Annotated in this window: 49 protein-coding genes and 1 other RNA gene; 28 read left to right on the top strand and 22 right to left on the bottom strand. The window is 61.4% G+C overall.

Annotated features, from left to right (window positions below):
• Window positions 1–84: 84 nt before the first annotated feature.
• Together AB5I78_RS21295 and AB5I78_RS21300 are read left to right on the top strand one after the other, a co-directional pair.
• Window positions 85–876, top strand: a complete 792-nt coding sequence (locus AB5I78_RS21295; RefSeq protein WP_369301322.1) for a lysostaphin resistance A-like protein — start codon at window positions 85–87, stop codon at window positions 874–876.
• A 74-nt stretch (window positions 877–950) separates the two neighbouring features.
• Window positions 951–2,516 (top strand): methyl-accepting chemotaxis protein, encoded by a 1,566-nt coding sequence (locus AB5I78_RS21300; protein WP_369301323.1) that lies wholly within the window; start codon window positions 951–953, stop codon window positions 2,514–2,516.
• 102 nt (window positions 2,517–2,618) lie between these two features.
• On the opposite strand, the gene AB5I78_RS21305 is transcribed toward AB5I78_RS21300, so the two are convergent.
• On the bottom strand, window positions 2,619–3,311 hold the full coding sequence (locus AB5I78_RS21305) for an alpha/beta family hydrolase (RefSeq protein ID WP_369301324.1): 693 nt from the start codon (window positions 3,309–3,311) through the stop codon (window positions 2,619–2,621).
• 79 nt (window positions 3,312–3,390) lie between these two features.
• On the opposite strand from AB5I78_RS21305, the gene ccoN (AB5I78_RS21310) reads away from it, so the two are divergent.
• The 14 genes from ccoN (AB5I78_RS21310) to hemN all read left to right on the top strand — a co-directional run bounded on the left by ccoN (AB5I78_RS21310) (window position 3,391) and on the right by hemN (window position 17,403).
• Window positions 3,391–4,815 carry a cytochrome-c oxidase, cbb3-type subunit I gene (ccoN, locus tag AB5I78_RS21310; RefSeq protein WP_242195813.1) on the top strand — a complete coding sequence of 475 codons (1,425 nt, stop codon included), beginning with the start codon at window positions 3,391–3,393 and terminating at the stop codon, window positions 4,813–4,815.
• Window positions 4,816–4,825: 10 nt separating this feature from the next.
• Complete coding sequence (gene ccoO, locus AB5I78_RS21315; protein ID WP_369301325.1) at window positions 4,826–5,434, top strand: cytochrome-c oxidase, cbb3-type subunit II; 609 nt, start codon at window positions 4,826–4,828, stop codon at window positions 5,432–5,434.
• Between the two features lie 3 nt (window positions 5,435–5,437).
• On the top strand, window positions 5,438–5,638 hold the full coding sequence (locus AB5I78_RS21320) for a cbb3-type cytochrome c oxidase subunit 3 (RefSeq protein ID WP_106576350.1): 201 nt from the start codon (window positions 5,438–5,440) through the stop codon (window positions 5,636–5,638).
• The gene (gene ccoP, locus AB5I78_RS21325) at window positions 5,635–6,582 is read left to right on the top strand and encodes a cytochrome-c oxidase, cbb3-type subunit III (RefSeq protein ID WP_369301327.1); all 948 of its coding nucleotides are present in this window, start codon (window positions 5,635–5,637) and stop codon (window positions 6,580–6,582) included. Before AB5I78_RS21320 ends, ccoP (AB5I78_RS21325) begins: the two co-directional genes overlap by 4 nt.
• 348 nt (window positions 6,583–6,930) lie before the next feature.
• Window positions 6,931–8,373: a cytochrome-c oxidase, cbb3-type subunit I gene (gene ccoN, locus AB5I78_RS21330; protein WP_369301329.1), complete on the top strand. Its 1,443-nt coding sequence runs from the start codon at window positions 6,931–6,933 to the stop codon at window positions 8,371–8,373.
• Window positions 8,373–8,981: a cytochrome-c oxidase, cbb3-type subunit II gene (gene ccoO, locus AB5I78_RS21335; protein WP_078738505.1), complete on the top strand. Its 609-nt coding sequence runs from the start codon at window positions 8,373–8,375 to the stop codon at window positions 8,979–8,981. The genes ccoN (AB5I78_RS21330) and ccoO (AB5I78_RS21335) overlap by 1 nt, the downstream gene beginning before the upstream one ends.
• Window positions 8,982–8,986: 5 nt before the next feature.
• Complete coding sequence (locus AB5I78_RS21340) at window positions 8,987–9,172, top strand: CcoQ/FixQ family Cbb3-type cytochrome c oxidase assembly chaperone (RefSeq protein ID WP_003193169.1); 186 nt, start codon at window positions 8,987–8,989, stop codon at window positions 9,170–9,172.
• Window positions 9,169–10,146, top strand: a complete 978-nt coding sequence (gene ccoP / locus AB5I78_RS21345; RefSeq protein WP_242195823.1) for a cytochrome-c oxidase, cbb3-type subunit III — start codon at window positions 9,169–9,171, stop codon at window positions 10,144–10,146. Before AB5I78_RS21340 ends, ccoP (AB5I78_RS21345) begins: the two co-directional genes overlap by 4 nt.
• A 336-nt stretch (window positions 10,147–10,482) precedes the next feature.
• Entirely contained in the window at window positions 10,483–11,898 is a 1,416-nt protein-coding gene (ccoG, locus tag AB5I78_RS21350) for a cytochrome c oxidase accessory protein CcoG (protein WP_369301331.1), read from the top strand.
• Between the two features lie 15 nt (window positions 11,899–11,913).
• Window positions 11,914–12,453, top strand: coding sequence for a FixH family protein (locus AB5I78_RS21355; RefSeq protein WP_106576345.1), 540 nt, complete (start codon window positions 11,914–11,916; stop codon window positions 12,451–12,453).
• A 102-nt stretch (window positions 12,454–12,555) separates the two neighbouring features.
• A complete protein-coding gene (locus AB5I78_RS21360) occupies window positions 12,556–15,006 on the top strand; it encodes a heavy metal translocating P-type ATPase (protein ID WP_369301332.1) in 2,451 nt (816 codons plus the stop codon).
• 22 nt (window positions 15,007–15,028) lie between these two features.
• Window positions 15,029–15,241, top strand: a complete 213-nt coding sequence (ccoS, locus tag AB5I78_RS21365; protein WP_017735332.1) for a cbb3-type cytochrome oxidase assembly protein CcoS — start codon at window positions 15,029–15,031, stop codon at window positions 15,239–15,241.
• Complete coding sequence (locus AB5I78_RS21370) at window positions 15,234–15,917, top strand: sulfite exporter TauE/SafE family protein (RefSeq protein ID WP_369301333.1); 684 nt, start codon at window positions 15,234–15,236, stop codon at window positions 15,915–15,917. The genes ccoS and AB5I78_RS21370 overlap by 8 nt, the downstream gene beginning before the upstream one ends.
• 103 nt (window positions 15,918–16,020) lie before the next feature.
• Window positions 16,021–17,403, top strand: coding sequence for an oxygen-independent coproporphyrinogen III oxidase (hemN, locus tag AB5I78_RS21375; protein ID WP_369301334.1), 1,383 nt, complete (start codon window positions 16,021–16,023; stop codon window positions 17,401–17,403).
• 7 nt (window positions 17,404–17,410) lie between these two features.
• On the opposite strand, the gene AB5I78_RS21380 is transcribed toward hemN, so the two are convergent.
• Window positions 17,411–17,881: a hypothetical protein gene (locus AB5I78_RS21380; RefSeq protein ID WP_369301335.1), complete on the bottom strand. Its 471-nt coding sequence runs from the start codon at window positions 17,879–17,881 to the stop codon at window positions 17,411–17,413.
• A 153-nt stretch (window positions 17,882–18,034) separates the two neighbouring features.
• On the opposite strand from AB5I78_RS21380, the gene fnr reads away from it, so the two are divergent.
• Window positions 18,035–18,769 carry a fumarate/nitrate reduction transcriptional regulator Fnr gene (gene fnr, locus AB5I78_RS21385; RefSeq protein ID WP_106576340.1) on the top strand — a complete coding sequence of 245 codons (735 nt, stop codon included), beginning with the start codon at window positions 18,035–18,037 and terminating at the stop codon, window positions 18,767–18,769.
• Window positions 18,770–18,850: 81 nt separating this feature from the next.
• Window positions 18,851–19,399, top strand: coding sequence for an adenine phosphoribosyltransferase (locus tag AB5I78_RS21390; protein WP_145159059.1), 549 nt, complete (start codon window positions 18,851–18,853; stop codon window positions 19,397–19,399).
• A gap of 108 nt (window positions 19,400–19,507) precedes the next feature.
• Here the strand turns inward: AB5I78_RS21390 and AB5I78_RS21395 are convergent, their stop codons facing one another.
• The 5 genes from AB5I78_RS21395 to dnaX form a co-directional block, all read right to left on the bottom strand.
• Window positions 19,508–20,656, bottom strand: coding sequence for an acyl-CoA dehydrogenase family protein (locus AB5I78_RS21395; protein WP_369301336.1), 1,149 nt, complete (start codon window positions 20,654–20,656; stop codon window positions 19,508–19,510).
• A 127-nt stretch (window positions 20,657–20,783) separates the two neighbouring features.
• Window positions 20,784–21,386, bottom strand: a complete 603-nt coding sequence (gene recR, locus AB5I78_RS21400) for a recombination mediator RecR (protein WP_106576337.1) — start codon at window positions 21,384–21,386, stop codon at window positions 20,784–20,786.
• A gap of 66 nt (window positions 21,387–21,452) precedes the next feature.
• Complete coding sequence (locus AB5I78_RS21405; RefSeq protein WP_369301338.1) at window positions 21,453–22,487, bottom strand: NADP-dependent oxidoreductase; 1,035 nt, start codon at window positions 22,485–22,487, stop codon at window positions 21,453–21,455.
• A 133-nt stretch (window positions 22,488–22,620) separates the two neighbouring features.
• Entirely contained in the window at window positions 22,621–22,959 is a 339-nt protein-coding gene (locus tag AB5I78_RS21410; RefSeq protein WP_083357362.1) for a YbaB/EbfC family nucleoid-associated protein, read from the bottom strand.
• Between the two features lie 43 nt (window positions 22,960–23,002).
• Entirely contained in the window at window positions 23,003–25,063 is a 2,061-nt protein-coding gene (dnaX, locus tag AB5I78_RS21415; RefSeq protein WP_369301340.1) for a DNA polymerase III subunit gamma/tau, read from the bottom strand.
• A gap of 133 nt (window positions 25,064–25,196) precedes the next feature.
• Between dnaX and AB5I78_RS21420 the strand changes: the two genes are divergently transcribed.
• The gene (locus tag AB5I78_RS21420) at window positions 25,197–25,964 is read left to right on the top strand and encodes a substrate-binding periplasmic protein (RefSeq protein WP_369301342.1); all 768 of its coding nucleotides are present in this window, start codon (window positions 25,197–25,199) and stop codon (window positions 25,962–25,964) included.
• 55 nt (window positions 25,965–26,019) lie between these two features.
• Window positions 26,020–26,391, top strand: coding sequence for a VOC family protein (locus AB5I78_RS21425; RefSeq protein WP_369301343.1), 372 nt, complete (start codon window positions 26,020–26,022; stop codon window positions 26,389–26,391).
• Here AB5I78_RS21425 and AB5I78_RS21430 read toward each other — a convergent pair.
• The gene (locus tag AB5I78_RS21430; RefSeq protein WP_369301345.1) at window positions 26,305–27,264 is read right to left on the bottom strand and encodes a DMT family transporter; all 960 of its coding nucleotides are present in this window, start codon (window positions 27,262–27,264) and stop codon (window positions 26,305–26,307) included. The two genes, AB5I78_RS21425 and AB5I78_RS21430, sit on opposite strands and share 87 nt — an antisense overlap.
• A 101-nt stretch (window positions 27,265–27,365) precedes the next feature.
• On the opposite strand from AB5I78_RS21430, the gene AB5I78_RS21435 reads away from it, so the two are divergent.
• Together AB5I78_RS21435 and AB5I78_RS21440 are read left to right on the top strand one after the other, a co-directional pair.
• Complete coding sequence (locus tag AB5I78_RS21435) at window positions 27,366–28,229, top strand: LysR family transcriptional regulator (protein WP_145159074.1); 864 nt, start codon at window positions 27,366–27,368, stop codon at window positions 28,227–28,229.
• Window positions 28,230–28,288: 59 nt separating this feature from the next.
• On the top strand, window positions 28,289–29,185 hold the full coding sequence (locus tag AB5I78_RS21440; RefSeq protein WP_369301347.1) for a DUF2167 domain-containing protein: 897 nt from the start codon (window positions 28,289–28,291) through the stop codon (window positions 29,183–29,185).
• 56 nt (window positions 29,186–29,241) lie between these two features.
• Here AB5I78_RS21440 and AB5I78_RS21445 read toward each other — a convergent pair whose 3' ends face one another.
• The 10 genes from AB5I78_RS21445 to AB5I78_RS21490 all read right to left on the bottom strand — a co-directional run bounded on the left by AB5I78_RS21445 (window position 29,242) and on the right by AB5I78_RS21490 (window position 41,911).
• Window positions 29,242–29,565 carry a hypothetical protein gene (locus tag AB5I78_RS21445; protein ID WP_369301349.1) on the bottom strand — a complete coding sequence of 108 codons (324 nt, stop codon included), beginning with the start codon at window positions 29,563–29,565 and terminating at the stop codon, window positions 29,242–29,244.
• Between the two features lie 63 nt (window positions 29,566–29,628).
• Complete coding sequence (locus AB5I78_RS21450) at window positions 29,629–30,219, bottom strand: hypothetical protein (RefSeq protein WP_145159080.1); 591 nt, start codon at window positions 30,217–30,219, stop codon at window positions 29,629–29,631.
• A 1-nt stretch (window position 30,220) separates the two neighbouring features.
• Window positions 30,221–31,267, bottom strand: a complete 1,047-nt coding sequence (locus tag AB5I78_RS21455) for an N-acetylmuramidase family protein (RefSeq protein ID WP_262208377.1) — start codon at window positions 31,265–31,267, stop codon at window positions 30,221–30,223.
• A gap of 156 nt (window positions 31,268–31,423) precedes the next feature.
• Window positions 31,424–32,425: an N-acetylmuramidase family protein gene (locus tag AB5I78_RS21460; RefSeq protein ID WP_369301350.1), complete on the bottom strand. Its 1,002-nt coding sequence runs from the start codon at window positions 32,423–32,425 to the stop codon at window positions 31,424–31,426.
• Between the two features lie 217 nt (window positions 32,426–32,642).
• Window positions 32,643–32,739: signal recognition particle sRNA small type (ffs, locus tag AB5I78_RS21465), an RNA gene on the bottom strand.
• Window positions 32,740–32,854: 115 nt separating this feature from the next.
• Window positions 32,855–34,018, bottom strand: coding sequence for a putative zinc-binding metallopeptidase (locus AB5I78_RS21470; RefSeq protein WP_369301447.1), 1,164 nt, complete (start codon window positions 34,016–34,018; stop codon window positions 32,855–32,857).
• Window positions 34,019–34,157: 139 nt separating this feature from the next.
• Complete coding sequence (ligA, locus tag AB5I78_RS21475; protein WP_369301351.1) at window positions 34,158–36,524, bottom strand: NAD-dependent DNA ligase LigA; 2,367 nt, start codon at window positions 36,522–36,524, stop codon at window positions 34,158–34,160.
• A gap of 87 nt (window positions 36,525–36,611) precedes the next feature.
• Complete coding sequence (gene zipA, locus AB5I78_RS21480; protein WP_034119293.1) at window positions 36,612–37,475, bottom strand: cell division protein ZipA; 864 nt, start codon at window positions 37,473–37,475, stop codon at window positions 36,612–36,614.
• Between the two features lie 285 nt (window positions 37,476–37,760).
• Window positions 37,761–41,249, bottom strand: a complete 3,489-nt coding sequence (smc, locus tag AB5I78_RS21485) for a chromosome segregation protein SMC (protein WP_145159090.1) — start codon at window positions 41,247–41,249, stop codon at window positions 37,761–37,763.
• 2 nt (window positions 41,250–41,251) lie between these two features.
• Window positions 41,252–41,911 (bottom strand): GntR family transcriptional regulator, encoded by a 660-nt coding sequence (locus AB5I78_RS21490; RefSeq protein ID WP_145159092.1) that lies wholly within the window; start codon window positions 41,909–41,911, stop codon window positions 41,252–41,254.
• Window positions 41,912–42,191: 280 nt separating this feature from the next.
• On the opposite strand from AB5I78_RS21490, the gene xdhA reads away from it, so the two are divergent.
• The 4 genes from xdhA to guaD all read left to right on the top strand — a co-directional run bounded on the left by xdhA (window position 42,192) and on the right by guaD (window position 48,307).
• On the top strand, window positions 42,192–43,640 hold the full coding sequence (gene xdhA / locus AB5I78_RS21495) for a xanthine dehydrogenase small subunit (RefSeq protein WP_369301352.1): 1,449 nt from the start codon (window positions 42,192–42,194) through the stop codon (window positions 43,638–43,640).
• Window positions 43,633–46,032 carry a xanthine dehydrogenase molybdopterin binding subunit gene (gene xdhB, locus AB5I78_RS21500; protein WP_369301354.1) on the top strand — a complete coding sequence of 800 codons (2,400 nt, stop codon included), beginning with the start codon at window positions 43,633–43,635 and terminating at the stop codon, window positions 46,030–46,032. The genes xdhA and xdhB overlap by 8 nt, the downstream gene beginning before the upstream one ends.
• Window positions 46,033–46,150: 118 nt before the next feature.
• Window positions 46,151–46,990: a xanthine dehydrogenase accessory protein XdhC gene (gene xdhC / locus AB5I78_RS21505; RefSeq protein ID WP_369301355.1), complete on the top strand. Its 840-nt coding sequence runs from the start codon at window positions 46,151–46,153 to the stop codon at window positions 46,988–46,990.
• A gap of 12 nt (window positions 46,991–47,002) precedes the next feature.
• A complete protein-coding gene (guaD, locus tag AB5I78_RS21510; RefSeq protein ID WP_242195871.1) occupies window positions 47,003–48,307 on the top strand; it encodes a guanine deaminase in 1,305 nt (434 codons plus the stop codon).
• A 139-nt stretch (window positions 48,308–48,446) separates the two neighbouring features.
• Here guaD and AB5I78_RS21515 read toward each other — a convergent pair whose 3' ends face one another.
• A complete protein-coding gene (locus AB5I78_RS21515) occupies window positions 48,447–49,211 on the bottom strand; it encodes a GntR family transcriptional regulator (RefSeq protein ID WP_017134778.1) in 765 nt (254 codons plus the stop codon).
• Window positions 49,212–49,437: 226 nt separating this feature from the next.
• Here AB5I78_RS21515 and AB5I78_RS21520 point away from each other — a divergent pair, with 226 nt between their 5' ends.
• On the top strand, window positions 49,438–50,628 hold the full coding sequence (locus AB5I78_RS21520; RefSeq protein ID WP_242195874.1) for a benzoate/H(+) symporter BenE family transporter: 1,191 nt from the start codon (window positions 49,438–49,440) through the stop codon (window positions 50,626–50,628).
• Window positions 50,629–50,665: 37 nt separating this feature from the next.
• On the opposite strand, the gene AB5I78_RS21525 is transcribed toward AB5I78_RS21520, so the two are convergent.
• Window positions 50,666–51,010 carry a YggL family protein gene (locus AB5I78_RS21525; protein ID WP_016979277.1) on the bottom strand — a complete coding sequence of 115 codons (345 nt, stop codon included), beginning with the start codon at window positions 51,008–51,010 and terminating at the stop codon, window positions 50,666–50,668.
• Between the two features lie 236 nt (window positions 51,011–51,246).
• Between AB5I78_RS21525 and dacB the strand changes: the two genes are divergently transcribed.
• Entirely contained in the window at window positions 51,247–52,707 is a 1,461-nt protein-coding gene (dacB, locus tag AB5I78_RS21530) for a D-alanyl-D-alanine carboxypeptidase/D-alanyl-D-alanine-endopeptidase (RefSeq protein ID WP_145159104.1), read from the top strand.
• A 138-nt stretch (window positions 52,708–52,845) separates the two neighbouring features.
• On the opposite strand, the gene AB5I78_RS21535 is transcribed toward dacB, so the two are convergent.
• Entirely contained in the window at window positions 52,846–55,230 is a 2,385-nt protein-coding gene (locus tag AB5I78_RS21535) for a diguanylate cyclase (protein ID WP_369301356.1), read from the bottom strand.
• Window positions 55,231–55,379: 149 nt separating this feature from the next.
• A complete protein-coding gene (rlmKL, locus tag AB5I78_RS21540; protein WP_145159108.1) occupies window positions 55,380–57,644 on the bottom strand; it encodes a bifunctional 23S rRNA (guanine(2069)-N(7))-methyltransferase RlmK/23S rRNA (guanine(2445)-N(2))-methyltransferase RlmL in 2,265 nt (754 codons plus the stop codon).
• Window positions 57,645–57,671: the final 27 nt, after the last annotated feature.

Raw genomic sequence — 57,671 nt, forward strand, 5'->3', positions numbered from 1 at the left:
CACGCGCCGTGCGTGGAAGAGTTTTCATGCCTGCGCAGAAAGCCGGTCGCTATAATGCCGGCCAGTTTTTTCCAAGGATTTCACATGTTCGCTTTGCCCTGGCTGTACTTGGTGCTTCTTTCGATTGGCTACGGACTGGCCCTGACCTACGGGCAACTGGGCGCGCTAGCGGCCGTGTCGGTGGCCATGCTACTGATCGCCGGGTACGCCGTGCGCCAGCAACGCAGCCCTTGGGCGCGCTACCTCGGCCACGGCCTGTTCATTGTCCTGGCCCTGGGTCTGGCGATGCACTGGCTGCCGGGCTTCTACAACGGCCGCGGTATCGCGCCGCAGCGTTTTACCGCTGACTCGGTACCGTTTTCAATGTACCTGAACCAGGACAAACCGCTGATTGGCTTCTGGCTGTTGCTGGCCTGCCCATGGATCGTGGCGCGTCGCACGCTGCGCCTGTCGATCTGCGTCGCGGCCCTGGCACTGACCCTGACGGCGGTCGCTGCGCTGGGCGGCGCCACATTGCTGGGAATGATCGACTGGGCACCCAAATGGCCGGAACAGGCATGGCTGTGGGTCCTGAATAACCTGCTGCTGGTGACGCTGGTGGAAGAAGCGTTGTTTCGTGGCTATATCCAGGGTGGCCTGAGTCAACGCTTCAAACACCTGCCCTACGGCGAGCACCTTGCACTGTTGCTGGCCTCGCTGCTGTTCGGCCTGGTGCACCTCGGCGCGGGCTGGCATTGGGTGCTGCTGGCGAGTATTGCAGGCATCGGTTATGGCCTGGCGTATCGCTTCGGCGGGTTGGGCGCCGCGATTGCCACGCACTTTGGCTTGAATCTGCTTCACTTCGGGTTGTTTACCTACCCGATGCTGGCCGGCTGATTGTTGCAAAAAATAAGTTAAATAAATGCCTGCAACGGCCGACAACCCATCAAAGCCTTGCGGATTGAACAATCATGCGTAATAACCAACCCGTTACACAGCGCGAACGTACCTTCCCCGCTCAGCAACGGTTGATCTCCACCACAGACGCCAAAGGTGTGATCACCTACTGCAACGACGCCTTCGTCGAAATCAGTGGGTTCACCCGTGACGAGTTGATCCGTGCCCCGCACAACCTGGTGCGTCACCCGGATGTGCCGTCGGCCGTGTTCGCGCACATGTGGTCCACGCTCAAACAAGGCTTGCCATGGATGGGCATCGTCAAGAACCGCTGCAAGACCGGCGATCACTACTGGGTTAACGCCTATGTAACGCCGGTTTTCGATGGCAACCAGGTGGTCGGCTACGAATCGGTGCGCATCAAGCCCACCGCCGAGCAGATTCGCCGCGCCGAAGCGCTCTATCAACGCATCAACCAGGGCAAGTCGGCCGTGCCTCAGCGCGACAAATGGTTGCCGGTGCTGCAAGACTGGCTGCCATTTATCCTGATCAGCCAGCTCAGCTTCATGATCGGTGCGTCGCTCAACTCCCACTGGGGCTTTGCCCTGGCGGCGGGGCTGTCGGTGCCGCTGGGCCTGCTGGGCCTGAGCTGGCAGCAGCGCGGCCTCAAGCGTTTGCTGCGCCTGGCGGAGCAGACCACGTCCGACCCGCTGATCGCGCAGATGTACACCGACAGCCGTGGCGCACAAGCGCGGCTGGAGATGTCGATTCTCAGCCAGGAAGCGCGTCTGAAAACGTGCCTTACTCGCTTGCAAGATACGGCCGAGCACCTCAACGACCAGGCGGCGCAGTCCAACACCCTGGCGCACAACAGCTCCAGCGGCCTGGAACGCCAGCGCGTGGAAACCGAGCAGGTCGCCACCGCCGTCAACCAGATGGCAGCAACGACCCAGGAAGTGGCCAGCCACGTGCAGCGCACGGCGGACGCTACCCAGGAAGCTAACCGCCTGACCGGTCGCGGTCGCGACATCGCCGGGGAAACCCGCGAAGCGATCCAGCGCCTGTCGGTCGCCGTGGGTGAAACCGGTGTAACCGTCACCCAGCTGGCCAAAGACAGTGATGAAATCGGCGGCGTGGTGGACGTGATCAAAGGCATCGCCGACCAGACCAACCTGCTGGCATTGAACGCCGCCATCGAAGCGGCCCGTGCCGGCGAAATGGGCCGTGGCTTTGCAGTGGTGGCTGACGAAGTGCGTCAACTGGCGCAGCGTACCGCCGAGTCCACCGGGCAGATCCACGCCCTGATCGCCAAACTGCAGCAGACCGCCGCTGCCGCCGTGCAAACCATGGACGCCGGGCATCGCCAGGCCGAAGAAGGTGTGGCGCGCGTGATGGAGGCGGATCAGGCGCTGGTGGGCATCAGTGAAGCGGTGGCCAACATCACCGACATGACCACGCAGATTGCCGCCGCCACCGAAGAGCAAAGCGCCGTGGCCGAAGAGATCAGCCGCAATATCAGCACGATTGCGCTGTTGGCGGATCAGACCTCGGAGCAGGCGATGAACTCGGCGCAGTTGAGTGAAGAGCTGACGCATACGGCGAATACCCAGTATTCGCTGGTGGAGCGTTTTAACCGGTAAACCGCTATCGCGGGCAAGCCCGCTCCCACATTGGATTGGGTTCACACATTTCTATTTGTGAATACATTCAAATGTGGGAGCTGGCTTGCCTGCGATGAGGCCCTAAAGGCCGCCGAGAAACTCGGAGACCTTCACCGCCGCAGCCTCCAAATGCTGCTCATGGCTAAACCCCGAAGCCTTCAACGGCTTCAAATCATGATCCCCCGCCACCAGCCACATCACTTCGATGCTCGGCGACAACGCATACGCCTGCACCGCCGCCCGATTGCCCAGCGCATCGCGCTCACCCTGCACAATCAACGTCGGCGTCTTCAGACCGGCCAGATGCTCAGTGCGTGGTTTCTCCGGTTTGCCCACCGCATAAAACGGATAACCCAGGCACACCAACCCGTCTGCAGCCAATTCATCCGCCAGCAAACTGGCCATCCGGCCGCCCATGGACTTGCCGCCAACGGCCAGTTTGCCAGCGACATGGCGTCGCACCTCGGCATACACCTCGCGCCAGGCTTGCAATAGTTTCGGCGCCGGATTCGGCGGACGTTTGCCGCCGTCCAGGCGGCGTTGGGCCATGTAGGGGAATTCAAAGCGCAACACGTTCACGCCATGCCCGGCAAGGCGTGCAGCCATGTCGTTCATAAACCCCGAGTCCATGGGCGCACCGGCACCGTGGGCCAGGATCAGCGTCACCGGCGCACGCGCGCTGGTGCCTGTCGCCGCATCCCACAACCAGCCGTGCTCGCGCACACACTGCGCCCATTGATCCCCGTCAATACTGGCCTTGTGCTCTTTGCCCATGCTTGCCTCGCTTTTTAGTCTGCCTATAACTCCAGCCCAAGTGCCGCATTGGCTTGGGTTGAACCGTGGATGGGGAACCATGAACACTACTTTAAGTACCGCCTATAACTACAAGGTGGTCCGCCAATTCACCATTATGACGGTGGTGTGGGGCATCGTCGGCATGGGGCTCGGGGTTTTTCTCGCCGCCCAATTGGTTTGGCCTGCACTCAACTTCGATTTGCCCTGGACCAGCTTCGGCCGCTTGCGCCCGCTGCACACCAACGCGGTGATCTTTGCCTTCGGCGGCTGCGCGCTGTTCGCCAGCTCCTTCTACTCGGTGCAGCGCACCTGCCAGACACAGCTGTTCGCGCCGAAAATCGCCGCGTTCTGCTTCTGGGGCTGGCAGCTCGTAATTCTATTGGCCGCGATCAGCTTGCCGCTGGGCTACACCAGCTCCAAGGAATACGCCGAGCTGGAATGGCCGATCGACATTCTGATCACCATCGTCTGGGTGGCCTACGCGATCGTGTTCTTCGGCACGATCATGAAGCGCAACACCAAGCACATCTACGTCGGCAACTGGTTCTTCGGCGCGTTCATCATCACCGTGGCCATCCTGCACATCGTCAACAACCTGGAAATCCCGGTCAGCCTGACCAAGTCCTACTCCCTCTACGGCGGTGCGACGGATGCCATGGTGCAGTGGTGGTATGGGCACAACGCGGTAGGCTTTTTCCTCACCGCCGGTTTCCTCGGGATGATGTATTACTTCGTGCCCAAGCAAGCCGAGCGCCCGGTGTATTCGTATCGCTTGTCCATCGTGCACTTCTGGGCACTGATCACCCTGTACATCTGGGCCGGCCCGCACCACTTGCACTACACCGCGCTGCCGGACTGGGCGCAGTCACTGGGCATGGTGATGTCGCTGGTACTGCTGGCCCCGAGCTGGGGCGGCATGATCAACGGCATGATGACGCTGTCGGGCGCCTGGCATAAGTTGCGCAGCGACCCGATCCTGCGCTTTTTGGTGGTGTCGCTGGCGTTCTACGGCATGTCGACCTTCGAAGGGCCGATGATGGCCATCAAGACGGTCAACGCCCTCTCCCACTACACCGACTGGACCATCGGCCACGTACACGCCGGCGCGCTGGGCTGGGTGGCGATGATTTCCATCGGCGCGCTGTACCACATGATCCCCAAAGTGTTCGGCCGCGAGCAGATGTACAGCCTCGGCCTGATCAACGCGCACTTCTGGCTGGCCACCATCGGCACCGTGCTCTACATCGCCTCGATGTGGGTCAACGGCATCGCCCAGGGCCTGATGTGGCGTGCGGTCAACGAAGACGGCACCTTGACCTACTCCTTCGTCGAAACCCTGGTGGCCAGTCACCCTGGCTACATCGTGCGACTGGTGGGCGGTGCAGTGTTCCTCAGCGGCATGTTCCTGATGGCTTACAACACGTGGCGCACCGTGCGCTCGGCGCAACCTGCCGAAGCCGCCCCTGTCGCGCAAATGGCCTGAGGAGTCAGTGATGAAACACGAAACGATTGAAAAGAACGTCGGCCTGCTGATGCTGCTGATGGTGCTGGCCGTGAGCATCGGCGGCCTGACCCAGATCGTCCCGCTGTTCTTCCAGGACGTGACCAACAAGCCGGTCGAAGGCATGAAGCCCTACACCGCGCTGCAACTGGAAGGCCGCGACATTTACATCCGCGAAGGCTGCGTGCAGTGCCACTCGCAGATGATCCGCCCGTTCCGTGCCGAAACCGAACGTTACGGCCACTACTCGGTGGCGGGCGAAAGCGTGTGGGACCACCCGTTCCTGTGGGGCTCCAAGCGCACCGGGCCAGACCTGGCCCGCGTCGGCGCGCGCTACTCGGACGACTGGCACCGCGCGCACCTGTACAACCCGCGCAACGTGGTGCCGGAGTCGAAAATGCCGGCCTACCCATGGCTGGTCACCGCGCCGGTCGACAGCAGCCACACCGAAACCAAGTTGAAAGTGATGCGCACCCTCGGCGTGCCGTACACCAACGACGACATCAGTGGCGCCGTCGCCAGCCTCAAGGGCAAGACCGAAATGGACGCGCTGGTTGCGTACCTGCAAGTGCTCGGCACTGCCATCAAGAGCAAGAGGTGAGCCATGGGATTTGAATTCGACGCGGGCACCATCCGCGGCCTTGGCACGCTGGTGGTCGCCATCGCTTTTATCGGCCTGTCGCTGTGGGTGTTCAACAACCGGCGCAACGCGGAATTCGAGCAGGCCCGCCTGCTGCCGTTTGCCGATGAACCTACTCCATCCGACGCTCAAGAAGAGCCTGCAACAAGGAGCACTCGCCCATGACGACCTTCTGGAGTACATGGATCTGCGTATTGACCCTCGGCAGCCTGATCGGCCTGACCTGGCTATTGATCGGCACCCGCAAGGGCGAAACCAAGGGCAGCGTCGACCAGACCATGGGCCACGCCTTCGATGGCATCGAGGAATACGACAACCCGCTGCCGCAGTGGTGGTTCATGCTGTTCGCCGGCACCCTGGTGTTTGCGGTCGGTTACCTGATCCTCTACCCAGGCCTGGGTAACTGGAAAGGCGTGTTACCGGGCTATGAAGACGGCTGGACCCAGACCAAGGAATGGGACAAGGAAATGGCCAAGGCCGACGCCAGGTTCGGGCCGATCTTCGCCAAATTCGCGGCCATGCCGGTGGAAGAAGTCGCCAAGGACCCACAAGCGCTGAAAATGGGCGGCCGCCTCTTTGCCTCCAACTGCGCGGTGTGCCACGGCTCGGATGCCAAGGGCGCGTATGGCTTCCCGAACCTGGCGGACAACCTCTGGCGCTGGGGCGGTTCGGCGGAAGCGATCAAGACGACCATCCTGAATGGTCGCCACGCGGCAATGCCGGCCTGGGGTGAAATATTGGGCGAAGAGGGTGTGAAGAACGTCGCCGCCTTTGTGCGTCACGACCTGGCCAAGCTGCCATTACCCGCCGACAGCACCGCCGATCTGGCGGCCGGTCAAGCCGCCTTCAATACCACCTGCGTCGCCTGCCACGGCCCACAAGGCCACGGCATGGAAGCCATGGGCGCGCCGAACCTGACCGAGCCTGCCGGTTTCATCTACGGCACCAGCCTGGCGCAACTGCAGCAGACCATTCGCCACGGCCGCCAGGGCCAGATGCCAGCGCAGGACGTGCTGCAAGGCAATGACAAAGTGCACCTGCTCGCGGCCTATGTGTACAGCTTGTCCCATAACGCTGATGGCGCAACGCCAGAAAGCCCAACCGAGTAACCGCAGACTGCCGCCCCAACCTGGGGCGGCAGCCCTGCCCCCCTCAGCGACCAAGTGTCGCACCCCTGCCCACCCCAACTTTCCCCTGCTGCCATTCGGGTCTACGCTTGCCCAACAGTGACCGGTTTTGGCGTATCAGGCGACTGCCGTTGCGACCTGAAAAAATTCCTGTCCACCCGATCAGCTTTCGATTTCTGATTTTGTCCTTACGCCAAACATGGAAAGGGCGCAGAATCTGGCCCGGAACGCATTGATACAGGTCAGCCATTGCGTTGCAATGGCCCCTCGGTTTGTCCATACTTGCGGCCGATTTCAACTATAAAAAAACCTAAACCGTGGAACCTTAGAATGAGCACAGCAATCAGTCCGACTGCTTATAACTATAAGGTAGTCCGCCAGTTCGCCATCATGACGGTGGTCTGGGGGATCCTTGGCATGGGGCTCGGGGTGTTCATCGCCTCGCAACTGGTTTGGCCGGAATTGAATTTCGGTTTGCCATGGACGACCTTCGGCCGCCTGCGCCCGCTGCACACCAACCTGGTGATTTTCGCCTTCGGCGGATGTGCATTGTTTGCCACCTCCTACTATGTCGTGCAGCGAACCTGCCAGACGCGACTGATCTCCGACGGCCTCGCCGCCTTCACCTTCTGGGGCTGGCAAGCCGTGATCCTCGGCGCCATCATCACCCTGCCGCTGGGCTACACCACCACCAAGGAATACGCCGAGCTGGAATGGCCGATCGCCATTTTGCTGGCCATCGTCTGGGTGACCTACGCCGTGGTGTTCTTCGGCACCATCGTCAAGCGCAAGACCAAGCACATTTATGTGGGTAACTGGTTCTACGGTGCCTTCATCCTGGTCACGGCGATGCTGCACATCGTCAACCACGCGTCCTTGCCGGTGAGCTGGTTCAAGTCCTACTCGGCCTACGCCGGGGCGACGGACGCGATGATCCAGTGGTGGTACGGCCACAACGCGGTGGGATTCTTTCTCACCACCGGCTTCCTGGGGATGATGTATTACTTCGTGCCCAAACAGGCCGAGCGTCCGATCTACTCGTATCGCCTGTCCATCGTGCACTTCTGGGCGCTGATCACCCTGTACATCTGGGCCGGCCCGCACCACCTGCACTACACCGCGCTGCCGGATTGGGCGCAGTCGCTGGGCATGGCGATGTCGATCATCCTGCTGGCCCCCAGCTGGGGCGGCATGATCAACGGCATGATGACCCTGTCGGGCGCCTGGAATAAATTGCGCACCGACCCGATCCTGCGCTTTTTGGTGGTGTCGCTGGCGTTTTACGGCATGTCGACCTTCGAAGGGCCGATGATGGCGATCAAGACCGTCAACTCGCTGTCCCACTACACCGACTGGACCATCGGCCACGTCCACGCCGGCGCGTTGGGCTGGGTGGCGATGATCTCCATCGGCGCGCTGTATCACATGATCCCCAAACTGTTCGGCCGTGCGCAGATGCACAGCGTCGGGCTGATCAATGCGCACTTCTGGCTGGCCACCATCGGCACCGTGCTCTACATCGCCTCGATGTGGGTCAACGGCATCACCCAGGGCCTGATGTGGCGTGCGATCAACGATGACGGCACGCTCACCTACTCCTTCGTCGAAGCGCTGCAAGCCAGCCATCCGGGCTATATCGTCCGCGCCCTGGGCGGTGCGTTCTTTGCCAGCGGCATGCTGTTGATGGCCTACAACGTCTGGCGCACCGTGCGTGCCTCCGACCCTGTAGAGGCTGAAGCCGCCGCCAAGATCGCCGTTGTGGGAGCTCACTGATGAAGCATGAAGTAGTCGAGAAGAATATCGGCCTGCTGGCCTTCTTCATGGTCATCGCCGTGAGTATCGGCGGCCTGACCCAGATCGTTCCGCTGTTTTTCCAGGACGTGACCAACAAGCCGGTCGAAGGCATGAAGCCGCGCACCGCGCTTGAACTGGAAGGCCGCGACGTCTACATCGCCAACGGTTGCGTGGGCTGCCACTCGCAGATGATCCGCCCGTTCCGCGCCGAAACCGAACGCTACGGTCACTACTCGGTGGCCGGTGAAAGCGTGTGGGACCACCCGTTCCTGTGGGGTTCCAAGCGCACCGGCCCGGACCTGGCCCGCGTCGGCGCACGTTACTCGGACGACTGGCACCGCGCGCACTTGTATAACCCGCGCAACGTGGTGCCGGAGTCGAAAATGCCGGCCTACCCGTTCCTCGTGGAAAACAAGCTCGACGGCAAGGACACCGCGAAGAAGATGGAAGTCTTGCGCACCCTGGGCGTGCCCTACACCGATGAAGACATCGCCGGTGCAGCCGCAGCCGTCAAGGGCAAGACCGAAATGGACGCACTGGTGGCCTACCTGCAAGGCCTTGGCACCATCATCAAAAGCAAACGGTGATCTGCATGGATATCGGGATGATTCGTGGCCTGGGCACCGTTGTGGTGATGGTGGCCTTTATCGGCCTGGCGCTGTGGGTGTTCAGCCCCAGGCGCAAGTCGGAGTTTGACGACGCAACCATGTTGCCTTTTGCGGATGACCCCGAAGCCATCAAGCACGTCGAGCAAGCGTCTAGGAGTAACAAAGAATGACTACGTTCTGGAGTCTGTACGTCACAGTCCTCAGTCTGGGTACCATCTTCGCCCTGACCTGGCTGCTGCTGTCGACCCGCAAGGGCCAGCGCACCGAGCAGACGGACGAGACCGTCGGCCACTCGTTCGATGGCATCGAGGAATACGACAACCCGCTGCCCAAGTGGTGGTTCATGCTGTTTGTCGGCACCATCATCTTCGCCCTCGGCTACCTGGCGTTGTACCCCGGCCTTGGCAATTGGAAAGGCCTGCTGCCGGGCTACAACTACCTCGACAACGACAAGCAAACCCCCTTCGCCAACGGCCAGACCGGCTGGACCGGCGTGCACGAATGGGAAAAGGAAATGGCCAGGTCGGAGGCCAAATTCGGCCCGATCTTCGCCAAATTCGCCGCGATGCCGATTGAAGAGGTTGCCAAGGACCCGCAAGCCTTGAAGATGGGCGGCCGCCTGTTCGCCTCCAACTGCTCGGTGTGCCACGGTTCCGACGCCAAGGGCGCCTATGGCTTTCCCAACCTGACCGACGCCGATTGGCGCTGGGGCGGCGAGCCGGCGACCATCAAGGAAACCATCATGAAAGGCCGCCACGCGGTGATGCCGGCCTGGGCCGAAGTCATTGGCGAGCAAGGCGTGGCTGACGTGGCGGGCTTTGTGGTGACCAACCTCGACGGTCGCAAACTGCCGGAAGGCGCCAAAGCCGATGTGGCCAATGGCGCGAAACTCTTCGCCGCCAACTGCGTGGCCTGCCACGGCCCTGCCGGTAAAGGCACGCCCGCGATGGGCGCGCCGGACCTGACCCACCCGGGTGCATTCATCTACGGTTCGAGCTTCGCGCAGCTGCAGCAGACCATTCGTTATGGCCGTCAGGGCCAGATGCCAGCGCAGGAGTTGCTGCAAGGCAATGACAAGGTGCACTTGCTGGCGGCCTATGTTTACAGCCTGTCCCATGGCGACAAGCCAGCTGAAGAGCAGTAAGACACAAAAGCAAACGGTGGGAGGGGGCTTGGCCCCGATAGCGGTGCCTCAGTGACAGTTGATCAACTGTCATGCCGCAATCGGGGGCAAGCCCCTCGCACATTTGGAGCGCATTCGACTGCCTGCAAAGCTGCAACACAGCCAAAACCGACCATACTTCACAAGTCAATTGATCCAGATCACTTACACCATCAATTGATTTCCCCCAACGCGACCAAAGGTCGCACCCGTGCAGCACTGCCGCAGGCGTATCATTACGCCACTGCAACAGCCTATTTTTGACCCCGGTTGGCACGTACTGGCCGAGGCAAATCTCCACCGCCGTGGGATGCAATGATGAGCAACCAAATACCGGTACATGACGTTACCCCGCCTGCCAAAAACGCCAGTCAGTCCGTCGACCTGTATGCGTCGCGAGAGAAAATCTACACCCGCGCCTTCACCGGCTTGTTCCGCAACTTGCGTATGCTGGGCGGCGCCGTTTTGTTCCTGCTGTATTTCGGCACCGTGTGGCTGAACTGGGGCGGGCATCAGGCGGTTTGGTGGAACCTGCCGGAGCGTAAATTCTTCATTTTTGGCGCGACCTTCTGGCCACAGGATTTCATTCTGCTGTCGGGCATTCTGATCGTGGCCGCCTTTGGCCTGTTCTTTATCACCGTGTACGCCGGCCGCGTGTGGTGTGGCTATACCTGCCCGCAAAGCGTGTGGACCTGGATCTTCATGTGGTGTGAAAAGGTCACCGAAGGCGACCGCAACCAGCGCATCAAGCTCGACAAGGCGCCGATGGGCGCCAACAAGTTCCTGCGCAAATTCAGCAAGCACACGCTGTGGCTGTTGATCGGCTTTGTCACCGGCATGACGTTCGTTGGCTACTTCTCGCCGATCCGCGAACTGGTGTTCGACTTCTTCACCGGCCAGGCCGATGGCTGGTCGTATTTCTGGGTTGGTTTTTTCACCCTGGCCACCTATGGCAATGCCGGCTGGCTGCGCGAACAGGTGTGCATCTATATGTGCCCGTACGCGCGTTTTCAAAGCGTGATGTTCGACAAGGACACCCTGATCGTTTCCTACGACCCACGCCGTGGCGAAGTGCGTGGCCCGCGTAAAAAAGGCACTGACTACAAGGCCCAGGGCCTGGGCGACTGCATCGATTGCACGATGTGCGTGCAGGTGTGCCCCACCGGTATCGATATCCGCGACGGCCTGCAAATCGAGTGCATCGGCTGCGCTGCGTGTATCGACGCGTGCGACAACATCATGGACAAAATGGAGTACCCGCGCGGCCTGATCAGCTACACCACCGAACACAACCTGTCGGGGCAGAAAACCCATAAATTGCGCCCGCGCCTGATCGGTTACGCGCTGGTATTGCTGGCAATGATCAGCCTGTTGGTCGGTGCATTTTTTATGCGCTCGCTGGTCGGTTTCGACGTCAGCAAAGACCGTGTGCTGTTCCGTGAAAATGCCGAAGGCCGTATCGAAAACGTCTACAGCCTGAAGATCATGAACAAGGACCAGCGCGACCACACCTATGTGCTCGACGCCTCGGGCCTGCCGGACCTCAAGCTGCAGGGTCGACGCGAGATCAAAGTGGCGGCCGGGGAAATCCTCAGCCTGCCGGTCGAGTTGTCGAGCGCACCCGAGCAACTGCCGTCGAGCACCAACGAGGTGACATTCGTCCTCAAGGATGCCGATGACGACAGCGTCCACATTGAAGCCAAGAGCCGTTTCATCGGCCCACAAGTTCGTTAACAAGAGAGCACGACAATGCCCGCAGCTACTGCCGCAAGCCCTTGGTACAAGCACCTCTGGCCGTGGATCATCATTGGAATCCTGACCTGTTCGGTGACCTTGACCTTGTCCATGGTGACCATTGCGGTGAAGAACCCGGACAACCTGGTCAACGACAACTACTACGAGGCCGGCAAAGGCATCAACCGTTCCCTGGACCGCGAACTGCTGGCCCAGACCCTGCAACTGCGCGCCGCGGTGCACCTGGACGAACTGACCGGTGAAGTCGACCTGCACCTGACCGGCAACAGCAACCCGACCACCCTGGAACTGAACCTGATTTCTCCGACCCAGCCGGAGAAGGATCGCAAGATCAATCTGGCCCGCAGCGACAGTGAACCGGGCCGCTACATTGGCCAGGTCACCGACAAGGTCGAAGGCCGACGCTTTGTGGAATTGCTCGGTGTCGAGGGCGACAGGACCTGGCGCCTGTTCGAAGAGGAACAGGTCAGCCACGACAAGGACTTGCTGCTGGGTGATGAGCCGTTGCAGGGCGCTGAAGACCTGAAGAAGTAATAAGCCTGCGCTTCGCGCATCGCGGGCAAACCGGCTCCCCATTGCTGTGGGAGCCGGGCTTGCCCGCGATGAGGCCCTCCCCGCCGACTAAGATCTAAACCCATGAGCACCCCAACCCCCTGCTACCACTGCGCCCTGCCCGTCCCGTCCGGCAGCCGGTTCACCGCCGTGATCCTCGGCGAGCGCCGCGAACTGTGCTGCCCGGGATGTCAGGCGGTGGCCGAAGCCATTGTGGCCGGCGGGCTGGAAAGCTATTACCAGCACCGCAGCGATGCCTCGGCCAACCCCGAGGCGCTGCCGGTGCAACTGGTGGACGAGTTGGCCATGTACGACCGCGCCGACGTGCAAAAACCCTTTGTGCGCCATGACGGTGATCTCGCCGAAACCACCTTGTTGATGGAAGGCATCAGTTGCGCGGCCTGTGGCTGGCTGATCGAAAAACACCTGCGCAGCCTGCCTGCGGTGGCCGAGGCGCGGCTGAACCTGTCCAACCACCGCCTGCACGTGCGCTGGGCCGACGCGCAATTGCCGCTGAGCCAGTTGCTCAGTGAGCTGCGCCATATCGGCTACGCCGCCCATCCTTATCAGGCTGACCGCGCCGCCGAGCAGTTGGCCGGAGAAAACCGTCTGGCCTTGCGCCAATTGGGGGTGGCGGGGTTGCTGTGGTTCCAGGCGATGATGGCGACCATGGCCACTTGGCCCGAATTCAATATCGACCTGAGCCCGGAGCTGCACGTGATCCTGCGCTGGGTGGCGATGTTTCTGACCACGCCCATCGTGTTCTACAGCTGCGCGCCCTTCTTCAAAGGTGCGCTGCGCGACCTGCGCACGCGCCACCTGACGATGGACGTGTCGGTGTCCCTGGCGATTGGCGGCGCGTATCTGGCCGGCATCTGGACCGCTATCACCGGCGTCGGCGAGCTGTATTTCGACGCGGTGGGCATGTTCGCGCTGTTCCTGCTGGCCGGCCGTTACCTGGAGCGCCGAGCGCGGGAACGTACGGCCGCCGCCACCGCTCAACTGGTCAACCTGTTGCCCGCCTCGTGCCTGCGCCTGAAAGCTGACGGCCAGAGCGAACGCATTCTGCTCAGCGAATTGGCCGTGGGTGACCGCGTGCTGGTACACCCCGGCGCGGTGCTGCCGGCAGACGGCGTCATCCTCGACGGCCAGTCAAGCATCGATGAAGCCCTGCTCACCGGCGAATACCTGCCGCAGCCACGCTACCTGGGCGATGTGGTGACGGCCGGCACACTCAACGTCGAAGGTGCGCTGACCGTTGAGGTCCGCGCCCTGGGCCATGACACGCGCCTGTCCGCCATCGTGCGCCTGCTGGAGCGTGCCCAGGCCGAAAAACCGCGCCTGGCGCAAATCGCCGACCGTGCCGCGCAATGGTTTCTGCTGTGCTCGCTGATCGCCGCGGCGGTGATCGGCCTGCTGTGGTGGGAACTGGACGCCTCGCGGGCGTTCTGGATTGTGTTGGCGATGCTGGTGGCGACCTGCCCGTGCGCGCTCTCTTTGGCCACGCCAACCGCCCTCACCGCCGCCACGGGTACGCTGCATAAACTCGGGCTATTACTGACCCGCGGGCATGTGCTGGAAGGCCTGAACCAGATCGACACGGTGATTTTCGACAAGACCGGCACCCTCACCGAAGGCCGCCTGGCGTTACGTGCGACCCATCCCTTGGGCGCGCTGAACAGCGATGATTGCCTGGGCCTCGCCGCCGCCCTGGAAAACCGCTCCGAACACCCGATTGCGCGGGCTTTTGGCCGTGCGCCGCTGGCCGCCGAAGAAATCCTGAGTTTCCCCGGCCTGGGCCTGGAAGGCCGTGTGGGTGAGCGCCAACTGCGTATCGGCCAACCGGGGTTTGTCTGCCAATTGAGCGGTTGCCCAACTCCCGCCTCGCCGGACGACGCGGGCCAGTGGCTGCTGCTGGGTGATCGTGACGGCGCACTCGCCTGGTTCGTGCTGGATGACCGTCTGCGCAGCGACGCGCCGGCCCTGTTGGCGGCATGCAAAGCGCGCGGTTGGCGCACGTTGCTGCTGTCCGGTGACAGCTCGCCGATGGTGGCCAGCGTCGCCCGCGAACTGGGTATCGACGAAGCCCACGGCGGCCTGCGCCCCGACGACAAACTGCAGGTGCTGCAACAATTGCACAAGGAAGGCCGCAAGGTGCTGATGCTTGGCGATGGCGTCAACGATGTGCCAGTGCTCGCCGCTGCCGATATCAGTGTGGCAATGGGCTCGGCCACGGACCTGGCGAAAACCAGCGCCGATGCCGTGCTGTTGTCCAATCGTCTCGACGCGCTGGTGCAGGCCTTTACCCTGGCGCGGCGCACCCGTCGGGTAATCCTCGAAAACCTGCTGTGGGCCGGGCTGTACAATGGCCTTATGCTGCCGTTTGCCGCGCTCGGCTGGATCACGCCGATCTGGGCGGCGATCGGCATGTCCCTCAGCTCGTTGACTGTGGTGCTCAACGCCTTGCGCCTGACTCGCCTGCCGAGCGCGCCGACTGCAAGTGCCCCCTTAGTAACCCGCCCGCTGCCGGCCTGAGCCGCGTGGGCATGGAGTGCAGATGCCAGCTCTATACGTGATGATTCCAGCGGCGCTGCTGTTAGTCGGCGTCGCCATCTACATCTTCTTCTGGGCGGTGGACAGCGGCCAGTACGACGACCTCGACGGCCCGGCCCACAGCGTGCTGTTTGACGATCAGGACCCGAACCACCTGGCGGCTGTCGACGAAGCCAACGGGCCCGAGCAACCGCCCAAAGATCCGCCCCATGCTTGAACTGGCGCCGCTGCTGGTCTCCGCGCTGATCCTTGGCCTGCTGGGCGGCGGCCATTGCCTGGGCATGTGCGGCGGGCTGATGGGCGCACTGACCCTGGCGATCCCCAAAGAGCAACGCTACCGGCGCTTTCGCCTGCTGCTGGCGTACAACCTGGGGCGCATCCTCAGCTATGCCGCCGCCGGCTTACTGATCGGCCTGGCCGGCTGGGCGGTGACCAACAGCCCGGCGGCGATGTTCATGCGTGTGCTTGCCGGTTTATTGCTGATCAGCATGGGCCTGTACCTGGCCGGTTGGTGGAGCGGCCTTACGCGCATCGAAAGCCTAGGTCGCGGCTTGTGGCGCTATATACAGCCCGTCGCCAACCGTTTGCTGCCGGTGTCCAGCCTGCCCCGCGCGTTGCTGTTGGGCGCGCTGTGGGGCTGGCTGCCGTGCGGCCTGGTCTACAGCACATTGCTGTGGGCGGCGAGCCAGGGCAATGCGGCGGACAGTGCGTTGCTGATGCTGGCGTTCGGGCTCGGCACCTGGCCGGTGTTGCTGGCGACCGGGCTGGCCGCTGAACGCGTCACAGCCGTGCTGCGCAAACGCAGCGTGCGTGTGGCGGGAGGCTTGCTGGTAATTCTATTTGGCCTGTGGACCTTGCCCGGTCCGCACCAACACTGGCTAATGGGCCATTAAATCGCCATGTGGCATAGCGCCGCTCCCCGTTGATGCAAATCAACATGCCCTGCCCGGCGCGCCCCTAGACTCGGCCCACTAGCCAATCCGGGGGACCGCCCGCATGCTCGACGCCATTCGTTGGGACACAGATCTGATTCACCGCTACGACTTGGCGGGGCCGCGCTACACGTCCTACCCCACCGCCGTGCAATTCGACAGCCAGGTCGGCACTTTCGACCTGCTCCACGCCCTGCGCGACAGCCGCAAGGCCGTGCGCCCCCTGTCGCTGTATGTGCATGTGCCGTTCTGCGCGAACATTTGCTACTACTGCGCCTGCAACAAGGTCATCACCAAGGACCGTGGCCGCGCCCAGGCTTACCTGCAACGCCTGGAGCAGGAAATCCAGCTGGTGGCCTGCCACCTCGACCCGAAACAACCGGTCGAGCAGTTGCACTTCGGCGGCGGCACACCGACCTTTCTGAGCCACGACGAACTGCGCCAGGTCATGGCACGCCTGCGCCAGCACTTCAATTTGCTCGACGATGATTCTGGCGACTACGGCATTGAAATCGACCCGCGTGAAGCCGACTGGGCGACCATGGGCCTGCTGCGTGAACTGGGTTTCAACCGTGTGAGCATCGGCCTGCAAGACCTCGACCCCGAGGTGCAGCGTGCGGTCAACCGCCTGCAGAGCCTGGAAGAAACCCGCGCCGTGATCGATGCGGCGCGCACCTTGCAGTTTCGCTCGATCAATATCGACTTGATCTACGGGCTGCCCAAGCAAACGCCGATCAACTTCGCACGTACGGTGGAGGAAGTGATCAGCCTGCAACCGGATCGCCTGTCGGTGTTCAACTACGCGCATTTGCCGGAGCGTTTCATGCCGCAACGGCGGATCAACACCGACGACCTGCCCTCCCCGGCGGAAAAACTGCTGATGCTGCAAACCACCATCGAGCAGTTGACCCGCGCGGGCTATCGCTACATCGGCATGGACCACTTCGCGCTGCCGGATGACGAACTGGCCGTCGCCCAGGAAGAAGGCACGTTGCAGCGTAACTTTCAGGGCTACACCACCCACGGGCATTGCGACCTGATCGGGCTGGGCGTGTCGGCGATCAGCCAGATCGGCGACCTGTACTGCCAGAACAGCAGTGACCTCAACCACTACCAGAACGCCCTGGCCGGTGCGCAACTGGCTACCAGCCGTGGCCTGGTGTGCACTACGGATGATCGGTTGCGGCGCGAAGTGATTCAGCAGTTGATCTGCACCTTCAGCCTGAAATTCGAGCAGATCGAACAGGCCTTCAACATCGATTTTCGCGGCTATTTCGACGAGCTATGGCCGCAGCTGCAGACGATGGCCGCCGATGGCCTGATCGAGCTTGATGCTCAGGGCATTCGCGTATTGCCTGCCGGGCGCTTGCTGGTGCGCTCGGTGTGCATGGTGTTCGATGCCTACCTGGAGCACCAGAACAGGCAACGATTCTCGCGGGTGATCTAGGCGTGAATTATTTGGACAGCAGCGTCATTGCTTCCATTTGAGCTTCAGGCGATTCATCTTTCAGCGATTTGGACAGCTGCCCCTGGGCGGTCATCAACCCGGACTGAATCGAAGCAATATCCCCCTGCAAACCGGCGACCTTCGCCTGGCGTGCCTCCGGGCTCAGGGCCGTATCATTCATGGCTGCTGAAAGCTGAGCCATCTTCTCGGCAAGCTGCTTCCTGAGTTCGCGGATCATTTTCAGCATCTGTTTGATGGTGTCTTTCAGATTGCTGTCGTCGATGTCTTTGTTGGGGTTGCTACCGGCTTGAGAAGCCTTGAGCCCTGCCCCGGATATCTTCACCACCACACCTTCGCCGGGCGTGGGTGGAGGCGCAGGTTTGTCATCGACCTTCTTGCCCGCAAGCGCATCAGCGGCCGTCAAAACCTGCGGGGCCTTGGTAGTAATGACAGGGTTATTGAAAGGGATTACCGACATGACCTGAGCTCCAGCTCATAGGGATTCACCTATGTATCGGCGTCGATACATAAACCTTTATGCACGTGCCGCTTTTTTGTACACGCTGGTCTGATCCCCCCTCGGTGCGTTACCCTTACGTCTTATGTGTGTTTTCCCACAAGGATTTAAGAAATGTCCGAGCCAGTCAAACTGCGCGCTCACAGCCAGGCTCACTGCAAGGATTGCAGCCTGGCTCCCCTCTGCCTGCCACTTTCGTTGAATCTGGAAGACATGGAAGCGCTGGACGAAATCGTTAAACGCGGCCGCCCGCTGAAAAAGGGCGAGTTTCTGTTTCGCCAAGGCGACAAATTCGATTCCGTTTATGCAGTGCGTTCAGGCGCGTTGAAGACGTTCAGCCTCAGCGACAGCGGCGAAGAGCAGATCACCGGGTTCCACCTGCCCAGCGAACTGGTCGGGTTGTCCGGCATGGACACCGAGATTCACCCGGTGTCGGCCCAGGCGCTGGAGACGACATCGGTGTGCGAAATCCCCTTCGAACGCCTGGATGAACTGGCCCTGCAATTGCCGCAGCTGCGTCGCCAATTGATGCGTGTGATGAGCCGCGAGATTCGCGACGACCAGCAGATGATGCTGTTGCTGTCGAAGAAAACCGCCGACGAGCGGATCGCTACGTTCCTGGTCAACCTGTCGGCGCGTTTCCGTGCCCGTGGGTTCTCGGCCAATCAGTTCCGCCTGAGCATGTCGCGCAATGAAATCGGCAACTACCTGGGCCTGGCGGTGGAAACCGTGTCCCGCGTGTTCACGCGCTTCCAGCAAAACGAGCTGATTGCCGCTGAAGGCAAGGAAGTGCATATCCTCGATCCGATCCAACTGTGCGCGCTGGCCGGCGGCTCCCTGGAAGGTTGATCCAGCCGCTTGCGGCCGCGCCAATCGGCGAGGCCGCAGGTATACTTCGAGTCCGTTTTCCGCTCCCAGGACTCTTCGACGATGACCTTCGATTCGTTCGACATCAAATCCCTGATCCGCCCTGTCATCGACTTCCCCAAGCCAGGGGTTATCTTTCGTGACATCACCCCGCTGTTCCAATCGCCCCGCGCCCTGCGCCTGGTCGCCGACAGCTTTGCCCAGCGTTATGTCGAAGCCGATTTCACCCACATCGGCGCGATGGATGCACGCGGCTTTCTGATCGGCTCGATCATCGCCTACCAACTGAACAAACCGCTGATTCTGTTCCGCAAACAGGGCAAGCTGCCGGCTGACGTGCTGGCCGAGGGTTATCAGACCGAATACGGCGAAGCGTTTCTTGAAGTGCACGCAGACAGCCTGTGCGAAGGCGACTCGGTGCTGATGTTCGATGACCTGATCGCCACCGGCGGCACCCTGATCGCGGCGGCCAATCTGGTGCGGCGCATGGGCGCGAGGATTTTCGAGGCGGCGGCGATTATCGACCTGCCGGAACTGGGCGGCTCGCAACGCCTGCAAGACATGGGCATTCCGACGTTTTGCCTGACGCAGTTTGCGTTGACAGAGCGTTAAGAGACGTCTGTCAGGGCCTCATCGCGGGCAAACCCGGCTCCCACAAGTGACCGCGTTCCAATGTGAGAGCTGGCTTGCCTGCGATAGCGCCCGAAAGACCACCACCCATCAAAGCCCCATCTGCTTGCTGATGATTTCATTCATCACCTCGCGCGTGCCGCCGCCGATGGACAGGATGCGATTGTCGCGGTACAGCCGCTCCACCAAATTGCCGCGCATGTAACCCTGGCCGCCAAGGATCTGCACCGCGTCATAAGTCACGCGGTCGGCGGTGTCGGTGGCCAGGTTCTTGGCCATGGAAATCTCCTTGATCACACTTTTGCCGGCCGCCATCTTCGCCGCCTGGCGGTAGGTGAATTCCCGCGAAACCTCCACCGCCGTGGCCATTTCCGCCAGCCGGTGCTTGAGCACCTGGAATTTGCCGATGGGTTTGCCGAACGCTTCGCGCTGGGCGGCCCATTTGAGACTCTCCTCCAATGCAAGCTGCGCGGTCATATTGGCCATCAGCGCCAGGGCCAGGCGCTCACTCTGGAAGTTGCCCATGATGCAGGCAAAGCCCATGTTCTCGACGCCGATCAGGTTGCCCACCGGCACATGGCAATCGTCGAAGAACAACTCAGCCGTGTCCGATGCCCACCAACCCATTTTCTTCAGCGGCTGGCCGACCGTGAAACCGGGCGTGTCTTTCTCGATGAGCAATAAGCTGATGCCGCCAAAGCCCGGCCCGCCGGTGCGCACCGCGACCGTGTAGAAGTCGGCACGCACGCCACTGGTGATAAAGGTTTTGCTGCCGCTCACGCGGTAATGCTCGCCATCGCGGATGGCGCGGGTTTGCAGGTTGGCGACATCGGAGCCGCCACCCGGCTCGGTAACCGCCAGCGCGCTGATCTTCTCGCCGGCCAATACCGGAGGCGCAACACGCTCGCGCACCTCGGGCCGTGCCCATTTGACGACCGGTGGCAGGCCGATATCCAGCGAACCCAGGCCAGCCACCACACCACCGGAGCCGCAGCGCATCAGCTCTTCGCTGGCGGCGACCTTGGCGAACAGGTCACCTTCGTGACTGCCGCCCAGGCTTTCGGGGTAACCGATGCCAAGGATTCCCGCCGCGCCGGCCTTGAGGTACAGCTCACGCGGAAAGCTTTGCGCTTCCTCCCATTGCTCAATGCCCGGCAACATCTCGCGCTCGACAAAACGGCGCACGCTGTCGCGAACCAATTGGTGGCTGGGGTCGAAGTAGTCCTGATAGGCAGACATCGGCAAGCTCCACGGTGGGGTGGAGCGAAATTACCAAGCGCTTGCTTGGTTTTCAAGGTCCCCCTTACACCACAAAACCACTGTGGGAGCTGGCTTGCCTGCGCCCACATTTGAACAGCGGTGTGGCTTAGAGGGCGATCGGCTTGCGGCCTGCAAACGAATGCGCCAGCGTCCCGCCGTCCACCAATTCCAGCTCGCCGCCCAACGGCACGCCATGGGCGATGCGCGAGGTGATCAAGCCTTTGTTGGTCAGCAGCTGGGCGATGTAATGCGCGGTGGCTTCGCCTTCCACCGTCGGGTTGGTCGCCAGGATCACCTCGGTGAACGTGCCCTGCTCTTCTATGCGCGCCACCAGTTGCGGAATGCCGATGGCTTCCGGCCCCAGGCCATCGAGCGGCGACAAATGGCCCTTGAGCACGAAGTAGCGCCCGCGATAGCCGGTCTGTTCCACCGCGTACACATCCATCGGCCCTTCCACCACGCACAGCAGCGTGTCGTCGCGACGCAGGTCGGCGCATTGCGGGCAAAGGTCTTCTTCGGTGAGGGTGCGGCACTGGCGACAGTGGCCCACACCGGTCATGGCTTGGCTCAAGGCCTGGGCCAACCGGGTGCCACCGCTGCGATCACGCTCCAGCAGTTGCAGCGCCATACGCTGGGCGGTTTTCTGACCGACACCCGGCAAGGTGCGCAAGGCGTCGATCAGTTGGCGAATCAGGGGGCTGAAGCTCATGAGCGAATGGTCCGACAAAACAACGAGACGCGGTTTATACCCGCGCCCCGGATTAGCGTCAAATGGTCAATCCTGCGCGACGCGTACCACCAACTTGCCGAAGTTGCGTCCCTCGAGCAAACCGATAAAGGCTTCAGGCGCCTGCTCCAGGCCCTCCACCACGTCTTCGCGGAACTTGATCTTGCCGTCCCGCACCCACGGCGCCATGGCGCTGAGGAATTCGGGCTGGCGATCGCCGTAGTCGTCAAACACGATAAAACCCTGGATGCGCACGCGTTTGGTCAGCAAAGTGCGTTGCAACGCGGGCAGCCGGTCCGGCCCGCTTGGGGCTTCATGGGCGTTGTAGCCGGCAATCAGGCCGCACAAGGGAATGCGTGCCTTGGGATTGAGCAGCGGCAATACCGCGTCGAAGACCTTGCCACCGACGTTTTCATAATAGATGTCCACGCCGTTGGAGCACGCCAGGGCCAGCTCATGGGCAAAGTTGGCGCTCTTGTGATCGATGCAGGCGTCAAAACCCAGCTCGTCCACCACGTAGCGGCACTTGTCCGCGCCACCGGCGATGCCCACCACGCGCAAGCCCTTGAGCTTGGCCACCTGGCCCACCACCGAGCCGACTGCGCCGGACGCCGCCGCGACCACCAGGGTTTCGCCGGCCTGGGGCTGACCAATATCCATCAACCCCATGTACGCCGTCATGCCCGGCATCCCCAGCACACCCAGCGCCATCGACGGGCTGGCCAGGCCACCGGGCACCGGCATCAGGTTACGGCCGTCGCTGATGCTGTGGCTCTGCCAGCCCGTGGAACCGACGACCAGGTCGCCAACTTCAAATTTCGGATTACGCGACTGTTCGATACGGCTGACAGCGCCACCGGTCATTACCTCGTCGATTTCCACTGGTGCGGCGTAGGACGGTGCGTCGCTCATGCGGCCGCGCATGTACGGGTCGAGCGACAGGTACAGCGTTTTCAAGAGCACCTGGCCGTCCGCCAGCTCCGGCAGATTCACGCGCTCCAGGCGAAAGTTTTCCGGGGTTGGCGCACCTTGCGGGCGCGAGACCAGCACGATGCGCTGGTTGAGAATGGGTTCTTGAGGCATGAGGGGGCTCCTTTATCGAATGCGTCGGTATAGGGTGCAGACCATGCTTGCCACGCCAGGGTTCGATTGGATCGGCACAAACAAAAATGCCAGGCACTGGGCCTGGCATTTGATTCTAGCCAAGGCTAGACCATCAGAACGGCATCTTCATGCCCGGTGGCAGTTGCATGCCAGCGGTCACGCCGGACATTTTGTCCTGGCTGTTGGCTTCGATCTTGCGCACGGCGTCGTTGACGGCCGCGGCGAACAGCGCTTCAAGCATTTCCAGGTCATCTTCGCTGGTGCCTGGCAATACGCTTGGGTCGATGCTCACGCGCTTGATGTCGTGACGACCGGTCATCACCACGCTAACCATATCGCCACCGGCTTTACCGGTGACTTCGGCGTTGGCCAGTTCTTCCTGCATCTTGGCCATCTTTTCCTGCATCTGCTGTGCCTGCTTCATCAGGCCGGCCATGCCACCTTTCATCATGGGAATCACCTCAAAAGTACGTGGATCAATTAATAGCCCGGTGTCATGAAGCTTGGGGCACCGGGGCTTCGACAGGTTCAATAGTATCGTGACGCACGACCGCACCGAACTGTTGCATCATTTGCTGGATGAGCGGATCAGCCTGGATAGAGTTCTCGGCATCGCGCTGACGGTTGATGCGTCGGCGTGTTGCGGCCTGGGCCGGGGTTTCCTGCTCGGGCTTGATCAACTCGATGGTGATGGTCAGCGTGCGCTCATGGTACTGGTTCAATGCATCGTTGAGCCGGCGTTGCTGGGTCGCGTTGAACAGCGCGCTGTGCGCCGGGTCCAGGTGCAACAGCCAGTGATCGCCATCGATGGCAATCAAGGTGCAGTTGGCGGCGATGCTGCCGGTCATGCCGGAGATCGGCAACTTCGGAAACAATTCTAGCCATTGCAGCGCCAGGCCGGTGGCCGGGGCCGCAGCCGGTTCCGCCTCGGGCTCGGGTGCAGGCTCAGCGGTGTGTTCGCTGGCCAGGTCATCGAGGTAGCTGTAGGCCGAATCCATGTCCGGCTCGATGTAATCTTCGTCCAGCGGCGGTTCATCATCGAGGTCGATGCCGGGTATTGCGGCTTCAACCTGGGCGACGGTCGGCTCTGGAACCGGGGCAGACACCCACTCGGGTGCGTCCGGCACCACGCTGTCGGGCGTCGGCGTCGGCATCGGCGTGAGTTCGGGCTGCTCACCGCTGGTTTCCAGCACGGGCTCCACGGCAGGCTGCAGTTCCACTTCGGGCTCGGCGTCTACCGGGTCATTCCACGGCAGGTCGACCACGGCTTCGGGCTCAGGCTCGGTCACCGGCGCCGGCGCGATGGCTGGCGCAGCCGTCACCGGCTCTGGCGCAGCCACTACCGGCTCAGGCGCAGGCGCAGCAACTACTGGCGCGACTACGGCCGCGCCAGCCACTGGTTTGGCGGAATCAACTGTGGCCTGGCTGATCCCCACTGGCTTTAGCGGCTGTCTCGGCGCGTCGGCCGCATCCGCCGGTCGGAACGCCAGCATCCGCAGCAGGACCATTTCAAAGCCACCGCGCGGGTCCGGTGCCAGCGGCAGGTCGCGGCGCCCGATCAGGCCCATCTGGTAGTAGAACTGCACATCTTCGGCCGGCAATGCCTGGGCCAGCGCCAATACGCGGTCGCGGTCGCCATGGCCGTTGTCGACACCTTCAGGCAACGCCTGGGCAATCGCAACGCGGTGCAAGACGTTGAGGATTTCCGACAGCACGCCGTTCCAGTCCGGGCCTTGTTCCGACAAGTGGCGCACCGCCTCGAGCAACGCCTTGGCGTCGCCCTCGATCAGCGCGTGCAGCACGTCGAACACCTGGCCATGGTCGAGGGTACCGAGCATAGCGCGCACGTCGGCGGCCATCACCTTGCCTTCGCCAAAGGCGATGGCCTGGTCGGTGAGGCTCATGGCATCGCGCATCGAACCATCGGCCGCGCGGCCAAGCAGCCACAGCGCGTCGTCTTCGAACGGCACGTTCTCGACACCCAGCACGTGAGTCAAATGCTCGACCACGCGCTCAGGGGTCATGTTTTTCAGGGAAAACTGCAGGCACCGCGACAGAATCGTTGCAGGAAGTTTCTGCGGGTCGGTGGTGGCCAGGATGAATTTGACGTACGGCGGCGGCTCTTCCAGGGTTTTCAACAACGCGTTGAAGGAATGGCTGGAAAGCATGTGCACTTCGTCGATCAGGTAGACCTTGAAGCGGCCACGGCTCGGTGCGTACTGCACGTTATCGAGCAACTCGCGGGTGTCTTCGACCTTGGTGCGGCTCGCGGCGTCGATCTCGATCAGGTCGACGAAACGCCCTTCATCGATCTCGCGGCACACCGAACACGTGCCGCAAGGCGTGGAAGTGATACCGGTTTCACAGTTCAGGCATTTGGCGATGATGCGCGCGATGGTGGTCTTGCCCACCCCTCGCGTGCCGGTGAACAGGTAGGCGTGGTGCAGCCGTTGGCTGTCCAAGGCATTGATCAGAGCCTTGAGCACATGGGTCTGGCCGACCATTTCGCGGAACGAGCGCGGACGCCATTTACGTGCAAGAACCTGATAACTCATCGAAAACCGTCGCAACTGGGAAGCGGAAGCCGGTAATGCTAGCGGAGCAAGGGGGAAATTGCATCCGGCACGCTCGTCTAATCTGACTAAGCTCTGCTCAATGGCCCCGCAAAGGCCTGAACCCGGAGAGTGTATGCGCGTAGTCCTGGGCGCCTTATGGATGATTTCCCTTGCCAGCCTCGCGGCGCCTGCGCCGTTGCGTTTCTCGGTTTCCGACAGCTGGGCGATGCCGATGGCCCAGGTGGAGGACAGCCAGCCCACCCAAGGCATTTTGTATGACTTGATGTTAAGCCTGGCCACCCAGATCGGGCGCCCGGCCGAGTTTCACGTGCTGGCGCGGGCACGCATCGCCAACGCCATGGCGCATGGCGACATCGATGTGCGCTGTTATGTCGCCCAGGACTGGGTCGACAGCCTGTCCGGCGACTACACCTGGAGCGTGCCGCTGATGGTGCAACGCAATGTGCTGGTAAGCCGCCACGCGACGCCGCAGCCTGCAGAAGTCGGTACGCTGACGCCTCAGCCGATCGGCACGGTGCTCAACTACCGCTACGCTGTGCTCGACCCATTGTTTGCCACTGGCCAGCTCACCCGCGACGATTCGCGCAGCGAAGCCTTGGTGCTGCAAAAGCTGGTCGCCGGGCGTTTTGAATACGCCGTGATTAACGAATGGATACTCGAACGCTTCAATTTGAACCTGCCGCCGAACCAGCGGCTGCAAAAGGTCGCGATCATCGACGAGCAAAGCCTGGGTTGCATCGTGCGCAACGACCCGAACGTGCCGGTACAGCGGATCTTGCGTACGCTGCTGCGGATGAAGATGTCGGGGGAAATCGACGACATCATCAACCTGTACACCGGCGAAAGTGAGCGATCACCGCTCACTCCTGACAAGAACTGACAGGGCATCCCTCTAGACTGGGCGCACTTGAACGCCCATTCCCAAGGAGTCTACAATGCACACCGTCGCCCATTACTTCCTGCTCTACGTCGACAGCCCGGCCACCAGTGCCAACTTTTATAGCCGCCTGCTGGATAAGCCGCCGGTTGAACTGAACCCCACCTTTGCCCTGTTCATCCTCGACAACGGCGTAAAGCTGGGGCTGTGGTCGCGCCACACGGTGGAGCCTGCGGCCCAGATGACCGGCGGCGGCGGTGAGGTGGGCTTTTCCCTGCCAGACCAGGCCGCCGTAGACGCCCTGCACGCTCAGTGGGTGGCGCGCGGCGCAACCATCATCCAGTCACCGACCCGTTTGGATTTCGGCTACACCTTTGTCGCCCAGGACCTCGATGGCCACCGGCTGCGCGCGTTCTGCATGAGCGACTGACCGCCAGCGGCCCTCCAGGCTGATGGCCGCCACGCTGGCCAGCACCATCACACCGCCCAGCATCACCTGCACGGCAATGTGCTCGCCCAGCAGCGTCGCGGCCATCACCATCGCGACCGGCGGGATCAGGTACATCGCCACCGACGCTCGGCTGACCTCGACGTGCTTCAACACATAGGCCCAGGCGAGGTACGCCAGGGCGCTGGGGAAAATGCCTAGGATCAGCACCGCGAGGTTTTCCGCCAGCGGTGCCTGCTCCACGGCATTGGCCAGGCCTGGCAGGTTCACGCACAGCATCAGGGTGCCCGCCCACACCATGTAACACGCCATGGTCAGCGGGCTGTAGCGATGGGCATAGTGTTTCTGGATGGCGAAATACACGCTCCATGACACCGCCGCCAGCACAATCAGCAAACCGCGCGGGTCAATATCGCCCACGCCATGATCGCCCCAGATCACCACCAGCACGCCAAGCAAGCCCAGCAACACACAGCCCCAGCGCCAGGCACTGACGCGCTCTTTCAAACACAAACACGCGATCAGCACACTGAACAGTGGCGCCGACTGCGCCAGCACGCTCGACGCCGCCGCCGTCACCCATTGCTGCCCATAATTGAGGCTGGTGTGGTGCAAAAACACGCCAAAGAACCCCAGCACCAGTAACCACGGCAGGTCGCGCAAACGCGGCCGGCCAATGCCTACCGCCAATGCCACACCGCCCATGAACACCGACGCAATCAGAAATCGCAGCAACGCCAACTGGCCGGGGTTGTAGCTGTGCAACCCCATGTGCACGCCAATCGGCGAATAGGCCCAACAGAGGATGACGCCGGAGATGACTAGCGTAAGCTTTGCGGGTGACGGGGTATTCATCGGCGGCGTCCGGCAACTGAGTAGGATGCCGTCAGTCTTGGCCCCGGCAAGGCGCAGGACAATTAAGCGTTTCTGACTTCTGAAATCACTGGAACTGAGCAATGGAACTGGCCCAACTGAAAATGGTGCGAGCCGTGGCGCAAACCGGCAGCGTGGCCCAGGCCGCCCTGCAATTGCATTGCGTGCCGTCCAACATCACCACGCGGATCAAGCAGTTGGAAAGCGAGTTGGGCACGCCCTTGTTTATCCGTGCCGGGCGCGGGTTGGCAATCAGTGCCGCCGGGGAAATCTTCCTGGACTACTGCGAGCGCATTCTGGCGCTGGTAGACGAATCCAAACGCGCGGTGGATGCCGACGCCATCCCCCGCGGCACCTTGCGCATCGGCGCGGTGGAGTCCAGCGCCAGCGGCCGCCTGCCGCCCTTGCTGGCGGAATACCATCGGCGCTACCCGGACGTCTCGCTCGAGCTGGTCACTGGCGCCTGGGCGCAGTTGCTGGACGACCTGCAACACCATCGCCTCGATGTGGCGCTGGTGGCCTGTGGTGGCAAACGCGCCAAGCTTGAACACAGCGTGGTCTACAGCGAACGCCTGGTGCTGATCGCCAGCGCGTCCAGCGCCCCGATCAACAGTGCCCAAGACCTGGCCGGTCGTACGCTGCTGGTATGGCCTGCGGGCTGTCCGTATCGCGCGGCGCTGGAGAACTGGGTCAAACCGCATGCTTTCAAACCGAGCATCGCCAGCTATGCCAGCTGGGGCACGATCATCGGTTGTGTCAGTGCGGGGATTGGCGTGGCATTGGCGCCGGAAGGCATCCTCGCCCGCTATGAGCAGGCCAATCAGTTGGCCTCCTACCGGTTTGAAGAGCTGCAGGCCGTGGACAACCTGCTGTTCTGGCACAAGGACACCCAGCGGCATTTGGCACGGGACGCGTTTGCCGGGCTGCTGCGGGAGACTTTTGGCTGACCCGGGCAGCAAATTTCAGTATTCTTCCGCGAAATTAATTCAAAATGTAAGGGACTACCATGAATTACTTCCGCGTGTTGATAGCGGCGGCTGCGCTGAGCCTGTCTGCCCTACCCGTCTTTGCTGCACCTGCGCCCGCCGACGCCAGCGCGCCGGCTGAAACGGCTGAACACTTCCTCGCCTCACTCAAGCAGAAGACCGGCACGGTCACGCTGCCCAGTGGCATTGCCACGCTCAAGCTCAACGACGAGTTCTACTACCTCGACCCCGCCGACACCGAGCGCCTGTTGACCGATGGCTGGGGCAACCCACCCGGCTTCAAAACCCTGGGCATGATCGTGCCAAAAGCAGTCAGCCCCTTGTCGGAACGCGGCTGGGGCGTGATCGTCAGCTACAAGGCTGACGGGCACGTTTCCGACGAGGACGCGGCAAAAATCGACTACGCCGAACTGCTCAAGCAAATGCAGGAAGAAGACGAGGAAGATAACAAGCAACGCCAGAAACAAGGCTACGCCGGCCTGCACCTGCTGGGCTGGGCCGAACCGCCGCGCTACGACGATGCCACCCACAAAATGTACTGGGCGCGCGAGCTGAAAGCCGACGACGCCCAGCAAACCACCCTCAACTACAGCATCCGCGTGCTGGGCCGTGAAGGCGTGCTGGAACTCAACGCCGTCGCCGCCATGGCCGACCTGTCCACCATCAAGCAGGAAATGCCCAAGGTTTTGGCCTTTACCAACTTCACCGACGGCAACCTGTACACCGACTTCAACCCCAAGACCGACAAGCTGGCCACTTATGGCCTGGCGGCCCTGGTGGCCGGCGGGATAGCGGCCAAGGCCGGGTTGTTTGCCAAGATCGGCATCTTCCTGCTGGCGGCGAAGAAGTTCCTGATGGTCGGCGTTGTGGCGCTGTTCGCCGTGATCCGCAAGCTGTTCAACCGCAACAAGGCCTGAACCCCGGGCATAAAAATGCCGCAACGTGCATGACACGTTGCGGCGCAGGGGTTGGCTCAGTGCTGCGCAGCAGGCTCTGGCGGCTGCGCGCCCGGGCACGGGTTGACGATCGCAAACTCATCCACAGCCGCCATCCCTGGTTTGTAGCCCGGCACCGTTACATAGCGCAGCACCCGATTACCGGTGAGCTTTACAAATGAGCCCTCGATACCGGTGAACACCTTCTGCTGATGGCTCAACAGGTAATCGAAGATCTTGTCCTTCATAGGGACATTGATTGCGCCACGCGGCGTGATCGGGGCAAGCATGAAGGCATCATCGTGGGTAAACACGTAGAAGGTTTCGGGTTTGCCGCGCCCATCCGTCACTTTTGCGCACATCACCTCATCGACACGCAGCGTCCCGACCGGCAGGTAAGACTTGTCCTGGTAGAGGGGCGCGGTTCAGCTTTTGGGCGCAGTCAGGCGGCTGTATTGATCCTGGCGGATCCAGCCGGTGAACGAGCGGTCCTTGGCATTGGTGAATTCAACCTGAGCCCAGCCGTCCTTGAAAGCCAGTACGCCGACCACATCGTCCTTGACGATATACGGACGCTTGCCCGCGCTTTCGCCAGGGGTTTTGAGCAGGTAAGCCTTGTCGGCAGTGACCGTCACCAGGCCGATCCACTGTTTGCTGGCGGTTTGGGTCAGGTCCAGCCCGGTGGCGATTTCCGGCATCAGCACGCTGAGGCAACCGGGGTGCTGGCGGCCTTGTTCCACGGTCAGCGTCACGCCATCGGACGAGGCCGTCACGCTGCCAGGGTAGGCGTCGTCGACCCAGGTCGTCAGCGCTTCGGGCGCGCCTTGCAGGTAAAACGTACAGGTGCGGGTTACGCCCTCACCCAACGCTTCCGAATAGAAACCTTCGACTTGATGCTCAGGGGTGACCGCCAGCATCAGCCCTTCGTACTTGCCTGAGTGCAAGGCTGTTTCGTCTGCACATGCAGGCGCGATAGCGCACAACGACAAAACACCCACTGCCAGAAAACGCATCATCTTATTTCTTCCCTTCCAGTGCTTCGTAGGCCTTCTTGATACGGCGGTCATAGTCGCCGTAATCCTCGCCGTTATAGTTTCGCGCCATGGCCACGTAGTCTTTGTCTTTCATGGCTTTGATCAACGCCGGGCTTTTGCTGCAAAAACCGAGGAACGCCTTTAATTGGTTGCCGGCATTGATCTTCAATGCCGCGGCAAATTCGAACACGGTCTTGTAACCACAGGAGGCGTAGTTGAACCCCATGATCTGGAACATACCCCAGGACGCCGACATCAAGGCCGCTTCCTGATCCAGCGCAAAGGCGGTGGCCATGGTTTCCCAGGCCTTGGCCTGGTCCTTGTTGTTGACTTGCCACTGCGGCCCGGCCTTCCTCACGTAGACATACGACAGCAGTGGATGTGCCTGGTCGTAGATGTGCTTGGTGTACTTGCGAAACAGGTGCCCTTCAAAAGCGATCACCGGCAGCTGGGCCGGCCCGAAACCGGAACGCCCGCCGGACTCCACGGTGGCGAACGCCTTGATGATATTCACCGAAATACCGCTGCCCAACTGTGTGGCGGCGTTCTGGAAGTCGGTTTCGGTGAGCGTCATGCCGCCGTCGCACGTGGGCTGTAGCATCAATTGCCGGTTGCGTCGCTCGGCCTCGATCATCGCACGCATGCGGTCCAGGTACACATTGACCGTGGCCTGCACCGCATCGCCGTTGTTATTGCCGAACGCGTTGAGAAAGCTTGGAATGCGCATCGTCGGAAACGCCTTCACCGGCACTTTCACCGCTTCTTCGATCAGGCTGTTGAACGTACGACCGGTGGGGTCGATCACCCCATCGGGGTGCGCGTATTTAAGGTGGCGAAACTGATACTGGCTGATGCACTGCACCAACTGGCCGTCGCACTTGCCATTTTCGGCCAGCGGAAAACCCATCTTGGGAATGATCAAATTGAATAAATACTGGATGCACTGAACATCGGCAGGCAAGTTGCGCGCTTTACCGGGCGCGCCCACCGAAGCACTGATAAGACGGGGCAATCCTTGCAGGCTTTTCATCACTGACATCCTTGTAAGTTAAAGAAGTGCTGGCACTTCAATATCAATGCAGCGCTCTTGTTACACCTCGAAACAAGTGGCTGGCGGAAACTAACAAGATGGTTTTGGGTTGTCCAGTGGGCGCTTTGCACGTTGTGAAACAACCGTCACGCACGGCTACTTTTTCCTCTCCAGCGCCTCAAAGGCTTTCTGGATTCGCTTGTCGTAATCACCATAATCCGCCCCGTTGTATTGGGCAGCCATGCCCGCGAAGTCCTTGTTCTTCATGGCCTTGAACAAGGCCGGGTTCTTGCGGCAAAAACCGACGAACGCCATCAACTGCTGGCCGGCGTTGAGTTTCATCGCGCTGACGAAATCGAAGACGCTCTTGTAACCGCAGGCGGCGAAGTTGAAGCCCATGATCTGAAACATGCCGTACGACGCCGACATCAACGCCGCTTCCTGATTTAACTTGAACGCATCGGCCAGGGTCTGCCACGCCACCGCCTGGGTTTTGTTGTTGGCTTTCCATTGCGGGCCGGCTTTTTCCCGGTAGGGGTATGACAGGAGGGGATAGGCCTTGTCGTACTTCTGCTGGGTGTATTTGCGAAAGATGTGACCTTCATACGCGATCACCGGCATCTGGGCCGGGCCGAAGCCGGATCGCCCACCAGATTCCACAGTGGCGAACGCCTTGATGATGTTCACCGAGATACCGCTGCCCAGTGCTGTCGCGGCGCTTTGAAAGTCAGCATCGGTCAGCGTCACACGTCCATCACAGGTGGCTTTTGTAACCCAATGCAGTGTGTCTGGTTGGGCCGGGGCAGGCGCCGGAGGGCGTGGCGGGGTTGGGGCGACAGCGGTACCGGCCGAGTCGTTGGCCGGGGTCACGGGAGTTGTCTTGCGCGCGTCTTCGAGCAGGGCGCTGAACGTTCGGCCTGCCGGGTCAATCACGCCGTCGGGTGTGGCGACCTTGAGACGATTGGATTGATAGTCCTTGATGCGCTGGACCAGCAGCGGGCCGCACTTGCCATCCACCAGCAAAGGCGAAGCGGGTTTGGCGGTGATCAGGTTGAATAGATTCTGAATGGATCGAACATCATCGGAATCATTACGGGCCTTGCCGGGGGTGCCGACGGAACCACTGATACGACTGGGTAAACCTTGGAGGCTGTGCATGGCAATCATCCTTTCTGATTGAAGGAGTGCCATCACTTCTTTACTACTCCAGCACCACGGTCATTTTTTGAAAAAAACCCATGATTGACGCTAGCAGACGGTCGAAGGTTGTCCAGCAAAAAGCCGTCATGGCTGCGCACTACAGATGGGCAGATGACTGAAGAAACGTTTTTTGATTTGAAACAGAGGGGGTTGCGGGAGAGCGTTATGGAGGCAACCCCACCAGCCACACCCCGGCACACAATGTTCCCGCTGTGGCTGCTGCCTTCCGGCTCTGACCAGGTTCACGGGTAATCGTTGCGGGGGGACCGATGGGGTCACCATAACGACGCTCGCCTCTCGGCAAGCCGCGCCATTGTACCGATCTCATCGGAAGTTACAACCGTTGGTTCAGGATTAAAAAATCAAGGGGCTCAAGCACTTGTGCCGCTACAGAATCACGGCTTCATCTGCCCTGCCGCCCTCTTCCTGGATGACCAAGTGAATAAAGTGCAGCTTGGCGATCACCGCCGGCGGCAGCACAAAGGGATAAAAATCCGGCTGGCCCATGCTGCGCGACAGTTCGTTGAGCATGCCGGCCAGTTCAATCCAGGCGTTGACGAACGACAGGAACGCCGTACCGCCTGGGTGTTCGGGGTCGTAAAGGGTGCTGAGGGGAAACGGCTGGTAATCCAGGTCCATCTCACGGGCACTCATGCCAAAGCCCAGGGCGGTGTCGACGGCGTCCATCATGTGCAGGTAGTGGGCCCAGGTTTCGGCCCAGTCTTCCCAAGGGTGCATGGTGGCGTAGGCGCTGACGCAAGTCTGCTGCCAGTCGGGGCGTGGGCCGTTCTGGTAATGATGGTCGAGTGCATCGGCGTAGCTGGCGCGTTCGTCGCCGAACAAGGCGCGAAAAGGTTCAAGCCAGTGGGTATCGGCGATCAGGCGGTCCCAGTAGTAATGGCCGACCTCATGGCGAAAGTGGCCAAGCAGCGTGCGGTAAGGCTCGCGCATTTGTACGCGAACTTTCTCACGGTGGGCGTCGTCGGCTTCCTTGATGTCGAGGGTAATCAGACCGTTGGCGTGGCCCGTCATCGGAGCATTGCCTTCCAGGTCGACGCCGACGAAGTCGAAGGCCAGGCCGTTGTCTTCATCGACGCTTTTGGGCACCACTTGCAGGCCGAGGCTGATCAGTTGCGCCACCAAACGGTGCTTGGCAGTTTCGACCTTGCGCCAGCGTTCGGCGTTTTCCGCGATCGACAGGTCGGGAATGGTGCGGTTCAGACTGCACGCCACGCACAGCGGCGCCGTACTGTGCGCCGGGATCAGCCAGTTGCAGGCGGCGGGAGTGTCGAGGTTGGCACAGCGACGGAAGGCGCCGGCGTCAAGGTTGTCGTCCTGCAGCCAGGTCCCGACAACCGGGCCCGGCTGTAAGGACGATACGCGGCTTTGCTGCGGCTGATAACCGAGCAGCGCCTGGCAAGCGAGGCACTGGCTGTTGCGAAAGAACAGCGATTGGCCACAGCGGCACTGCCACACCTTGCTGTTACGAGATGCGCCCGCCGTGAACGGTGCTGCGATGCGTGAACTGAGTTGCTCGAAGTAGCGGAACATGGCGATCTCTCTCTGGGTGACCAAGACTAGATCATTTCCCGTGAGAGATCGTTCCACTGGTGAGGGGGCTGCTGCGCAGGCCGACGCTGGGCAAGCCCGCTCGCCGCAATAAGCAGCAGCCCACTCCCCGCACGCGCCGTCAGACCGTGATGTTGTGCTTGGCCAGGAATACCACGAACGCTTCTTCGTCCAACACCTTCAAACCCAGTTCGCTGGCCTTGGCCAATTTCGAGCCAGCGCCCGGCCCGGCCACCACACAGTGGGTTTTCGCCGAGACGGAGCCGGCGACCTTGGCGCCAAGGCTTTCAAGCTTGTCCTTGGCCACATCGCGGCTCATCAGCTCCAGTGAACCGGTGAGCACCCAGGTGTGCCCTGCTTCGGGCAAGCCTTCGACGACCTTCTTCTCGCTCTGCCAGTGCATGCCGAAGTCCTTGAGCTGCTGCTCGATGGCCTGGGCGTGGTTGGCATTGTCTTGGTTGTCAAAAAACTCGCGCACGGCCTTGGCCTGCTTTTCAGGCAGTGCCTGACGCATGTCCAGCCAGTCGGCCTTGATTACGCCTTCCAGAGAGCCGAATTTATCCGCCAGTTTCTGCGCAGCGCCCGGCCCAACGCTGGGCACGTGCAATTTGTCGAGCAAGCCGCCCAAGGTGGTGCTGGCGGCGAACTCGGCACTCAGGTCGCCCTGATCCTGCAGTTGCAGGCCGCATTGCTCCGGCGACAACAGCGCGCCAATCACCTCCTGGTTATGGCTGTCTTCAAAGAAGCTGTGAATCTCGTGCGCCACTTCCAGGCCCACGTCGGGCAGGTACGTCAGCACTTCCGGCAAGGCCTTCTGCACACGCTCCAGAGACGCCAGGGAGCGCGCCAGCACCTTGGCGGTCTCCTCGCCCACATCCGGGATGCCCAAGGCGTAGATAAAGCGCGCCAGGGTTGGGGTCTTGCTGTTTTCGATGGCGGTGATCAGCTTCTTGCTGGAAATATCGGCAAAGCCTTCCAGGTCGATGATCTGCTCGTACTTGAGCTTGTAGAGGTCGGCCGGCGAACCGATGAGTTTTTCATCCACCAACTGCTCGATGGTCTTGTCGCCCAGGCCGTCGATGTCCATGGCACGGCGCGAGACAAAATGGATAATCGCCTGCTTGAGCTGCGCGCCACAGGCCAGGCGCCCGACGCAGCGGTACACCGCGCCTTCGCTGACGGTTTCCTTGCCTTTGCTGCGCTTGACCAGTTGCGTACGCTCCACGTGGGAGCCACACACCGGACAGCTTTCGGGGACCTGCACCGCGCGGGCGTTTTCCGGGCGGCGTTCGGTGACCACCGAGACGACTTGCGGGATCACGTCACCGGCGCGGCGGATGATCACCGTATCGCCGATCATCAGGCCCAGGCGCGCGACTTCATCCATGTTGTGCAAAGTGGCGTTGGACACGGTCACACCCGCGACCTTGACCGGCTTGAGGCGCGCAACGGGCGTGACGGCGCCGGTACGACCGACCTGAAATTCGACGTCGAGCAATTCAGTCAGCTCTTCCATGGCCGGGAATTTATGCGCGATGGCCCAGCGCGGTTCACGCGCGCGAAAACCCAGTTCACGTTGGGCAGCAATGCTGTTGACCTTGAACACCACGCCGTCGATTTCATAACCCAGGCTGTTACGCCGCTCGCCGATATCGCGGTAGTAGTCCAGGCATTCCTGAATCCCCTTGGCCAGCTTCAGTTCGTGACTGATCGGCATGCCCCACTTCTGCAACTGCTTCAAGTTGCCGATGTGGGTGTCGCTGATGTCTGCGGTGACCTGGCCAATGCCATAGCAGCAGAACTCCAGCGGGCGGCTGGCGGTAATTTTCGAGTCCAACTGGCGCAGGCTGCCAGCCGCCGCGTTGCGCGGGTTGGCGAAGGTCTTGCCGCCGACTTCCAGCTGCGAGGCGTTCAGGCGCTCGAAACCGGCCTTGGACATGAACACTTCGCCGCGCACTTCCAGGGTCGCCGGCCAGCCGCTGCCGTGCAGCTTCAGCGGGATATTGCGCACAGTGCGCACGTTGACGCTGATGTCTTCGCCCGTCGTGCCATCGCCACGGGTGGCGCCGCGTACCAGTTCACCGTCTTGATACAGCAGGCTGACCGCCAGGCCATCCAGTTTGGGCTCACAGCTGTATTCCACCGCCGCGCCGCCGCCAAACAGATCGCCCACCGGCAGGTCGAGGCCTTCGGTGACCCGGCGATCAAACTCGAGCATGGTGGTTTCGTCAAAGGCGTTACCGAGGCTGAGCATCGGTATTTCGTGCTTCACCTGAGTGAACGCCGACAACGCCGCACTGCCGACCCGCTGCGTCGGTGAATCACGCGTGACCAAATCCGGATGCTCGGCTTCCAGGGCTTTGAGCTCGTGGAACAGCCGGTCGTACTCGGCGTCCGGAATGCTCGGCTCGTCGAGCACGTGGTAACGGTAATTGTGCTGATCCAGTTCAGCGCGCAATTGGAGGATGCGGGTATGGGCGGCGGTCATGGGTGTTCTCTCAGAAAGCAAAAGAGCAGCCGAAGCTGCTCAATATGTTAGTGCGCTTATTCTACTGACAACGCTGAAGACCAATCCTCAGCGTTTCTGTGTCAGGGCGCGACGCTCGAACTCGACGATGCGCTGACGGTAGTGTTCGATGGTCTGGGCGGTCAGGACGCTGCGTTGGTCGTCCTTGAGCTCGCCGTTGAGTTCCTGAGACAGCTTGCGGGCCGCGGCCACCATCACGTCGAACGCTTGTTTGGGGTGACGCGGGCCTGGCAGGCCGAGGAAGAAGCTCACCGCCGGGGTGCTGAACAGGTCGATGTCGTCCAGATCGAAGGTGCCCGGCTTGACCGCGTTGGCCATGGAGAACAGCACTTCGCCGTTACCGGCCATGCTTTCGTGACGGTGGAAAATATCCATCTCGCCAAACCGCAAGCCGCTTTCCAGGATGTTCTGCAACAGTGCCGGGCCTTTGAAACCGGCGGCATCGCGGCAGATCACGCTGATCACCAAGACTTCTTCAGCGGCCGGCTGGTCATTGACCGACTGGCGTGGCGCGCTTTTGGTCGGGGTCTCGTCGGGGAAATCGTCATCACGGCTGCTGAAGCTCGGGCCATCATCGACGTCAAGGTTCAGGTCGCCCTGGTGCGGCTCGGCAACTGCGGCGCTGCCGCGTTTACCGCGTTTGGAAGACGGTTCACGGGCTTCACGCACCGGCGCGCTCATCGACGGCAAGTCGTGTTCGTCCAGTTGCGGCTCTTTATGGGTATCCAGCACGCGAGGCGGCCCCAGCAGTTCGGCGCTGCCATCATCGTCAGGCAAGTTGGACAGGTTGCGGTCCAGACGGAACTTGAGCTTGCCCTTGCCACCGCGCATGCGGCGCCAGCCATCAAAAAGAATACCGGCAATGACAATAATGCCGATGACGATCAGCCACTCGCGCAGACCGATTTCCATGTAATCCCGTGCCTCTAATAAAAAATGCTGAAAAATAAGGGGTTTAGCAACATCCAAACCGCTTTAAAACGTGGCGCCAACTCTATGTTCTGACTGACGTTTTGCCCACGCATACGAGGAATTGACAATAAACTAGCACGACCTTCGATAACTTTACACAGTTGGCGCGAAATGTGTCGATTTGCCATGTTTGGGCCACATGAAAGATCGCTTGCGCCAGCCGCCAACTGTGAGCTTCAAGCTGCAAGCTCTAAGCCTCAAACACGTGTAACCAGCAACTCGCCGCTAGGCATCCACCAGCGCCATCGCTTCTTCCACATCCACCGCCACCAAACGCGAACAACCGGGTTCGTGCATCGTTACACCCATCAATTGATCGGCCATTTCCATGGCGATCTTGTTGTGGGTGATATAGATGAACTGCACGGTCTGGGACATCTCTTTAACCAACCGAGCGTAGCGTCCAACGTTAGCGTCATCCAGCGGGGCGTCAACTTCGTCGAGCATGCAAAACGGCGCCGGGTTCAACTTGAAGATCGCAAATACCAGCGCCAATGCGGTCAGTGCCTTTTCGCCACCGGACAACAAATGGATGGTGCTGTTCTTCTTGCCCGGAGGCCGCGCCATGATCGTCACCCCTGTATCGAGTAGATCTTCGCCCGTCAGTTCCAAGTAAGCGCTGCCACCACCGAAAACTTTCGGGAATAACGCCTGCAAACCGCCATTAATCTGATCAAAGGTATCTTTGAAACGATTACGGGTTTCCTTGTCGATCTTGCGGATCACATTTTCCAAAGTGTCCAAGGCTTCCACCAGATCGGCGTCCTGGGCATCCAGATAACGTTTGCGCTCGGACTGCTGCTGATACTCGTCGATGGCTGCGAGGTTGATCGCGCCGAGTCGCTGAATACGCGCAGCAATCCGTTCAAGTTCTTCTTCGGCATCTTTCTCGTTGGCCTGGGCGGTCAACGTATTAAGCACGCCGTGCAGGTCGTAGCCGTCTTCCAGCAACTGGTCCTGCAGGGTCTTGCGGCGAACCGTCAGGGCCTGCCATTCCATGCGCTGCTGTTCGAGCTGGCCGCGAATCAACTGCGATTGCTGCTCGGCCTGGGTCCGGCGTTTTTCCGCATCGCGCAGTTCGCGATCGGCGTCTTCCAGGGCGATTTGCGCAGTCTTGAGTTCTTCGTCGACGGTCATGCGCTTGTCGAGCAATTCTTCGAGCTTGAGCCGCAACTCCTCCAGCGGCGCTTCGCCCTCCTCCAGGTTGAGGCTCAGTTGCTCGCGCTTTTCGGTGAGGCGTTCGGATTGCATCTCCAGGCGCTCAAGGGCCTGACGCGTGGACGCGTGCTGAGCCTGCAACGAACCGAGGCGCACCGCCAATTGGTGAGCGTGATCCTTGTGCTGGCGCGCTTCCTGACGCACGCGGTCAAGGCGTTCGCGCAAGCTGTCGCGTTGGGCCAGCAGCAGTTCGCGCTGCTCGGTGTCCAGCGCCATGCTGTCGAGGGCTTCCTGCAGTTGCAGGCGCGCCTCACCGATTTGTTCGTGCTCAAGGGCGCGCTGCTCGCCCATCTCCGCCACTTCTTCATCAAGACGGGTGCGGCGCAGGGTCAGTTGCTCGACCTTGGCCTTGCTCGCCGACAATTGGGCCTTGAGTTCACCTTGCTGGCGCGCTTCGTCCTGCAACAGGCGGCGCAGGTGTTCGCGGCCGGTCTCTTGCTGGCGCTGGGTGGCGCGCAGGGTTTGCAGTTCGGTTTCCAGGCGTTCGAGAGTGGCTTCGCGTTCTTCGCGCTCGGCGCTCAGGTTGACGATTTCCTGGCCACGGGCCAATACGCCGCTTTCCGCTTCGCTGGCACGGCGTACGCGCAGGAAGTGGCGGCCCACCCAATAACCATCGCGGCTGATCAGGCTTTCGCCCGCGCCCAATTGGCCGCGCTGCGCCAGGGCTTGCTCCAGGGAATCCACCGGTTTGACCTGCCCCAGCCAGGGCGACAGGTCAATCGCCGCCTCGACCTTGTCCAGCAAACTGCCCGGCACGCGCGTGCCATCGGCCGCCGGGCTGAGCAAACGCAGATCGCCCTGAGTAAAGCCGGCCAGGTCGAAGCCACCAAAATCGTCGACCAGCACCGCCTGCAGGTCGGCGCCGAGCACGGTCTCTACCGCCAGCTCCCAACCCGCTTCAACTGTTAACCCTTCAGCCAGGCGCGGGCGCTCGGCCAAATGCTGGTCGCGCAGCCACTCGGCAGTGCCGGTGCCCGGGTCCAGAGCGGCTTGCTGCAAGGCCTCCAGCGACGCCAATCGGCCGTTCAGCCGCTGCAAATCGCCCTGCGCCTGCTGCTGCGACTGGGTCGCCTGTTGCAGTTGCTGACGCAATTGCTCCAGGCGCTCCACTTGTTGTTCTTCGCTGGCTTCCAGCTCTTCCAGCGTCATCTCACTTTCGGCCAGCTGCTCGCTCAGCTCCATGATCGCCGCGTCTTCCGGGTCGGCGGCGAGCAACACGCGCTCTTCCTGCAGACGCCGTTGGCGCTCGGCCAGACGCTCCATGCTGGTTTCCAGCTGCTGGATGCGCGACTGCTGCACCTCAGCCTGGCGGCGCGGCTCGGCGGATTGCAGGTTGAAAGCGTCCCACTGCTCTTGCCAGCCGTGCATGGTGGTTTCGGCTTCTTCCAGGGCGGCGGCGGCTTCTTCGGCGGCGGCGCTGGTGATTTCCTGCTCGGGGGTGAGCATGTCCAGCTCTTCGCCGAGGGTCAGCAGCAAGGTGCGGTCATGGCCCAGGTGCGATTCGGTCTCCAGGCGCGCGCGCTCGGCTTCCTTCAAATCATCTTGCAGTTGGCGCAGACGCTGCTGGCCATGCTGAATGCTCTGCTCGACCCGGGCGATGTCGCCACCCACTGAATAGAAGCGGCCCTGCACCAGATTGAAGCGCTCGGACAGGTCATGGTGACCGTCACGCAGGCGCTCGATGCTGGCGTCGGCATTGCGCTGTTCGGCCACCAGCGCTTCAAAGCTGATTTCCTGGGTGCCGATGATCGCTTCGCGCTGGCCGACCTGATCGTTCAGCGCCTGCCAGCGCAGGGCCGAGAGTTGCGCCTTGAGCTGGCGTTCTTCGCCCTTGTATTCCTGATACTTCTCGGCCGCCTGGGCCTGGCGGTGCAGGCGCTCCAACTGGCGCTCCAGCTCTTCGCGCAGGTCGGTCAGGCGGGCGAGGTTTTCGTGGGTGCGGCGGATACGGTTTTCGGTCTCGCGGCGGCGCTCCTTGTACTTGGAGATGCCGGCTGCTTCTTCAATGAAATTACGCAGGTCTTCGGGCTTGGCTTCGATCAGCTTGGAGATCATGCCCTGCTCGATGATCGAGTAGCTGCGCGGGCCCAAGCCGGTGCCGAGGAAGATGTCGGTGATGTCCCGGCGCCGGCACTTGGTGCCGTTGAGGAAGTAGCTGTTCTGGCTGTCGCGCGTCACTTTGCGGCGAATGGAAATTTCCGCGTACGCCGCGTATTCGCCGATCAGGGTGCCGTCGGAGTTGTCGAACACCAGCTCGATGCTGGCCTGGCTCACCGGTTTACGGCTGGTGGAGCCATTGAAGATGACGTCGGTCATCGACTCGCCGCGCAGGTTTTTTGCCGAACTCTCGCCCATCACCCAGCGAACGGCGTCGATGATGTTCGACTTGCCGCAGCCATTGGGCCCCACCACTGCCGCCATGTTACTGGGGAAGTTCACCGTGGTCGGGTCGACGAAGGATTTGAACCCCGCCAGTTTGATGCACTTGAGCCGCACGTTTAGGCGTCCGCCAACGCAGCGATGACCAATGAACAACTGCGCTGGCCGTAGGCGGACAGCACCAGGCGAATCTGCGCCAGGTCACGCGCCAGCACGGCGGCGAGCAGTTGCTCGAACAGCGCCAGGTACTCGCTCATGGACGCCTTGCGCTGATCCAGCGCCAGGTAATAGGCGCGGTTCATCGCCGGCTGCAGGTTCTCGACGGTTTCCTGCAAATACGGGTTGTTGGCAAAAGGGTACGCGGCGCGCATCACGTTGAAGCTTTCTTCGACGAAGGCGCGGATGTCCTGACGCTCAAAACTGTTCACCAGACGCTGCTGGATCTGCAGGAACGGCGTCATGTCGGCCTGCACCTTCCAGCCCTCGGCCACCGCATTGCCGAGCAGGATGTACAACTCGCCCATCAGCGTGCACAGGCTCTGCACCTTGTGCGCGGTGAGCTCGGTGACGTGGGCGCCACGGCGCGGCAGGATCGCGATCAGGTGGCGGCGCTCGAGGATCAATAAGGCTTCACGCACGGAACCACGGCTGACATTGAGCGCCAGCGTAACTTTCTGTTCCTGGATCCGCTCCCCAGGCTTGAGATCGCCGCGAATGATACGTTCGGCGAGGTGGTGAGCAATTTGCTCGGCGAGACTGTCCGGCGCCTTGAACGTCATGTTTTCCCTTCAGAATCTTCTATCAGTACAAGCGCGGCAGTGTAGCGCATTGGCCCGCTGATGGCGCTACGCCCACGGTGGCGAATTTGGCATGAAATAAGCAGCGATGAAAACCCACAAGCCGCCAAAAACAACGGTTCCAGAAGACTGGACCATAATTGAAAGTGTTGTGACCGTAACTTCTTGACCTCCTGGTCAGAAAATCATTGACCGAAAAGTCAGACATGACTAGATTCGGCGCAAAGCGGTTAACAACAATAATGAGTCTGCGAGGCCTTCCGTGATCCAGTTTTTACTCAACCAGGAACTCCGTAGTGAGCACGCCCTGGACCCCAACCTGACCGTGCTCAACTATTTGCGTGAGCACGTGGGCAAACCCGGTACCAAGGAAGGCTGCGCCAGCGGCGACTGCGGGGCGTGCACCGTCGTGGTCGGCGAGTTGCACCGCGACGAACAAGGCGCGGAGCAGATTCGTTATCGCAGCCTCAACTCATGCCTGACCTTTGTGTCGTCGCTGCACGGCAAACAGCTGATCAGCGTTGAAGACCTCAAGCACCAGGGCCAACTGCACAGCGTGCAAAAAGCCATGGTCGAGTGCCACGGCTCGCAATGTGGCTTTTGCACGCCGGGCTTTGTGATGTCGTTGTTTGCCCTGCAAAAGAACAGCGACGCGCCCGACAGCCAAAAAGCCCACGAAGCGCTGGCCGGCAATTTGTGCCGTTGCACCGGCTACCGCCCGATCCTGGCCGCCGCCGAACAGGCCTGCTGCAACAAACCCGTCGACCAGTTTGACAGCCGCCAGGCCGAGACCATCGCGCGCCTCAAAGCCATTGCGCCAACGCAGACCGGCGAACTCAACAGTGGCGACAAACGCTGCCTGGTGCCGCTGACCGTCGCCGACCTGGCCGATCTCTACGACGCCTACCCGCAAGCCCGGCTGCTGGCCGGCGGCACCGACCTGGCGCTGGAAGTCACGCAGTTTCATCGCACGCTGCCGGTGATGATCTACGTCGGCAATATCGAAGAAATGAAGCGCATCGAACGCTTCGACGACCGCCTGGAAATCGGCGCCGCCACCGCCCTCTCCGACTGCTACACCGCGCTGCACCACGAATACCCGGACTTCGGCGACCTGCTGCACCGCTTCGCCTCCCTGCAAATCCGCAACCAGGGCACCTTGGGCGGCAACATCGGCAACGCCTCGCCGATTGGTGATTCGCCGCCGCTGCTGATCGCCCTGGGTGCACAGATCGTGCTGTGCAAAGGCAACGTGCGCCGCACCCTGGCGCTGGAAGACTACTTCATCGACTACCGCGTCACCGCGCGTCAGGACAGCGAGTTCATCGAGAAAATCATCGTGCCCAAGGGCCACACACTGTTCCGTGCCTACAAGGTGTCCAAGCGCCTGGACGATGATATTTCCGCGGTGTGCGCCGCCTTCAACCTGAAGATCGAGAACGGCGTGATCAACCAGGCACGCGTCGCCTTCGGGGGCATGGCCGCCACGCCCAAACGCGCGAAAAGCTGCGAAGCCGTGCTGGTGGGCGCCACCTGGAACGCCGTCACGGTGGAAAAAGCCTGCGCCGCCCTGGCCGAGGATTTCACCCCGCTGTCGGACTTTCGCGCCAGCAAGGAATACCGCCTGCTCAGCGCGCAAAACCTGCTGCGCAAATACTTCATCGAACTGCAAACGCCGCACATCGAGACTCGGGTGACCGCTTATGTCTAACCATCACGCCGTCGTTAAAACCCAGGCCGAACTCGCCGAGCTGTTCGCCCAGGACCTGACCTCCGGGGTCGGCCGCAGCGTCAAGCATGACAGCGCCGCCAAACATGTGTCCGGCGAGGCGCAGTACATCGATGACCGCCTGGAATTTCCCAACCAACTGCACCTGTATGCGCGCATGTCCGACCGTGCCCACGCCCGCATCCTCAGCATCGACACCACGCCCTGCTACGCCTTTGACGGCGTGCGCATCGCGATCACCCACGAAGACGTGCCGGGCCTGAAAGACATCGGCCCGCTGATGCCCGGCGACCCGTTGCTGGCCATCGACACCGTGCAGTTTGTCGGCCAGGTGGTGCTGGCCGTGGCCGCGCGCGACCTGGAAACCGCACGCAAAGCGGCCATGGCGGCGGTGATCGAATACGAAGACCTGGAGCCGGTGCTGGACGTGGTCGAGGCCTTTCGCAACAAGCATTTCGTGCTCGACAGCCACACTCACCAACGCGGTGATTCGGCAGGTGCACTGGCCACGGCGAAAAACCGTATCCAGGGCACGCTGCACATCGGCGGCCAGGAACACTTCTACCTGGAAACCCAGATCTCGTCGGTGATGCCCACCGAAGACGGCGGCATGATCGTCTATTGCTCCACGCAAAACCCCACCGAAGTGCAGAAGTTGGTGGCCGAAGTGCTCGACGTGTCGATGAACAAAATCGTCGTCGACATGCGCCGCATGGGCGGCGGTTTCGGCGGCAAGGAAACCCAGGCCGCCAGCCCCGCCTGCCTGTGCGCGGTGGTGGCGCGCCTCACCGGCCAACCGACCAAAATGCGCCTGCCGCGCGTCGAAGACATGCTGATGACCGGCAAGCGTCACCCGTTCTATATCGAATACGACGTGGGCTTTGACGACACGGGTCGCCTGCACGGGATCAACCTGGAACTGGCGGGTAACTGCGGCTGCTCGCCGGACTTGTCGAACTCGATTGTCGACCGCGCGATGTTCCACGCCGACAATTCGTATTACCTGGGCGACGCTACGGTTAATGGCCATCGTTGCAAGACCAACACGGCCTCCAACACCGCATATCGCGGCTTCGGGGGGCCACAAGGCATGGTCGCCATCGAGGAAGTGATGGACGCCATCGCTCGGCACCTGGGTCTGGACCCATTGGCGGTGCGCAAGGCCAATTACTACGGCAAGACCGAGCGCAACGTCACCCACTACTACCAGACCGTCGAGCACAACATGCTCGAAGAGATGACCGCCGAGCTTGAAGCCAGCAGCCAATACGCCGAGCGCCGCGAAGCGATCCGCCTGTACAACGCCCACAGCCCGATCCTGAAAAAAGGCCTGGCGCTGACGCCGGTGAAGTTCGGTATTTCATTTACCGCCAGCTTCCTGAACCAGGCCGGTGCGCTGATCCACATCTACACCGACGGCAGCATCCATTTGAACCACGGCGGCACCGAAATGGGCCAGGGCTTGAACACCAAGGTCGCGCAAGTGGTGGCCGAAGTGTTCCAGGTCGACATCGACCGCGTGCAGATCACCGCCACCAACACCGACAAGGTGCCCAACACCTCGCCCACCGCGGCGTCCAGCGGTGCCGACCTGAACGGCAAGGCTGCGCAGAACGCCGCCGAAACCATCAAGCAGCGCCTGGTGGAGTTTGCCGCACGCAAGTACGACGTGAGTGAAGCGGATGTGGAGTTTCACAATGGTCACGTGCGGGTACGCGACCAGATCCTGACCTTTGAAAGCCTGATCCAGCAGGCGTATTTCGCCCAGGTCTCGCTGTCGAGCACCGGTTTCTACAAGACCCCGAAAATCTTCTACGACCGCAGCCAGGCGCGGGGCCGGCCGTTCTATTACTTCGCGTTCGGCGCGGCCTGCTGCGAGGTGATCGTCGACACCCTCACCGGCGAATACAAGATGTTGCGCACCGACATCCTGCACGACGTCGGCGCCTCGCTGAACCCGGCCATCGACATCGGCCAGGTGGAAGGCGGCTTTATCCAAGGCATGGGCTGGCTGACCATGGAAGAGCTGGTGTGGAACAACAAAGGCAAGCTGATGACCAACGGCCCCGCCAGCTACAAGATCCCGGCCGTGGCTGACATGCCCCTGGATTTACGCGTAAAGCTGGTGGAAAACCGCAAGAACCCGGAGGACACGGTGTTCCATTCCAAGGCCGTGGGTGAGCCGCCGTTCATGCTCGGGATTGCCTCGTGGTGCGCGATCAAGGATGCCGTGGCGAGTGTGGGTGAGTATCGCCATCAGCCGAAGATTGATGCACCGGCCACACCCGAGCGGGTGTTGTGGGGGTGTGAGCAGATGCGGCAGTTGCAGGCGGCAAAGGCTGTTGAGGCTGAAACCGAGATGGCTTCGCTCTAAGACCGAGGTGCTGCCATCGCAGGCAAGCCAGCTCCCACATTTGATGGTGTTCACACATCAAAATGTGGGAGGGGGCTTGCCCCCGATAGCGGCCTGACAGACGCCACAAGAGGTGACTATGAACAACTGGATCAGCGCCCTCGCCGACCTGCAGAACCGCGGCGAACCCTGCGTGCTGGTGACCATCATCGAAGAGCTCGGCTCCACGCCGCGCAATGCCGGCTCGAAGATGGTGATCAGCGCCGCGCAGACCTTCGACACCATCGGTGGCGGGCACTTGGAATACAAGGCGATGCAGATCGCCCGCGACATGCTCGTGCGCGGCCAGCAAAACACGCATCTGGAGCGCTTCAGCCTCGGTGCAAGCCTGGGCCAGTGCTGCGGCGGTGTGACTGTGCTGCTGTTCGAACCCATGGGCCAGGTGCAGGCGCACATTGCAGTGTTTGGCGCCGGCCATGTCGGCCGCGCGTTGGTGCCGCTATTGGCGAGCCTGCCGTGCCGGGTGCGCTGGATCGATTCCCGCGACCAGGAGTTTCCGGAAAACATTCCCCAGGGCGTGCGTAAAATCGTCAGCGAGGAGCCGGTCGACGAAATTGCCGACCTGCCAGTGGGCAGTTACTGCATCGTCATGACCCACAATCACGCGCTGGACCTGGAACTGACCGCCGCGCTGCTCAAGCGCAATGACTTTGCCTACTTCGGGCTGATCGGCTCGAAAACCAAACGGGTCAAGTTCGAACACCGCCTGCGAGATCGCGGCTTCGACACCGCGCAGCTGCAACGCATGCGCTGCCCGATGGGCCTCACCGAGGTGAAGGGCAAACTGCCGGTGGAGATCGCCATCTCCATCGCCGGCGAAATCATCGCCACCTATAACGCCAATTTCGGCCAGCACACCGCGAGCGCCGAACCCATTGCCAAACTGCTGCCGGCCTCGCGCCGCAGCCAAGCACTCTAAATTGAGAACACCATGCCTTTGACTCGCAAAGCCTACCGTGCCGCCATCCTGCACAGCATCGCCGACCCTGCTGAAGTGGGGATCGAAGCGTCCTATGAGTATTTCGAAGACGGCCTGCTGGTGATCGATAACGGCCAGATCAGCGCCCTGGGCCACGCCAGCGATTTGCTGCCGACGCTGCCCGCCGACATCGACGTTACTCATTATCAGGATGCGCTGATCACCCCGGGCCTGATCGACACCCATATCCACCTGCCGCAAACCGGCATGGTCGGCGCCTATGGCGAGCAGTTGCTGGATTGGCTCAACACCTACACCTTCCCGTGTGAAAGCCAGTTCGCCGACAAGGCCCATGCCGAAGAAGTCGCGGATATCTTCATCAAGGAACTGCTGCGCAACGGCACCACCACGGCGCTGGTGTTCGGCAGCGTGCACCCGCAATCAGTCAATTCATTTTTTGAAGCGGCCGAGAAACTCGACCTGCGCATGATCGCCGGCAAGGTAATGATGGACCGCAACGCGCCGGACTATCTGACCGACACCGCCGAATCCGGCTACCAGGAAAGCAAGGCGCTGATCGAACGCTGGCACGGCAAGGGCCGTTTGCACTATGCGGTCACGCCACGTTTTGCCCCGACCAGCACCCCGGCGCAACTGACGCTGGCCGGGCAATTGCTGGGCGAATACCCGGACCTGTACATGCAGACTCACATCAGTGAAAACCTGCAGGAAGTGGCATGGGTGAAAGAGCTGTTCCCGGAGCGCAAGGGCTACCTGGACGTGTATGACCACTACAAATTGCTGGGTGAGCGTTCGGTGTTTGCCCACGGCGTGCACCTGTGCGATGACGAATGCGCGCGCCTCGCCGAAACGGGTTCGGCGGTAGCGTTCTGCCCGACCTCGAACTTCTTCCTCGGCAGCGGTTTGTTCAATCTGCCGATGGCCGAGAAGCACAAGCTGAATGTCGGCCTGGGCACCGACGTGGGCGGCGGCACCAGCTTCTCGCTGCTGCAAACCTTGAACGAAGCCTACAAGGTCATGCAGTTGCAGGGCGCGCGGTTGAGCCCGTTCAAGTCGCTGTACCTGGCCACCTTGGGTGGCGCGCGAGCGCTGCGTTTGGAAGACAAGATCGGCACCTTGCAGCCGGGCACTGACGCGGACTTTTTGGTGCTGGATTACAACGCCACGCCGCTGCTCAGCTATCGCTTGAAGCAGGCCAATAATATTGCCGAGACGTTGTTTGTGCTGATGACGCTGGGGGATGACCGGGCGGTGTTGCAGACGTATGCGGCCGGCAATCTCGTGCATCAACGCTGATCTAAAGCACGCCGAGAAGCAAATGTGGGAGCGGGCTTGCTCGCGAATACGGAGTGTCAGTCACCAGATGCATTGACTGATCTACCGCATTCGCGAGCAAGCCCGCTCCCACATTTCTGGCCCTGGTGAGTCTGGGAAATTACAGTTTTACGGACGAGCGTCCCGGCTTTTTCGTCTGCAACAAATGCGAGAACACCGCGTGCAAATCATCCGACGCGCTTTCCTCATCGAGGTTGAGCTTGCTGTCGATGTGATCCATGTGGTGCATCATCAAATTCACCGCCAACGTTGCGTCGCGTGCTTCGATCGCATCGATCAGCTGCGTGTGCTCATCGTAAGAACAGTGCGAGCGGTTGCCGCTTTCGTACTGGGCGATGATCAACGAGGTCTGCGACACCAGGCTGCGCTGGAAGCTGATCAGCGGCGCGTTCTTCGCCGCCTCTGCCAGCTTGAGGTGAAATTCGCCGGAGAGGCGGATACCGGCACCGCGGTCGCCGCGGGAAAAGCTGTCGCGCTCGTCGTTGACCATCTGGCGCAGCTCGGCCAGCTGTTCGGCCGTGGCGTGCTGCACTGCCAATTCCGTGATCGCCCGTTCGACCAGACGCCGGGCCAGGAATACCTGACGCGCTTCTTCTACACTCGGGCTCGCCACCACCGCACCACGATTGGGCCGCAGCAGTACCACGCCTTCATGGGCCAGACGCGAGAGCGCGCGGCGAATGATGGTGCGGCTGACGCCGAAGATTTCGCCCAGTGCCTCTTCACTCAACTTGGTTCCGGGCGCCAGGCGTTGTTCAAGGATGGCCTCGAAGATATGCGCGTAAACGATATCGTCCTGGGTTCCGCTGCGACCGGCCTTGCCGGCTCGCGGTTGTTTCTTGAGAGGTTGCAACTGTTCGTTCATGGGCACTCGGGTTTGGAGAACGGCGGCGAATTAACGGTAATACGGCAAGCGCGGGTTGCTGGCAAGTATCACCTAAAAACAGGGCACATTGTACACAACCCAATGCGCCAACACACTGTACGGCTGTTTGCAGCGTCGGCTGTATCGCAACGAGTAGTTACGTTTGAGTTTAGGCTTGAATCTGCGCCTTCACTGACAAATACCCAGGTAAAAGGAACACCTCTCCATGAACGACGCCACCCAAGCGCCTTTGCGCCCGTTGGCCGACACTTCTGCGTCGGCCATCGTCGCCGGCTTCATTGCCATGATGACCGGCTACACCAGCTCGCTGGTCCTGATGTTTCAGGCCGGCCAGGCCGCCGGGTTGACCACGGCGCAGATTTCTTCGTGGATCTGGGCCATCTCCATCGGCATGGCGGTGTGCAGCATCGGCTTGTCCCTGCGCTATCGCACGCCCATCACTATTGCCTGGTCCACACCCGGCGCGGCGCTGTTGATCACCAGCCTGGGCGGCGTGAGTTACGGCGAGGCCATTGGTGCCTACATCACCTGCGCCGTACTGGTGACGCTGTGCGGGCTGACCGGCAGTTTCGAAAAACTGGTCAAGCGCATCCCGTCGTCGCTGGCGGCGGCCTTGCTGGCGGGAATCCTGTTCAAGATCGGCAGCGAGATTTTCGTCGCCGCGCAGCATCGCACCGGCCTGGTGCTGGGGATGTTTTTCACGTACCTGATCATCAAGCGCCTGTCGCCACGCTATGCGGTGCTCGCCGCGCTGGTGCTTGGCACTGTGCTGTCGGGGCTGATGGGGTTGCTGGATTTCAGTGGTTTTCACCTCGAAGTGGCGATACCGGTGTGGACCACGCCGCATTTCTCGCTGGCGGCGACCATCAGTATCGGCATTCCGCTGTTCGTGGTGGCAATGACCTCGCAGAACATGCCCGGCGTCGCCGTGCTGCGTGCCGATGGCTACACCGTGCCCGCCTCGCCTTTGATCACCGCCACCGGCCTGGCCTCGCTGGTGCTCGCACCCTTCGGCTCCCACGGCATCAACCTGGCGGCAATCAGCGCGGCCATCTGCACCGGGCCGCATGCCCATGAAGACCGCAACAAGCGCTACACCGCCGCGGTGTGGTGCGGTGTGTTCTACGGGATTGCCGGAGTATTTGGCGCGACCTTGGCGGCATTGTTCGCAGCATTGCCAAAGGAACTGGTGCTGTCGATTGCAGCGCTGGCGTTGTTTGGCTCGATCATCAATGGCTTGAGCATCGCCATGAATGAGCCGAAGGAACGCGAAGCGGCGCTGATCACCTTTATGGTCACCGCGTCAGGCTTGACGTTGTTTTCCATCGGTTCGGCGTTCTGGGGGATTGTGGCGGGGGTGTTGACGCTGCTGATTCTGAACGGGCGCAAGGCATAAAAAAACGGCGACCCGAAGGTCGCCGTTTTTTTCAGTATCACTTAGCCGCGTTGATCGGCTTTTCTGGATACCACACGTCCAGCAACGGGCTGACTTCAGCCTTGGTCAGCTCGGAACGGGTTTTCAGCCAGGCTTCAACAGCAGCACGCTGCTCTTCGGAGACCGAGCCACGCTTCTGCAGGCAAACCAGACCGAAGTCATCGCCGCCGACATAGCCCAGACCGTTGGCTTCCATGGCTTCTTTGATGAATGCTTCGAGGAAAGCGTCGATAGCTTCTTCACTCAGGCCTTCGTTGAAGTCCAGGTTCAGTTCGAAACCCAGCTCTTGAAATTCATCAACGCACAGTTTTTTGCGCAGACGCTGGGAACGGTTAGTCGCCATTGGAACAATCCTCATAAGTAATAACGGGCGGCACTTTAGCAGTTTAAGGCAAGGATTGCCCGACTCTCTGGGACAGGCGGCTATCTGTCTGCAAAAAAACGCGCAATACCAGCTATCGTTCAGCTACAACTGGATCCACCTTGGGGCATAATGCCGACACTTTCGTGACCAATGAGGGATTTTCTTCCATACCCCTCGCCTTTTTCACCCTTCTCAGCAGTAGGGTTTTATTCCTTATGATCAAATCTTTTCGTTCCGTGTTATTGGCCAGCGTTCTTCTTCCACTGGCCTTTTCCGCCGCTGCCGCCCCAATCAACAACACCCTGCCACCCAACGTTGCGCAGGCCCTGCAGAAAGCCAAGCTGCAAAATACCGCGCTGTCGCTGGTGATGCTGCCCCTCACCGGCCCCGGTACCCCCACCGTGTTCAACGCCGACGTGTCGGTGAACCCGGCCTCCACCATGAAGTTGGTCACCACCTACGCTGCCCTGGAAATGCTCGGCCCCAACCATCAGTGGAAGACCGAGTTCTACACCGACGGCACGCTCAGCGGTGGCGTCTTGCACGGCAACCTTTACCTAAAGGGCGGCGGCGACCCGAAGCTGAACATGGAAAAACTCTGGCTGCTGATGCGCGACCTGCGTGCCAATGGCGTGCAGCAAGTCACCGGCGACCTGGTGCTCGACCGCAGCTTCTTCAACCAGCCGCAATTGCCCGAATTCAATGACGACGGCAATGACGAGAACAAGCCGTTCCTGGTCAAGCCCGACGCCCTGCTGGTCAACCTCAAGGCCCTGCGCTTCGTAACCCGCAATGATTCGGGCCGCGTGATCGTATCGGTCGAGCCGCCGATTGCCAGCATTCGCATCGACAACCAGGTGAAAGTCTCCAACGCCAAGCAATGCACCGGCGACGTGCGCTACAGCCCGGTCACCGCCGCCGACGGCAGTGTCACCGTGACGGTCAGCGGCCAACTGGGCGATGGCTGCAGTTCGCAGACTTACCTGTCGCTGCTCGACCACGCCACCTACACCGCCGGCGCTGTGCGTGCGATCTGGCAGGAATTGGGTGGCACCATCCAGGGCCGCGACATCCAGGCGCCCGTGCCCAAGGACGCCAAAGTACTCGCCCGTGCCTTCTCGCCGGACCTGGCGGAAATCATCCGCGACATCAACAAATACAGTAACAACACCATGGCTCAGCAGCTGTTCCTGAGCCTGGGCGCGCAATTTCGCAACGATGCCGACGGCGACGACGCCAAGGCTGCGCAACGTGTGGTCCGTCAGTGGCTGGCGAAGAAAGGCATCACCGCGCCGCACCTCGTCATGGAGAACGGCTCCGGCCTGTCGCGCGCCGAACGTGTCAGCGCCCGCGAGATGGCGGCCATGCTGCAAGCCGCCTGGAAAAGCCCGTACGCGGCGGAATACATCAGCTCGCTGCCGATTGCCGGCACCGACGGCACCATGCGTAAACGCCTGAAGACCACCGCCATGCGCGGCGAAGCCCACGTCAAGACTGGCACCCTGAACACCGTGCGTGCCATCGCCGGGTTCAGCCGTGACAACAATGGCAACACCTGGGTGGTGGTGGCGATCCTCAACGATTCGAAACCGTGGGGCGCCTCATCAGTGCTGGACCAGGTGCTGCTGGACCTGTATCGCCAGCCGAAGCTGGCGGCGGCTGCGCCGGTGCTCTAAAGGCAACACAGATCAAATGTGCGAGCGGGCTTGCTTGCGATAGCGGTGTATCAGTATCAGATTCGCTGACTGACACGCTGCAATCGCAGGCAAGCCAGCCCCCAACATGAATGCGCGCCGTCTGAAAAACTCTGTCAATCAAACCCTGATTCGCTCAGCCTCCACCCGGTCCCTGCCCGCCTGCTTGGCCCTATACACCGCCGAGTCCGCCCGCAGCAGCAGCCCGTCAATGCCGTCATCGATCCGCCAACTGGCCACACCGAAGCTGGCGGTCACGATGCCCACCGTGTCCATCGGCGCACTGCGCAACGACTGCCACAACTCCATCGCCAGGCTGTACGCCTGCTCGCAATCAGTGTGCGGGCACAACACCACGAACTCTTCGCCGCCCAGTCGGCAAAACACATCCGTGCGCCGCAGGCGCTGACTGATGCGCTTGCACACCTCCTGCAACACCCCATCGCCTACCGCGTGACCGTACTGGTCGTTGATGCGCTTGAAGTGGTCGATATCCAGCATGATCAACGACAGCGCCCCACTGGTGCGGTTGAGCCTGAGCATCTCGACCTTGAGACGATCCTGGAAATAACGCCGGTTATGAATGCCCGTCAGCGAATCGGTGATGGACAGTGCCCGCAGCTCTTCCTCCACCCGTTTGAGGTCGGAAATATCCGACACGTAGCCATGCCACAGCGTACCGCCGCCTGGCAGTTCTTCAGGCGTGGCTTCGCCGCGAATCCAGCGCAGGCCGCGTTGTGGCAACAGCACGCGGTATTCTTCGCGCCAGTGGCTCAGCTGCAACGCCGACAAGCGTATCGACAGGCGGACCCGCTCGACGTCCTGGGGATGAATGCGCTCGAAGACCTTGGCCGCGTCCTGTTGCAACACGCCGGTTTCGATTTCATAGATATCGCGCATGCCATCGCTGGCATAGATGAAACGCCCGTTGCCCTGAGGCTCGAGGGTGAACTGGAAGATCCCGCCGGGCACATGGGCACTGAGCTTTTTCAGCAAACGATCGCGCGCCGCCAACGCCTCGTAGGCGCGTTTCTGTTCGGTGACATCCAGGTAAATCGCCAGATGCCCGATCCACAAGCCATGGTCATCCAGCAATACGGTGCCGAGCATGTTCACCGTCAAGGGGCTGCCATTTTCGCGTAACAGGGTCCACTCGCGCGCATGGTGCAGGTGGTCCGGGCTCTCCACCAGCATCGCCTGGCTTGGCGGGATGCGCTTGCCCATGGCCGCGCTCAAACGGGTGGCGCGCGCTTCGAGTTCAGCGGCCAGGTGCAGGCTTTCCAGGGTCATGCGCCCCAGTACCTGGTCGGACGTGTACCCCAGCATTTGCTCGGCCCCGGCATTGAACGTGTTGATCACCCCGCGCAGGTCAGTGGCGATGATCGCGACCTGGGTGGCCGCATTCAGCACGCTGCGCAATTGCCCGTGCGCACCGCGCAATTCCTGTTCACGCAGGCGCAACTGCTCGGTGCGCTGCTCGACCAGTTTCAGCGCGCGCTGGCGTTGGCTGACCACCACATACAACAAGGCACTGAGCAGCAGGCTGAGCAACCCGCCCATGGTCAGGATGGTGCTCATCGAGGAATGGTTGGCCTGATCGAAGACCTGGCTGCCACGCAACGTGAGGGCATACACATGGTCGCCGAGGGTCAAACGGCGCGCGGCGCTGAGGTCGCTGGCGCCCACCGCATTGCTCGAGGCATACAGCACGCGCTGCTGGGTGTCGGAGGTATCGACGATCTGCATCACCAGGTTGTCGCGGTTCGGCTTGGGCAAACCGTCGGCCACCAGCTGTCGCATGCTGATCACCGCCATCACGAAGCCGCTGGGCTCGGCCTCAGCCGGCTTGCGCACGGGCGCCACCAGCAAAACCCCGGCCGCATAGGCCGGTTCCACACCCACCAATTGCATTGGCTGGGATACCGCGGGCGTACCGCTTTCTTGCGCACGCTCAAGGACCGAGCGCCGAAGCGGCTGTGCCAACAGGTCGAAACCGAGCGGCGAGCCCAGCAGACTTTGGGTTTGGCTATACAACACCGGCACGTATTCATCGCGCTCGGCGGCAGGCGCCAACTCCCCTGATGAATTCAGTTCACGGATGGCAAAGGGCGCGCCGCGCTGGCGCGAGATCTCCTGTTCAAACGGCTTGCGCTGATCGCGAAAAATCCGCGGTGCCCAGGCATACGCGCGGGCGCGCAACAGCAAGGGTTGGGCAAACCCATCGAACTCGGCGCGGGACACATCACTGGAATTGACGAAGAAGCGCTGCAGGCTGGCCAGGCGTTGCTCCTGGTCTTCGAGGCGCTCCTGCAGGCGGGTGTAGCGTTCATTGACCAGCAACTGGAAACGCTGGCGAACCTGTTGCTGATACAGATCGGCGGCGGCCCAGGCAATAATTACCGTCAGCGCGCAACCTGCCAATAACACCACCAATGCCACCAGCCAAGCCGACGCCTGCTCACTGATAAAGCCTAGGATTTTGGGGCGTACGGCATGCATCGGCATAGGCAACACTCACAACGCCAGCGTGCGGGGCTGTCACTTTGGCTAGGGCTTCAGTTATAGCCATGAGGCCACTGTTTGACCAGCGCAAAAAAGCCGCAAACCCGGAATACGCCAGGCTTGCGGCTTTTTGTTCCAACTTGGTGCAGCAATCAGCGCGCAGTGATTTTCCACGCCCGGTGGATCTTCGCGTTACGCGCGAAATCCGGGTCGAGGGTCTTGTCGCTGATTTCCTCGACCGCATAGCGTTCGCTGAGGTTGTCCTCGAGCACGAACTTGCGGAAGTTGTTCGAGAAGTACAACACGCCGCCCGGTGCCAGGCGCGCCATGGCCAGGTCGAGCAACTGCACGTGGTCACGCTGCACGTCGAAGATGCCTTCCATGCGCTTGGAGTTGGAGAAGGTCGGCGGATCAATGAAGATCAAGTCGAACTCATCGCGGCTGGCTTCCAGCCACGCCATCACGTCGCCCTGCTCCAGACGGTTCTTGTCGGAGAAACCGTTGAGCGAGAAGTTGCGACGTGCCCAGTCCAGGTAGGTCTTGGACAAGTCGACGCTGGTGGTGCTGCGCGCGCCGCCCTTGGCCGCGTGCACACTGGCGGTAGCGGTGTAGCAATACAGGTTGAGGAAGCGCTTGCCGGCCGCTTCCTTCTGGATGCGCATGCGCATCGGGCGGTGGTCGAGAAACAGGCCGGTGTCCAGGTAATCGGTGAGGTTGACCAGCAGCTTCACGCCGCCTTCGCTGACCTCGGTGAACTTGCCCTGGGCGCTCTGGCGCTCGTACTGCTTGGTGCCGCTCTGACGCTCGCGACGCTTGACCACCACGCGGCTCTTGTCGACGTTCAGCGCCTGGGGAATCGCGGCCAGCGCATCGAACATGCGTGCGGAAGCTTTTTCCGGGTCGATGGATTTCGGCGCGGCGTATTCCTGCACGTGCACCCAGTCGTGGTAGAGGTCGATGGCCATGGAGTATTCCGGCATGTCGGCGTCGTACACACGGTAGCAATCCACGCCTTCGCGCTTGGCCCACTTGCCCAACTGCTTGAGGTTCTTCTGCAGGCGGTTGGCGAACATCTGCCCGCCTTCGCTCAGGCGCGCCTGTTCAACCACCGGGGCCGGGGCTGGCTTGATCGGGTTACCGTTCTTGTTGTACTGGCGCTCTTGCGGCTCGGTCGGGGCCTGATCGTAAGCGGCCTGCTCACGCTCGGCCTGACGCTGCTCCGGGGTGCGGCGCTCGCCGGTGACGAACTGGTCCGGGTTGACTTTGATCAGCAGCAGTTTGCACGGCAAGGCGCCGTTCCAGAACGAATACTGTTTGTGGCTGCGAATGCCCATGCGCTTGCCCAGGTCCGGCGCGCCGGTGAACACCGCCGCTTCCCAGCCCATGCACGCCTGACGCAGACGCTCGCCAAGGTTCTGGTAGAGGTACAAAAGGCTGGCTTCGTCACCCAGACGCTCGCCGTACGGCGGGTTGCAGATGACCAAACCTTTTTGATTCTGGTCCGGGCGCGGCTCGAAGGTGCCGACTTCGCCCTGGTACACCTTGATCCAGTGGCTCAGGCCAGCGCGCTCGATGTTATTGCGCGCGGGCTGAATCAAGCGTGGGTCGGCTTCGTAGCCTCGCACCCACAACGGCGGCTTGTTCATGCCGATGGCCGCCCGCTCGGTCGCTTCGGTGTGCAGCTTTTTCCACAGCGCCGGAACGTGGCCGAGCCAGGTGGTGAAGCCCCACAGTTCGCGATTGAGGTTGGGGGCCATGTCGGCGGCGATCATCGCGCCTTCGACCAGGAAAGTCCCCACGCCACACATCGGGTCCGTCAGCGCGCCGCCTTCGGCCGCAATGCGCGGCCAGCCGGCGCGAATCAAAATCGCCGCCGCCAGGTTTTCCTTCAACGGTGCCGCGCCCTGCTGCAGGCGGTAACCGCGCTGGTGCAGGCTGTGGCCGGACAGGTCGAGCGACAGGATCGCTTCGCCGCGGTCCAGGCGCAGGTGAATACGCAGGTCCGGGTTGATCTTGTCGATGGAGGGGCGTTCGCCGGTCGGGGTGCGCAGCTTGTCGACGATCGCATCCTTGACCTTCAGCGCGCCGAAGTGGGTGTTGTCGATGCCCGAGCCGTGGCCGCTGAATTCCACCGCCAGGGTGCCATCCGGGACCATGTGGTCGGCCCATTCGATGTCCAGCACGCCATGGTAAAGGTCTTCAGCGTCCTTCATCGGGAAGCGCTTGAGCACCAGCAATACACGGTTGGCCAGGCGCGACCAGAGGCACAGGCGGTAGGCGGTTTCCATGTCGGCCATGCCGCGCACGGCCGAGGTGTGCTCGCGTGCGTCCTCAAGGCCAAGCCCGACGGCTTCCTCGATCAGCAGGCCTTCGAGGCCCTTGGGGCAAGTGAGGAAGAGTTCAAAACGGTCCGACATGGGGCATTCCAGGCTTTTCAGCAATAA

Source organism: Pseudomonas sp. N2-3-1-14, assembly GCF_041228395.1.
GTDB lineage: Bacteria > Pseudomonadota > Gammaproteobacteria > Pseudomonadales > Pseudomonadaceae > Aquipseudomonas.

Coding starts and splice junctions, on each gene's coding strand:
- AB5I78_RS21295 (WP_369301322.1), top strand. CDS start 85: ATGTTCGCTTTGCCCTGGCTGTACTTGGTGCTTCTTTCGATTGGCTAC.
- AB5I78_RS21300 (WP_369301323.1), top strand. CDS start 951: ATGCGTAATAACCAACCCGTTACACAGCGCGAACGTACCTTCCCCGCT.
- AB5I78_RS21305 (WP_369301324.1), bottom strand. CDS start 3,311: ATGGGCAAAGAGCACAAGGCCAGTATTGACGGGGATCAATGGGCGCAG.
- ccoN (WP_242195813.1), top strand. CDS start 3,391: ATGAACACTACTTTAAGTACCGCCTATAACTACAAGGTGGTCCGCCAA.
- ccoO (WP_369301325.1), top strand. CDS start 4,826: ATGAAACACGAAACGATTGAAAAGAACGTCGGCCTGCTGATGCTGCTG.
- AB5I78_RS21320 (WP_106576350.1), top strand. CDS start 5,438: ATGGGATTTGAATTCGACGCGGGCACCATCCGCGGCCTTGGCACGCTG.
- ccoP (WP_369301327.1), top strand. CDS start 5,635: ATGACGACCTTCTGGAGTACATGGATCTGCGTATTGACCCTCGGCAGC.
- ccoN (WP_369301329.1), top strand. CDS start 6,931: ATGAGCACAGCAATCAGTCCGACTGCTTATAACTATAAGGTAGTCCGC.
- ccoO (WP_078738505.1), top strand. CDS start 8,373: ATGAAGCATGAAGTAGTCGAGAAGAATATCGGCCTGCTGGCCTTCTTC.
- AB5I78_RS21340 (WP_003193169.1), top strand. CDS start 8,987: ATGGATATCGGGATGATTCGTGGCCTGGGCACCGTTGTGGTGATGGTG.
- ccoP (WP_242195823.1), top strand. CDS start 9,169: ATGACTACGTTCTGGAGTCTGTACGTCACAGTCCTCAGTCTGGGTACC.
- ccoG (WP_369301331.1), top strand. CDS start 10,483: ATGAGCAACCAAATACCGGTACATGACGTTACCCCGCCTGCCAAAAAC.
- AB5I78_RS21355 (WP_106576345.1), top strand. CDS start 11,914: ATGCCCGCAGCTACTGCCGCAAGCCCTTGGTACAAGCACCTCTGGCCG.
- AB5I78_RS21360 (WP_369301332.1), top strand. CDS start 12,556: ATGAGCACCCCAACCCCCTGCTACCACTGCGCCCTGCCCGTCCCGTCC.
- ccoS (WP_017735332.1), top strand. CDS start 15,029: ATGCCAGCTCTATACGTGATGATTCCAGCGGCGCTGCTGTTAGTCGGC.
- AB5I78_RS21370 (WP_369301333.1), top strand. CDS start 15,234: ATGCTTGAACTGGCGCCGCTGCTGGTCTCCGCGCTGATCCTTGGCCTG.
- hemN (WP_369301334.1), top strand. CDS start 16,021: ATGCTCGACGCCATTCGTTGGGACACAGATCTGATTCACCGCTACGAC.
- AB5I78_RS21380 (WP_369301335.1), bottom strand. CDS start 17,881: ATGTCGGTAATCCCTTTCAATAACCCTGTCATTACTACCAAGGCCCCG.
- fnr (WP_106576340.1), top strand. CDS start 18,035: ATGTCCGAGCCAGTCAAACTGCGCGCTCACAGCCAGGCTCACTGCAAG.
- AB5I78_RS21390 (WP_145159059.1), top strand. CDS start 18,851: ATGACCTTCGATTCGTTCGACATCAAATCCCTGATCCGCCCTGTCATC.
- AB5I78_RS21395 (WP_369301336.1), bottom strand. CDS start 20,656: ATGTCTGCCTATCAGGACTACTTCGACCCCAGCCACCAATTGGTTCGC.
- recR (WP_106576337.1), bottom strand. CDS start 21,386: ATGAGCTTCAGCCCCCTGATTCGCCAACTGATCGACGCCTTGCGCACC.
- AB5I78_RS21405 (WP_369301338.1), bottom strand. CDS start 22,487: ATGCCTCAAGAACCCATTCTCAACCAGCGCATCGTGCTGGTCTCGCGC.
- AB5I78_RS21410 (WP_083357362.1), bottom strand. CDS start 22,959: ATGATGAAAGGTGGCATGGCCGGCCTGATGAAGCAGGCACAGCAGATG.
- dnaX (WP_369301340.1), bottom strand. CDS start 25,063: ATGAGTTATCAGGTTCTTGCACGTAAATGGCGTCCGCGCTCGTTCCGC.
- AB5I78_RS21420 (WP_369301342.1), top strand. CDS start 25,197: ATGCGCGTAGTCCTGGGCGCCTTATGGATGATTTCCCTTGCCAGCCTC.
- AB5I78_RS21425 (WP_369301343.1), top strand. CDS start 26,020: ATGCACACCGTCGCCCATTACTTCCTGCTCTACGTCGACAGCCCGGCC.
- AB5I78_RS21430 (WP_369301345.1), bottom strand. CDS start 27,264: ATGAATACCCCGTCACCCGCAAAGCTTACGCTAGTCATCTCCGGCGTC.
- AB5I78_RS21435 (WP_145159074.1), top strand. CDS start 27,366: ATGGAACTGGCCCAACTGAAAATGGTGCGAGCCGTGGCGCAAACCGGC.
- AB5I78_RS21440 (WP_369301347.1), top strand. CDS start 28,289: ATGAATTACTTCCGCGTGTTGATAGCGGCGGCTGCGCTGAGCCTGTCT.
- AB5I78_RS21445 (WP_369301349.1), bottom strand. CDS start 29,565: ATGTGCGCAAAAGTGACGGATGGGCGCGGCAAACCCGAAACCTTCTAC.
- AB5I78_RS21450 (WP_145159080.1), bottom strand. CDS start 30,219: ATGATGCGTTTTCTGGCAGTGGGTGTTTTGTCGTTGTGCGCTATCGCG.
- AB5I78_RS21455 (WP_262208377.1), bottom strand. CDS start 31,267: ATGAAAAGCCTGCAAGGATTGCCCCGTCTTATCAGTGCTTCGGTGGGC.
- AB5I78_RS21460 (WP_369301350.1), bottom strand. CDS start 32,425: ATGCACAGCCTCCAAGGTTTACCCAGTCGTATCAGTGGTTCCGTCGGC.
- AB5I78_RS21470 (WP_369301447.1), bottom strand. CDS start 34,018: ATGTTCCGCTACTTCGAGCAACTCAGTTCACGCATCGCAGCACCGTTC.
- ligA (WP_369301351.1), bottom strand. CDS start 36,524: ATGACCGCCGCCCATACCCGCATCCTCCAATTGCGCGCTGAACTGGAT.
- zipA (WP_034119293.1), bottom strand. CDS start 37,475: ATGGAAATCGGTCTGCGCGAGTGGCTGATCGTCATCGGCATTATTGTC.
- AB5I78_RS21490 (WP_145159092.1), bottom strand. CDS start 41,911: ATGACGTTCAAGGCGCCGGACAGTCTCGCCGAGCAAATTGCTCACCAC.
- xdhB (WP_369301354.1), top strand. CDS start 43,633: ATGTCTAACCATCACGCCGTCGTTAAAACCCAGGCCGAACTCGCCGAG.
- xdhC (WP_369301355.1), top strand. CDS start 46,151: ATGAACAACTGGATCAGCGCCCTCGCCGACCTGCAGAACCGCGGCGAA.
- guaD (WP_242195871.1), top strand. CDS start 47,003: ATGCCTTTGACTCGCAAAGCCTACCGTGCCGCCATCCTGCACAGCATC.
- AB5I78_RS21515 (WP_017134778.1), bottom strand. CDS start 49,211: ATGAACGAACAGTTGCAACCTCTCAAGAAACAACCGCGAGCCGGCAAG.
- AB5I78_RS21520 (WP_242195874.1), top strand. CDS start 49,438: ATGAACGACGCCACCCAAGCGCCTTTGCGCCCGTTGGCCGACACTTCT.
- AB5I78_RS21525 (WP_016979277.1), bottom strand. CDS start 51,010: ATGGCGACTAACCGTTCCCAGCGTCTGCGCAAAAAACTGTGCGTTGAT.
- dacB (WP_145159104.1), top strand. CDS start 51,247: ATGATCAAATCTTTTCGTTCCGTGTTATTGGCCAGCGTTCTTCTTCCA.
- AB5I78_RS21535 (WP_369301356.1), bottom strand. CDS start 55,230: ATGCCGATGCATGCCGTACGCCCCAAAATCCTAGGCTTTATCAGTGAG.
- rlmKL (WP_145159108.1), bottom strand. CDS start 57,644: ATGTCGGACCGTTTTGAACTCTTCCTCACTTGCCCCAAGGGCCTCGAA.